This is a genomic window from Sporosarcina sp. CAU 1771, assembly GCF_054482775.1.
Map to the genome: position 1 here is coordinate 234,460 of NZ_JBTLRN010000002.1, position 54,045 is coordinate 288,504.

The following is a 54,045-nucleotide window of genomic DNA, read 5'->3' on the forward strand; positions in this document are numbered from 1 at the left end:
TCGCGCTGGTTGACGGAGTTCTTCCAACGGATGTAGACACCGGTATTTCAGGAGCAATCTTTTTTACGGTTGAAAATGAAAATGGCGGTCAGATGTATACGAAAAATGGAAACTTCGTCTTAGATGCACAAGGTTTCCTCACAAGCCCGACAGGTCATTATTTACTCGACACGAACGGTCAACGCATTCAACTTCAAAACGATGATTTTGAAGTTACAAACCAAGGTGATATCGTTGAGGGCAATGCAGTTACAGCAACACTTGGAATTGCTTACTCAGGACGACCAGATACACTTCTAAAACAAGGGAATGGCATGTTTGTTACAGAAGATGGTGAAAACCTTGCGGACGCAGGAGCGACTCCGGGTGTGACCTATTCAATGCAACAAGGGTTTCTGGAAGGTTCGAATGTTGATGCAGCTCGGGCAATGACAGATATGCTTACTGCATACCGTGCGTTTGAAGCCAATCAAAAGGTCCTTCAAGCTTATGATCGAAGCATGGAAAAAGCAGTAAATGAAATTGGACGTATCTAATTTCCAGTTGCATAGAATTGGATGGAAACTCGTTGAACTAGAGGTCGAAAGGAGAATCGTTTTATGCTACGAACGATGATTACAGCTACAAATACGATGAATCAACTTCAAAATAAACTAGATGTAATTGGAAATAATCTAGCAAACTCGTCGACACATGGTTTTAAGGCAAGTGAAGCAAGCTTTCAAGAACTGCTCTACCAACAATTTAACAACGACAAAGCAGATAATGCTCCGCGCCAATCTCCACTCGGAATTCGATACGGTTCTGGTTCCTATATGGGACAAGCCCAAGTGAACTGGAAAGTGGGCGGACTGCAAGAAACAGGTAGACAACTGGATTTTGCCTTAACGAAACCTAAACAATACTTCAACGTCATCATGCCAGGTGAACAAACGGCTTACACACGTCAAGGGTCATTCTACGTATCACCAATAGAGAACGGTCAGTTGATGCTTGTAACTGGCGATGGCTATCCTGTGGCAGATGCAGAGGGCCTTCCAATTACGTTTGATGACGATGTACAAACGTATTCGGTCGCTGGGAACGGCAGTCTACAAATAACTTACAACGATGGTACAGTCAATACAATCGATCCAGGAATCACATTAATTGAACGTCCAAATCTAATGGAACACATTTCGGACACGTACATTGGATTGCCTGCCAACTTAGCTGATTTAGGCGTAACGCCTGCTCAAGTCGTTCGAAATTTGAATGGAGCGGAAAGAACCGAAATCGCCCTTCAAAACAGCATGCTTGAAGGTTCAAACGTTGATTATCAGAAAGAAATGACTGATCTCATCACAGTCCAGCGGAATTATCAATTTAATGCACGATCAGTCACATTAGCTGATCAGATGCTTGGTTTGATTAACGGCATTCGATGAGATTTGCGTAGGGAGTATTCATTATGAATAATAAAACCAAATTAGATTCACAATTAAAAGAAACACCTGAACCAGTAAAGCCGACATCACGTGCAGAGCGTAAGAAAATTAAAAGCGAGAACAAAGAGGCTGGCGTTAAAAGGACGTTTTGGGTACAAATTCGTATGATACCTATTTGGTTACGCGTTGTTTTAGTTGCCCTTTTGCTTGCAGGCGCGATTGCACTTGGTGTAACAGTTGGCTATGGCTATTTAGGTGATGGAAATCCCGCGGATGCGCTAAAAAAGGATACATGGATCCATATACTTGATATCATTCAAGGGAAAGAGTCATAATGACTCTTTCATTTTATTTTAATGGCAATTCGTATGATTCATTTTAATAATTGGATTTGTTAAATAATAATGTTGATAGGTGATATTACACAATCGTGTCGTTGATTTCCGTTTCAGACCCGAAAAGCGGAAAGATGAAGTGCAATCTTTCCCTGAAGTGCGGAAAGATAAAGTTCAATCTTTCCCTGACGCGTTCCGGAGGGCAGCCGGTGGACCAACCCGTTGTTGTTTCACCTGACCTGCTGTCCTCCCGGAGTCGCCGTCTTCCACTTCAATCAACTAAGATTGTGCTAATCGTATGATTGCTCCACTCTGATTACTGCATTAACCATGAAGTAAAACGAACTAGCGCAGAAGCGACAAGTGTGAGCCGAAGTAGTAAGACCGACAGTGAACTTTCTGACGGGCTTACTACGGGAGGCCATCACAGAGCGCCGCAGCGATATTTTCACGACGTACGCTTCACTCGACAAATAGTGTACAATTTCTTTATTAACTTCAAAAGATTTATTTAACATACCAAATGATTTAAATATAAAAGAACTTTCAGGAGGTTGGACATGTTAACAGTAGACCAAATTCAGAAAATCTTACCGCATCGTTATCCGCTTCTTATGGTAGATAGAATTCTTGAACTTGAAGAAGGCAAACGTGCAGTCGGTATTAAAAATGTAACAATCAATGAAGAGTTTTTTAACGGTCATTTTCCTGGTTATCCAGTTATGCCCGGAGTGCTTATTGTCGAAGCGTTGGCACAAGTATGCGCAGTTGCGTTGCTTCACAAAGATGAAAACAAAGGTCGAATTGGCTTTTTTGCGGGAATCGATAATTGTCGTTTTAAACGGCAAGTGACTCCTGGTGATACGTTGCGTTTGGAAGTTGAAATCACACGACTTCGCGGTGCGATCGTTAAAGCAAAAGGGATTGCAACTGTAGAAGGCGAAATCGCATGTGAGGCTGAGATAACATTGGCGTTAGGTCCTGTTGTTGAATCTGAAGCTTAAATTTGCACAGTACAGGATAATTCGATAAAATTGAATTTCAAAGCACGTGTTTTTACTAGTAGGAGGTTTAATTAAACAATGTATACGAATCTTTCCCCAAATTTAAAAATCAGCATAACAAGGTCAATTACACAGACCTTCGAACAATATATGAGTGATATTGCATGGAGTGAAGACAAGTTTCGGATTGAAGACTTCATTGCAAGTTGGCAACAATATATTACGACGAAAGCGTTATGGTATTCAGAAATTCCGAATGAAATAAAGTATGATTCTGAATTTCATGAAGAGCTCGCTGAACGCATTAACGAAATAATTTCAAGAGTTCTTCAAGACCCACCAACGGATGAGCAAATCGCCAGAATTCAGAAAACTCAAGAGGAACTTGGGACACACTATGAGTATGACTGTAAAGCACAGGCCTCATACGTCGAAGAATTGCTAAAAAATGTGAATAAATAATTTGATGGATAGTTCCCTCCTTTTCGACCAACCTAGAACGTATCATACAGACTTGTATGATAAACGGCTTGTGGAAAGGAGGGAATCAGTTCATGTTAAAAAAAGCGATACCGCTCGTTATTATGTCGGGTCTCGTACTTGGTGCCTGTGGTATGGATAAAACAGTCCCCAACAATAACGAAACTCCGATGGAAAATGTAGATGATCGTAATAAAGACTGGACACCAAAAGTGAACGACGATCGACAAGGTGGACCCAATTTAGACGGAATCGACAAGAGTGATGACATGAATGGGAACGGCGTTATTAATGATGGAACTGGAACTTCTCCTAATGAATCCATTATTGAGAACCGCGATGGTACGACTCCGGATGATTCGATGAAAGACACTAAGAATCCGAATGGTCCAGACGAAACAAATATGGATAACAACCTAAACAACCGCTAACCGCAAGCCAAAAAAAACCGCTTCCAGCAATGGGAGCGGTTTTTCATTTGGATAAATTTTTAAAAGAAATAGAAAAAGGATTTCGTAAACAATTATTTCTCTACATCTTTAGTTATTGCTAAATCTTTTTTAAGTCGAGGTCGCGAACGCATATCGGATTCAAATCGTTTTTGTAAATCCTGTCCTTCAAGTCCTTCTCCCAATAACTCTTCAAGCAATTGCTCAGCGTATTGAGAGCGGGCACGTTTGAGTCGCCCTTTCATTAGAACCGAAATGCGGTTGCCTATTTGCTTAACCGCGTCTACAGCAACCAAAAAGGCAGCAGGTTCGTTCTCTGGATAAGAAATAACCACTTTCACTTCAATTGGATTTTCCGCATGCATCCATCCTTCAAACGTCTCTTTGTATTTTTGATCAATAAACATCTCCAGAATCCACATATGATGGCTATTTTCTTGATTAATGATAATTCCATCAATGAGTGGAAAATCTTGAACTTGATTGTCATGGGAAACGCTAACAGACAACATCTTGAACGTTTTCATTCTGTTCACCCCTCATTCTAGTTATAACAAATCATTTGTTACTGATTATACCATAGCACTTCAAATTCAAAACAATTTTCGTTAGATGTCAAGTTTGAATTATCTGAATTTGCCAGAATGTCACTAAGGTAACGCGGATAAGCTTTTCGATGAACAAGGAATTCCAAGCTGAATCCAAATTTAAAATATGGGGCCAAAATACCGTTAATAAATGAAAAGTCCCGTTTTGCCAGAAACTGTCGAACGAAGTAAGATGAATGCATTCCAACTGAAAGGAGGGGAGAAATTGAATCAAGTTGCGCTTGTAGGCCGGTTAACGAAAGATCTTGTCCTTCGAAAAATATCCGAAGGGCGCATTCAGACTAGTTTTGTGATCGCTGTAAATCGAAACTTCAAAAACACAAAAGGCGAAATCGAAACGGATTTTGTACTTTGTACAATGTGGGGAAAAACAGCGGAAAATGTAGCAAAGCATTGTGGAAAAGGTTCGTTGATTGGCGTAGGTGGAAGAATCCAGTCGCGAACATATGAAAGGGAGGATCGCAGCCGAGTATACGTAACGGAAGTCGTCAGTGAGAATGTTCGTTTTATTTTGACGAAACCGCGAAGTAATGACAATCTCTATTCTGAATCAGAAGTAGTAAAAGGAGAAGCTGAATCCGTAGGTGAACATTTTAAACTTCCAAAGAAAGAAAAAGAAGAATTACCGATTTATTAGCATAACGAACTTTCGTGAATCGTGAAAGGAGTGAGATGAAAAGTGGACAAGCACAGATACATAACTCGATGGGGGATCGGTTCGTATCGCGCTAAGTGATTGAATGATACGTAGTGAAACAGCAGTAAATTAAGAAGTGAAACCTGATTAAACACCTTGGGATGAAGACCGCTCATCAAAAGGAGTAACGTGTTTACAAAAAAACATTCGATTAGGAGGAGTTTCAAAATGGGACAAAATGATATAGAGCTAAGAAGGTTGGAAGCTCAAATGGAACAACTTATTCATATCGTTGGTAATTTGAACAAACGCATCATTCAGCTCGAGTACAAAGAAAGTCAGAGGATAATTTTCACGAAAAGAGTACCGAAAGTGAAAAGCGTATAAAAAAGACCCCAGAAGTTCTCTGAGGTCTGTCTCGAAATTATGTTATCGGTCAAAGGATAACAGGTCATTGATTTCTGTATCAGATAACTCTGTTAGCCACTGAGTAGATTGGATAAGATCATCGGAAAGTGCTGCTTTAACTTCAAGCATTTTATCGATTTTTTCTTCAATCGTCCCGATTGTCACAAACTTATGCACATGGACAAACTTCGTTTGCCCAATCCGATAGGCTCTATCGGTTGCTTGATTTTCCACAGCGGGATTCCACCAACGATCTGCGTGAATTACGTGGTTTGCTGCAGTCAAATTTAACCCCGTACCTCCCGCTCGTAGAGATAAGATAAAGATTGGAAATTCGCCTTCTTGAAAGGCTTCCACAAGCAGATCGCGCTGTCCTTTAGGCATACTCCCTGTTAAGAAGGGTACTTCGATGCCATGGAGTTCGGATAGGCATTGTCTTATTAGTTGCCCCATGCCGATATACTGTGTGAAAATAATGCATTGTTCCTCATTTTCCACAATTTCCGCTGCCATAGACACGATTCTGTTGAGTTTGTCAGACCGAGTAATCATTTGTTCAGCCGGTGCCATTGGTTCTTTTAGAAAGAGAGCTGGATGGTTACATAACTGTTTAAGCCGGCTGAGCATCTTTAAGATGAGGCCTTTTTTCTCGAAGCCCGAAAGTGTCTCTAATTTAAATTTTGTCTCTTCAAGGAAACTTTCGTACAAAGCAGCCTGTTCAGTCGTTAATGGACAGTATTCATTCTGCTCAAGCTTTTTAGGTAAATTCAACTGTAAATCCGAATCGCTTTTTGTTCTGCGTAAAAGGAACGGTTGAATTTTAGCACGGAGCTTTCGTTTATCAATTTCAGAGTCATCGCGCTCAATCGGGATAATAAAGTTATCTGTAAATCGTTTAAAGTTGCCGAAATACCCTTTATGGATAAAGTCAAAAATTGCCCACAGCTCAGACAGGCGGTTTTCAATCGGTGTTCCTGTAAGGGCGATATGATGTTGGCCACGTAACTTCCGAATGGTACGTGATTGCTTTGTTTGCATGTTTTTTATGTTTTGTGCTTCATCTAGAGTAATGCTCGTAAAGTTAATTTCAGCTAAAAGTTCTCCGTCCTGTGAAGCGGTTCCGTACGTTGTGAAAACAACATCGGGTTGTACGCGATTAAGCAACTCGGAAAATTCTTCTCCTTTTTCTCGAGTCGGCCCATAATGTGTATGAACGGTAAGGGATGGTGCGAATCGTTCAATCTCCTTTTGCCAGTTCCCTAAAACACTCGTTGGACAAATAATGAGTGAAGGCGTAGTGGCCTCGGGGCGTGCATGGATTTTCAACAAATAGGCGATCAGTTGGACGGTTTTACCGAGTCCCATATCATCAGCCAAACAAGCACCAAACTGATTGTCGCGCATGAAGACAAGCCAGTCGAATCCAACTTCTTGATAAGGACGAAGCTCAGCTTTCAAGTTCTCGGGAATACCCGTCGATGGCAGTCCTTTCTTTTCGGAAAGCATTTCCATATAACCACGCAACGTTTGCTGCATTGTGAATTCAAAAAGTGGATCCTCGGGTTCCTCTTCGCTTTCAATAGGGACAATTTCTTCAGGTACGTCTTGGAATAAAAGGTCTTTTACAGTCCATTCACCCGCATCTGCACGGTCCATTAAATCACGAATCTTTTTCAACCAAAGGGGATCAATGTGAAACCATTCATCACCTGAACGAATGTATTCGCGGTTTTCATCGACGAGTTGGCGGAACGTTTCACGGTCAATCGAATTTCCAGCGAGGGAAAAATTCCAATCAAAGGACAAAACTTCATCTAGCCCTGTTGCGGAATTGTAGGATTGAACACTGGCGTTTGTGCGCACACGTAATTTGGATTCTGTAATTGTCTTCAACCAGGCAGGTAAAATAACAGGGTACCCAAACGATTGAAGCAATGGCAAATCTTCTTGAATGAATATGCGAACTTCAGGGTCTGACATTGAAATAGAAAGGAAACTTTCACTAGAATCGACTGCAATCGAGTGTAGAAATGAGACCATTTCGGATTGCCTTTTCACGATATCTGTAGCATGTGGTTTCCACTTTTCAGGCAAGGCTTCACCTATAGGAGCGTTGACTTTTCGCACAGCAGGCGTCCAGTGACGACCACGCTCGCCGATAATTACAGATTCTAGAAGCCATTCCGTGTCTGTATCCATTTCAGGTTCCGTTAAACGGAAAGCAACTTGGACTGGGATGGACGAGATTGTGTCACCAGGCCATCCGTACTTACGTAAATGTGGCAACAGGCCTGGAAGTTGGTCAGGTCGTATCGACGATTCCGATAGTTTCCCTAGGATGGCTAATCGAATCATTGCAGCGACATCTTCAGAAATCCCCGCTTTATCCAAATCAATTGCAATGCCCTTCTCATCTATTTCTACATAGTTCCATAGGGCAGGATCACTCCAAGCTGTGGCAGTGTTCCGAATGGTTGTTAGTTTCTTTATATCATCAGAGGAATAGCCCTCGAACTTTACGTAAGGATGGGTTTCTGGAAAAACAGACAGGAGTTGATCTGCACGTAAAAAAACATGCTCTTCATTCGTCTCTGAAAGAAGGCCGAACAACATACGCTCGTCATTAAAAAACAAATAAGAGACAAGTTCGTCAGGCTTAATGATCAATCCATTATTATCAGAAGCCCCGATGGAAAAAGATCCATTATCGGTAGAGTTGATTTCAAGTTGTAGTAGACGTTCTAATGTAAAGGACTCAGTCATAAATTCAAATTTCCTTTCTCCATCTCTTCCATAAGTGCCCGCAATCTACGGTTTTTCGTGCGAACCGCGTCGATGTATCGATTCCAAAAATCGGCTTTCCCGCTTTTTTTAGCGCCGGCTTTCATTTTTTTGAATACTTTAACGGCGCGTCGATAGCTTTGCCTGTTTTTTTCGTTGATAAAGACGGCTGCGTACGTATGAAGTAATGGCAAAACAGCAGCAGGGTCGTTTAACAATGCTACTTTTAATCCTCCAGCCTCTGCTAACTCATAAGAAACATTGTATCTATGCATTAAGGCTGCCCATTCTTTAAAGCGTTCGCGTTCAACAAGGAAATCGGCATAAACGTCCAGTCCGGCTTGGCCGTAAAAAGAAAACATACTTTCACGGTCCGCTTCAGGAAAATCAGTTGCCTCAAGTAATCCATCAATTTTACGTACGAAAGAGGGACGCTTTGAAAGTGGCACATGCTGCGCTAAATAGTCTCCGATAAAGGGAAGTAAAGAACGCATAATAATTTCCAGTGAATCAATTCGGTCATCACTTTCTGCAAAATCAGCAAGAGCTAACCAATTCGAGAAGTTTTCAGCGTCCACATGTTGAACGGTTTCAGTGAGATTTGCATCTTCATCTTGAAGCAGTTGGAAAAAAGCAATCAAAACATGCGATTCCTGTTCATCGGAACTCTGAAGAATCTCCAGTTCAGCTTTCCTTAATGGGTTTTCAGTAAACAGGTTTTGCCAAAAGGATTTATATATTTGAAAGCGTTGTGGGAACAGTCCAGTGTGTGAAAGCGTGAATGTTCGAACCATAACTTGCAACTCTTTATGAAAAGCATCCGTTTGGAAAAGGCGCGGCTTTGAAGAAATCGCAACAACGCTATCTAACAGTTTGCCCAGTTGGTCTGTTATCCAATTCTTAACGTACCACTTCCCATAGGAAAAGGAAGACGAATCGTCACCAAGATGCGCATAGACATAAGGCCAAGCGGCATCGAGTGCCTGCAATCTATAATACACATCGAATAATGGCTTCCACTCCCATTCGAAAGGGAAGAGCGGAATTGCTTTTTGTTCAATTAATGAAAACTTGTGGATAAATACAGCAGGGTTTTCCTCGAGTTCGATGGCTCGAATAGGCTGCATCAACTTAACTAACACGTCATTCCAAGAGCCAGGGGAACGATCCGCTATTTTTAGTACCATTTGTTCGGTTTCAATTCGGCGCCATTCATGAAGCCAGTCTGTTAATGAATGATGCTGTAAATATAAGTGGAAAATAACTGCGATTCGATGCGAACACCATTCATTGTATCCGCAACTGCAGGATGTGTTCATAGTAGCAAAGAAGAGATTAACGTCTACGGTATCGACGCCACGAATGGATGCGATCGCTGTATTTCTTGAAGCTTCGTACGTATATGAACTGACTGCGCCATTTCTAACAAGCGTAACTGCCCTTTGAACAAGGAGCGCTTCACTTGGTTCGTCAGGTCGTAATGAGTGTTTTATTTTATTCATAAGTTCTTCTATTTCACCTTCGTGCAAATAGGAAACACGTTCTACAATCATGTGCATCCGACCACTCTCCTTAAAAAGCATTCCTTCTATTATACAACTTTCAAGCCGAGTACGGAAATGAGAGGCTTATGTTTACTGAAATAAAGCATCTATTTAGTCATGGAACGTAAAAACTAGAGTCCTAAAGATACTGGTGTTTGTTAAAAAAATATTTATTAGATAAGTTAAAAGATTCACACAACTGTTGAAAATGTGATAGAATAGTAATAAGCTTTCATAGTGAAGGGAGAGAAGAAAAATGCTTTCTGTCCAGCGGATGACCCCGTTTTTTACAAGTCAAAAAGATTATCGGCTTCGGCTGGTATTTGCCTATCAGTACTTTTCAATCATTAAAGGTGGAGAACTCTTTCATTTTATCCCCGCTGAAGGTAAAGAAATTATCATTAACATGAAAAGTTTACAAGTTGAAAATCTCGGAGAGGTGTTTGTTTTTCAACGAGGGAATCGTTTCATTCGATTACCACTTTATCAACTACTCCTTATTTCGGATCTTCACACGCACTTAAATACGATAATGGAAGGGAGTGTTGATATGGAAGTAAAAGTGGATGTCAATCCAGTAGTAGAAGTCCCGTCCGAGGTAATTGAACTCATTGTGGTAATGGAGAAGGAAAATAGGGTGCGAATGATTGATTATGCGCTTGAAACAGGCAACAAACAACTATTTGTCGAACTGACGAAAGGGATGTAAACATTTTGAATAAGGAAAAATAAAAAACACCTATCGTTGAGATGTAAACGGTAGGTGTTTTTATGTTGCCCGGATTTAATATTGTTGTTAGATAAGTCTTGTCAACTCGTGAACACATGTAGGATAACAACGCATATTGTCGATCCGGTTAACCCGAAAATAAAATCTTGCCACGTTAGTCTATAATTTTCATTTTCCTTCATAAGAATCTACCCCTTTTGTCGATTTCCCGGGAAATAAAAGAGTTGGTGGTTGACAGATAGACCTCTTTTAATAAGGATGGACAAAAAGCTTACAAGTTAGTCATAAAGATTTTAGTTTGTAACTTAAACTTATCGATGCCTTTTATTGGCTTATACGTTACAAAACTCTAGTAATTTGGTAAGGTAAAGCTAGTGTCTTGAACGAGTCTTTCGTTGTTTGACTTTGTTTAATAATTATTTAGTAGAGAGGGATTGCAATTATGTTTGTTCATTTTAATTTTATGCATTTCCTTATGAATCCGGACGATTTAGCGAATAAGCTCAAATCCTCCTCATTTCGAGGATTTAAGTTGCAAGTTGTTTTGGTTTTCTTAATAGGTGTTGTCCTTTTTTCAATCCGTGAATTCTGGGGGATGGGGACAGAAGCGATGACCCCGTTGTTAACGACAATGAGTACAGCAGATTATACAATTGCTCGATTTGTATCTCTTTTTGCAACTGTTGGCTGGTCACTGATCTATATGTCGTTTCATTTCTTCGCTTTCGCTTATATCATAAGTTTGGTTGCGAATATACCTTATAAACATGTCCTACCACTGCAATTGCTAATGACAAGTTTACTTCTTGTCGAAAAGGCACTTGTTTTTATCGTGTTTGCAATGCAAGGCGCAACTGCCAGCGTGTCCTTTTTATCATTAGGCCCCTTGGCAATGACATTCATGGAAAACGACTTTTTGATTCTATTTTTTAATCAATTAACGTTAACTACTGCGGTCATCATTATTCTTCAATATAAATTTATTGCTACATATATAGAAGTTAATAATAAGGTGAAACTGCTTTGGGTGTTAATTGGCATTCATTTATTCCTAGCGGTACTAACCGCTTCCGTCGGCTTTATTCCACAAGAGGGCCTGTTTAACTATTTGACAGGAGGGGGTGTTGGAAATGAATAAGTTTCTAAATATCTCTGTGGCGATTGCAGTCAGCTCATTTCTAGCCGTCAATCTCTATTTATTGTTTGGTGAGAAAAGTATCATCTCTAAATCAGTCTATGTAAATGAGTACGAGCGTATGACAAGCGGCGAGTTTAGTAAACAACTCGAAAAAGAGGGGTTTATCGCACCAGTCGAAACGTACACCGTTTATGTAGGTGAAGAAGATACGGTAGACTCCTGGCTTGTAACTGAAGGGGATGTCGTACAAATCGGCGATGAACTCGCGATTTTAAATGTAGAACGTTCTGAAAGTCAGAAAAACATTTGGGAATCGGAATACGCTATATTAAAAGTGCAAGAAGCTGAAGTTGCACAAATGATTTTGGATCTGCAGTTGGAACGTACAGAAGCAAAAACGAACAGCGCAGCCAATTCCAATAAAACAGAGAACGTAACAGAAACAGCTGGAGAAACAACTGTTGAAGTTGGGTTGAATGTAGATGTGGGTGTAGACGTAGTAATGGACGGGGGATATGCGCAGGCGATTGCCACCGTTGAACAAGAATTGGCCGACATAAATCGGCAACTCGTTATTCTTGAGGCCCAACTTGCTCAAAATCCGTTGCGTCCGGCAATTATTAGCCCGGTCGAAGGGGTTGTTTCAAACGTAACCCGTTTCGGACCGACGCTTGCAATCGAAGTAAATAGTTCACAAAAAGAATTTTTAACGTACGCAGTGGAAAATGAATGGAAAGAACTTGAAACGGGCTTGCGTGTCCTTGTCCGCGACGAGGAAGCAGGAGATTTCATGGAAGGTACTGTGAAATCCGTTTCTACCGTGCCGGCCAAGGATGGCGAGGTACTCGATGCATTTAAAAAGCTTACGCCGGAGCCATTAAAATTAAAAAATCCGCTCGCCTATTACGAAGTTCGGATTCCGGTTGAAGTAGAACTCGACCTAATGCCATATGGACAGAAGCTCTATGGATCCGTCATACTCGACCATGCAGTGGATGCCGTCTCAGTTAAGAAAGACTGGGTATACATGAAAGACGTAGACGCAAAATACGTGACACTACTCGATGATTCTGGTCGTCCGGTTGAAGTAGAAGTAGTTACCCCGTTTGATTGGTTAGAACGAAGTGTACTTACAGAAGGTCCTCAATTAGGTGATGTAGCGATCGATGGACAATTCGTGCATTCATATGACTACGCACCGAGGGTTTTCATGCCGTTCCCTTCTTATATGCCGAAGAAAAATGAGTGGCGCACTTTTGGTTGGAGAAACTATTTGCGCTACATGACGATGAACTAACAGCAGCCCTACGAAAATTCGTGGGGTTTTTCTTTGTGGATTTTGAAATAGTGAGAAATATGGAGTGAAAGCACGAATATTCATAGAATAACAACTTAAGAAGACTAGCATTATGGTACAATAGAAGCATATAATAGAATATTTGGAAAAGGAGCGGACGATGTGGTTAAGAGATTGATAGCACTTTGTGTGGTATTAGCCATTGGATTGATAGTTGGTTCGAAAGAAGGGGTGGCATCCGACGAAACCAACAAGTACATCGGATTGCATGATCGAATCGTACAATTCTCTCAAACTGAAATTCATGAAGTAGATATGAAAGTATTCGTTCCTTTTGATAAACTAATGAAAAACCTGTATGCGGAAGTCACCTATGAAGATCAAATTTCCGCGACCAAAAACAGTCAGGTCATCGCCTATGAAAACGCAACGAAAATTACCTATTTGAATGGGGAGGAAATCGAAGGTGCTCCGCTCCGGGATATAGAAGGTCAATTGCATGCGGACCTTGCATTCGTTGTTAAAAGTTACGGATTTCACTTTGAATATTTTCCTGAATTTAATCTCTCAAGAATATTTAGCGATAGTTATAAAAGTCTAAAGGGAATCGAATACGAAAACCATATTAGGAAAACGCTGAAATTAGCGAAACCTTCGATTGGACTTCATGATCGTCTGTTGGGGTTTGCGAATGAAGATATCCGTTCCGTAAATGGCAAAATCGTTGTCCCATTCAATCAGTTAATGACTTATTTATACGCAGAAGTTAAACAAGGCGACACGATTCAAGCGACGAAAAACAAGCATGTGTTGTCGTACAATCAGAAAACGGGCGCAACCTTACTCGATGGCAATCCTGTAGCAGGTTCACCGATTTTTCCAATGAACAATACGCTGTATGTGGACATTGCATTCATTACGACGAGCTTTGGATTTCATTTTGACCATGTACCTGAAGTAAATGTATTTCGTATCTATAGCGACACCTACAAAAGTTTAAGAGGAACCGCTTACGCGAATCATGTACAACTATTAAAACAACCGGTTGTCCCAAAACCCATTCCGAAACCGGCCCCAAAACCTGTTCCGCCAGTAAAAGCATCGAAAGCAACTGTCTATTTAACTTTTGACGATGGACCAAATCCTATCACTACTAAAAATGCAGCAATCTTAAAAAAATACAACGTGCAGGGGACGTTTTTCTTCCTTGGCAAACAGATGAATGCATATCCTGGAATCGTAAAGGAAATCGCAAAAGAGGGCCATTATATCGGGTCGCATAGTATGACGCACGAGAAGAACAAAGTGTACGCTTCTTCGACTTCTTTTATGAATGAAATGAAGGGCGGTTCGACACTCATTCATAAGTTAACGGGCAGTAACCCTACGCTGATTCGTGTCCCGTATGGCAGCCAACCACATGTCACGCCTTCAATGGTAAACGAGATGAAAAAGAACAAACTTAAAATGTGGGACTGGGATGTAGACTCTAACGATTGGCGTTATTCGGATAAACAATATGTGGAAATTGCGCGGAATGTTCGTAACGGAGTGAATCGAGCATATAATTCAGGCGATCGAGACATCGTCGTTCTCCTCCACGATCGTTCGCAAACGGCGATTGCTTTACCACATATTATTGAGTGGCTACTGAAAGAAGGATATACGCTCAAAACGTATGATCCAGCGCATCATGTCGTACAAAATTTTCATAGAAATTCTGGATTGTAACAGTGAAGCCGCCTATTGTGGGTGGCTTTATTTTGGTTTTAAAGGCAGGAAGTGTAAACCTTCATCCCTAAGAGCCGTTCAATCCTGTATAATTAATTGTTAGAGTTCGTGTAAAAGGGGTTTATTGGATGGAGTCAAATAAATTACCAGCAACGATTACAATGCTAGCGGGATTTCAATGGTTGTTTTTTATGTTTGCCAATACAATTGTTATTCCGATTTCAATAGGAAATGCGTTTGAGTTAGAGCAAATTGAAATTGTCTCTGCCATTCAACGCTCCTTTATATTCACAGGAATTGCCTGTATCTTACAAGGTTTTGTAGGGCATCGATTGGCATTAATGGAAGGGCAATCCGGTCTGTGGTGGGGAGTTCTTTTAAGTTTGGGCGCTACTGCGACTACGTTGAACTTGGAATTGTCGACAATCGGTGGAAGTATTGCCGTTGGAGTCATCATTTCAGGCGTGTTGGTTACCGTTTTTGGCCTGCTTGGTATGGGGGAACTTTTAAAGAAGTGGTTTACGCCAGTTGTGATGTTCGTTTTCCTACTCCTTTTGTCAAATCAACTCATTACGATCTTTTTAAAAGGAATGCTCGGCCTCAATTCGAATGAAACAATCGATTTGAAAGTAGCGGGCTTTTCAATCTTGCTTGCGGTATTCACACTGCTCCTCCATGTCAATGGCAAGGGAATCATAAGTAGCTTAAACCTTCTCATTGGAATGACGACTGGATGGATTGCTGCTGTTCTTTTATTTCCAGTAGAAGCGGCTGAAAGCATTCGAACAACTCCAATACTGACATTGTTTCCTTGGGGGAATCCTACATTTGAATGGGGAATTGTCTTAACGGTCGTCATTACGGGTTTATTAAACACAACGAATACAATTGCCACGTTAAAAGGAGCGGAAGACGTTTTCGAGAAAACAACAACGCCTAGGCAATACCGTGCATCGTTTTTCGTGACAGGAACGATGTCGGTTCTATCTGGAATTTTAGGGCTTGTTCCGTATGCACCGTACGCGTCATCTTTAGGGTTGTTGAATTCAACAGGAATTCGTGAACGAGCGCCATTTATCGTAGGTGCTTTGTTATTCATCGTTTTAGGCATGGTTCCAGAACTGAGTTCCTTTTTCTCAACAATCCCAGAAAGTGTGGGCCATTCGGTTTTATTCGTCGCGTATTTGCAATTATTTGGTTCAGCACTTCGCAACATTGAGGGCTTGAGCTTTGAGCCGAAAACGGTGTACCGAATTGCGTTACCTTCGCTTATTGGGTTAGCGATTATGGGGCTTCCCGCATCTGTTTTTTCAACAATTCCAGATCTTCTACGTCCAGTTCTATCCAACGGGATGTTAATGGGGATATTGGTGGCGCTCATTTCCGAGTTTAGTTATTTCCAGGGACAAAAAAATAAATTGAAACCATCTAATTAATTACGTAAATGAAAGTGGGAATGAAAATGGATTACTTATACAATCCCCATCCGGCAGTACGGCATTCGTCATTTGCCAAAAATGGAATGGTAGCCACATCGCAACCTCTTGCGGCACAAGCCGGAATTGAAATCATGCGTCTTGGCGGCAACGCAATTGATGCAGCAATCGCAACGGCGGCTGCGTTAACTGTCGTCGAGCCAACATCGAACGGAATTGGCGGCGATGCATTTGCCCTCGTTTGGGTGAGCAACAAATTGCATGGTTTAAATGCATCGGGTCCTGCACCAGACTTACTAACGATTGAAAAAGTAAAAGCAGCTGGACATGAAACGATGCCTGTACACGGATTGACCCCGATTACAGTCCCTGGAGTTCCCGCGGCATGGGCGGAGCTTTCTCAGAAATTCGGCAAACTATCGTTGCTTGAAACACTGGCACCCGCAATTCGGTACGCCGAAGAAGGCTACCCACTCACCCCAATTTTAGGGAAGTATTGGAAACGTGCGTATGCGAAATATAAAACCATATTTACAACAGAAGAATTCGACAATTGGTTTGCAACATTTGCACCAGACGGACGCGCACCTGAAATCGGCGAAATGTGGAAATCACCCGGTCATGCTGAAACACTGCGCCTTATCGGCGAATCAAATGCGGATGCGTTTTACCGTGGATCGCTCGCTGACAAAATGGATGCCTTCATGGTGAAGCACGGTGGCTACTTACGGAAGTCCGATTTAGAAAAGTTTAAAGTAGAATGGGTCGAACCGGTTTCAACAAATTACCGGGGCTATGACGTATGGGAAATCCCACCAAATGGGCAGGGGATGATAACGCTAATGGCACTCAATATTTTCTCTGAAATGAATCCACCAAAAGTGGGCGAAACGTCAACATTGCATGAACAAATTGAAGCGATGAAACTTGCATTCGCAGACGGCAAAGCATTTATTACAGAAGCGGCTGATATGCCACTTAGCGTAGAAGAATTTTTATCGAAAGACTATGCAAAAAAACGCGCGCAGGAAATTACAGAAGAAGCACAACATCCGTTGCCGATGGATCTTCCAAAAGGTGGAACGGTCTACTTAGCAACAGCGGATGGAGAAGGAAATATGGTATCCTTTATCCAATCCAATTACATGGGCTTTGGGTCAGGGATTGTTATTCCGGGTACAGGGATTTCACTTCAAAATCGAGGCGCAGATTTCTCGCTCGACAACGAACATCCAAATGCGCTCAAACCAGGCAAACGAACGTATCATACAATTATCCCAGGCTTTTTATCCAAAAACGGACAAGCCGTTGGACCTTTCGGAGTCATGGGCGGATATATGCAGCCGCAAGGGCATTTCCAAATTGCGATTAATACGATCGATTATCAATTGAATCCGCAAGCGGCACTCGATGCACCGCGTTGGCAATGGATGGAAGGCAAAGCTGTCCACGTAGAGCCGAATTTTCCAAATCATTTGGCGCAAGCCTTAGCGCGTTTGGGCCATGAAATTCATCCAACTCTGGAAACGGGGTCATTTGGAAGAGGACAGATTATTTGGCGGAACCCTGAAACAGGTGTCCTGTCAGGCGGGACAGAATCAAGAACGGATGGAGCGATTGCAGTTTGGTAAGATCATGTAAAAAAGGAGGGGTTCTCGGATGGTAAAAATTTATCTATTGCTCTCGACAGCGATGCTCATTTGGGGGCTCAACCTTCCACTTCTAAAATATCTCCTTACAATCGTAGATCCCGTTACGATGACCGCATTTCGAATTATGCTCGCGGGCATAGTCGTATTCATTATCTTATCGGGATTTAAACTCGTTCGCTTACCGACGCGTTCTGAGTGGAAATATGTCATTGGCGGCGCACTCTTAAACGTTGTGCTACATCACTATTTCTTGAACATGGGACTCGTACAAACAACAGGAACGAATGCGGGACTTATACTAGGGACCGGTCCAGTACTAACGGCAATATCCGTAACGCTCATCTTTCGAAACAGGCCCTCAAATATCCAATGGATTGGATTCATACTCGGTCTTATCGGTGTGGGATCCGTCGTACTTGCGGGTGGTGGGGTAGGCGGTTTAGCTACGGGGGATGCCTTCATTTTCATCTCCATTATCGCGCAAGTTCTGTCCTTTTTAGTGATCTCGAAAGCAGCAAAAACACTCGATCCACGATTGTTAACTGCCTACATGCTCGTCATTGGTAGTTTCTTTCTACTCGCAATTAGTTTCATCCAAGAACCCGGCGAAATCACCGTGTTTTTTGCAGCACCGCCAATCTTCTGGTTGGGCTTCGTTGCAAGTGCGGTTCTAGGCACAGCGGTTGGTCATTTAATTTACAACTACTCTGTCGGCCAAGTCGGACCGTCCAAAGCTGCAATTTTTATTAACTTAAATACGATGTTTTCACTCATCGGTTCGGTCTTATTCCTCGGAGAAATCATCACGTTCCGTCATTTGATAGGCTTCCTATTCATCATTGTCGGCGTAGTTCTAGGATCCGGGGCGGCAGAAGATTTATGGAAACAACGAAAGAAAGCGAAGGAGCCTGTTTAGTGGGCTTCTTTTTTTCGGGTTGGGCAATGCTAGGTTGCCCTGTTGATAGTTGATAATGAATTTGTATACTCTTTATCAAGTGGAGTGGAAGGTGTGAAGATATCGCTTCGGCGCTTGGTGATGGCCTTTCGTAGTAAGCCCGTCAGAAGAGCGCTGACGGTCTTACTACTTCGGCTCACACTTGTCGCTTCTACGCTGGTCAATTTGAATTCCAGGTTGTTTGCGTGGATAAAGATTGAACTTTATCTAACGCAATTTGGGTCTGAAATGGAAAACAACAGCACGATTGTTTAATAAACTTTATCGATATTATTAGCAACAGAGCTTTGGATTAAAGCAATGAAGTTCGATATTGAATAGTTGTTAGAAAAGTCATATAATTAGGGCGGAAGGAGTGGATGACATTAGCGATATTACGAAAACAACCAATTATTCTTGAAGCGATACCAAGGTTGATTGCAAGATTAAACGAACGTGATCCAATTGCCCAAGAGCTGGAAGGGGATTATCATCGTGTGAAAAGTGGGTATGGCGGTGAGCGGGAAGCGGACAGGCATTTGAGTAAAACCCATTTCGGCGGTCCGGTTGAGATACTAACGGATGTGGAACTTCAAATTTCACCAAGCAACTTCATTCAAATCGACACGCTTATTATGACAACCTCATTCATATTTGTTTTAGAAATCAAGAACATCTCTGGAACACTAGAGTTTTTGGATCAACCTCCAAGATTACAGCGTACATTAGACGATGGCGCAGTTCACTTTTTTAATTGTCCGGCCTATCAACTGGAGAAAAACATGTTAGATTTAGATGTTTGGTTGGAAACTAACGGATTCCCATTGAAATCTTCAGGTGCGATTATACTGGCCTACTCCAAAACAAACGTAAAAATCCCGCCAGTGCACACACCGATTTACTACGCAAAACAACTCCCCCAAGTTGTGAGAGAACAAAGCGCAAACCCCAACATCATGTCTCCTAATCAGCTTCGCCAAATCGCCAACAAAATTAGAAATTCACAACGGCCCTTCAACCCATTTCCGCTGTGCAGCCATTTTAGAATTAACCCGGCGGCGCTGAATCCAGGTCTGTATTGCAAAGGGTGTCACGCAAAACTCATCCGCACAACGCGTAGAACTTGGGAATGTACTCGGTTCGGTGTAAGGCGCTGGATCATAACCCGTATCAAAGCAATGTAGAAGACTGGTTTACATTAGTCAAAGACAGCATCACCAACAAAGAGTGTCGACACTTTTTGAACCTGAAGAATAAAGACGCAGCCTATTTCGTGCTTAATCAACTTCAATTAAGAAAAACGGGTCATAATCGAACAACAACATATCATTGGCCCAAACCCCTTTTGTGAAAAAGGGGTTTTTGATTTGGTTGGTTTGGTGGACTCCGCCGTCGCCGTTGGTGTTACGAACTCCGCGGTCGAGGTTGCGAACTTCGCCGTCGCGCGTGAACTCCCCCGTGGCGTCGTTGAACTCCGCGGTTGGGGTTGCGAACTTCGCGGTTGAGGTTGTGAACTTCGCCGTCGTGTGTGAACTCCCCCGTGGTGTCGTTGAACTCCGCGGTTGAGGTTGTGAACTTCGCCGTCGAGCGCGAACTCCCCCGTGGCGTTGGTGAACTCCGCGGTTGAGGTTGCGAACTTCGCCGTCATGTGTGAACTCCCCCGTGGTGTCGTTGAACTCCGCCGTCGCCCCCACGAACTCCGCGGTTGGGACTGTGAACTTCGCCGTCGTGTGTGAACTCCCCCGTGGTGTTGTTGAACTCCGCGGTCGAAGTTGTGAACTCCGCCGTTACCGTCATGAACTCCGCTGTCGGGGTTGCGGACTTCGCCGTCGAGCGTGAACTCCCCCGTGGCGTCGTTGAACTCCGCCGTTGCCATCACGAACTCCGCGGTCGATGTTGTGAACTTCGCCGTCGAGTCTGAACTCCCCCGTGGCGCCGTCGAACTCCGCCGTTGGCGTTACGAACTCCGCTGTCGGGGTTGCGGACTTCGCCGTCGCGCGTGAACTCCCCCGTGGTGTCGTCGAACTCCGCCGTTGCCGTCACGAACTCCGCGGTTGGTGTCGTCGAACTCCGCCGTTGCCGTCACGAACTCCGCGGTTGATGTTGTGAACTCCGCCGTTGCCATCACGAACTCCGCGGTCGATGTTGTGAACTCCGCCGTCGCGCATGAACTCCCCCGTTGCGCCGCTGAACTTCGCCGTCGCCGTCACGAACTACCGCGGTCGATGTTGTGAACTTCGCCGTCGAGCGTGAACTCCCCCGTGGCGCCGTTGAACTCCGCCGTTGCCGTCATGAACTCCGCGGTTGAGGTAGTGAACTTCGCCGTCGAGCGTGAACTCCCCCGTGGCGTTGTTGAACTCCGCGGTCGATGTTGCGAACTTCGCCGTTGTGCGTGAACTCCCCCGTGGTGTCGATGAACTCCGCCGTCGCCCCCACGAACTCCGCGGTCAAGTCACCCAACTCCACCATCCCCCTCACAAATCCACCAAAAATCAATTCACATCTCTCTATCGAAACTCCCTTCAATGGTCTATACTATATTGAAGAAAACATTCCTACAAAGGGGATTCACAGATGAAGAAACTGAACGCGGTGTTCCTAGCTATTATTCTATCTTTCATCCTTGCACCGTCTGCACACGCGGGAACGCTCGATGAGGTTAAATTTTACGTTGAAAACTACTATTACAAGGAAATTCCAGCGAATCTGGACTCTATGAAAACGATCGAAGAAGTTACTAACGCACTTGATACGTATTCCTACTACATGACCAAAAGCGAATTTGACTCGTACTTGAAAGCGATCGGAGAACATATGCCGGCCGATGACAGTATACTAATGTCTAGCGGACTAACAAATGCCGTGTCCTCGAAAACGTTATATGGACATATTGGTTATATAAAAATTAGCAACTTTTCGACCGAAATGGAAAACACAATCGACCTTCATTGGACGCGCCTTAAAAATAGGGGAGCCCAACGCTTAATCATCGATCTTAGGGATAACCTAGGTGGATTCGTCGAGAGTGCGGAAGAGTTACTTGGTTTTTTCCAAGGCTCAAAAAATGCGTATAACATATACACGCGAGAAGAAAACAAACTTGTTCCAACGACGCCGTACACAAACCAATTTCCGAAAGAAACCTATATTTTAATTAACAAACATTCCGCATCCGCTTCAGAAATTGTAGCTGTCTCCTTGAAAGACGAATTCGCATCGACACTTGTTGGTGGAAAATCGTTTGGTAAAGGGACGATTCAGTCCTTCTTTCAACTTGGTGTGAACGGTGGAAGTGGCGTTCTTCGACTAACTACTGGTGAATTTAAAGGACCTAAAGGCACTACGGTGAATCAAATCGGGATCGCTCCGGATATACCGACCGATATAGGCAAAGAACTAACAAAAGCTCATGGCATCGCCCTAGAGAAAGTCCTCAAAAAACAACGGTATACGCAAATGGCACCGATTAAAATGACGAATCCGAGTGCTGCGATTCACATAAATCTTCCGCAACCAACGAACTTTCAAGGTTCCAAATCGTCTCATCGAGTGGAGCTCGTTCGATTGGGAGGAAGCGCTGTCCCAATAACGTTTACACAAGCATCCGACTATCAGTCAATCAGCATCACAGCGCAAGAAACACTTAGTTTGGATGAGGAGTATATGGTCATACTAAATCCCGAAACAAAACGTTTGAACGGCAAGCGAACGAAGTCGGGTCAGTACACACGGATCACCTCCAATTCTGTCGCAAAATAAACACTTGCTGACTGGCCGAACCGTCAATTTATGCTATAATAAACAGATGTATTCTACTAAAAGGAAGGTAGCCTGAAAACGTCGCGTTGCGGCAAAGGTTACACACCTGCAACTTGCAGGCGAAAGGAAGTTCAACATGGACAAGAAAATATGTGTCATCGGACTTGGTTACATCGGATTGCCAACAGCGATTATGTTTGCAAACAACGGTGTTCACGTTCATGGCGTAGATATAAACGAAGAAGCAGTTAAAATGATTCAAAACAAGCAACTTCATATAGAAGAGAATGGATTGCAAGAGCGCTTAAACAAAGCAACAGATGCTGGGTATTTCACGGTTTCAACAACGCCAATCGAAGCGGATACGTACATCATTGCCGTTCCATCGCCAATCAACGCGGACAAAACGGCAAACGTTGAATACATTCGCTCGGCAACCGCATCCGTTGTTCCTTACCTGAAAAAGGGAGCACTCGTTATTCTTGAATCAACTGTGCCACCGAAAACGGTTGAAAACGTTATGCTACCAGAACTTCAAAAAGCCAACTTAGTACTCGGCGAAGAACTGTTCGTCTCTCACTCACCAGAACGAGTGATTCCAGGGAAGATTTTTGAAGAACTCATTAACAACGACCGAATCGTCGGGGGAATTAATGAAAAGTCAGCACAAATGACGAAAGACCTCTATAAGATTTTCGTCAAAGGTGAGATTCATTTAACGGACGCAACAACAGCAGAACTCGTTAAAGTCATGGAAAACACATACCGTGACGTGAACATTGCGTTCGCCAACGAACTTGCGAAAATCGGAGACACACTTGGTGTGAACATTTGGGAAGCCATTAAGTTTGCGAACTTTCATCCACGTGTCAACATTCACACACCTGGACCTGGAGTTGGTGGACATTGCATCGCGGTCGATCCATGGTTCGTCGTTGAATTAGCGCCGGAACTATCTAAAATCATTAAGAAATCACGCAACACCAACGATGCAATGCCTGAATATGTCGCCGAACAAACGAAAAAAATGCTTGAAGCCCATGCAAATGGTGGCAATAAAGTCGCTGTTCTTGGCTTGTCCTTTAAAGGCGACGTCGACGATATGCGCGAAAGCCCAGCGGTCACAGTCATTGAAGAGCTCTTGAAACTAAATCTAGACGTGACATCGTATGACCCACACATTAAAAAACTGGGGCATCCAACTCAACGACTAACACTCGAAGAAACACTAGATAACGCCAACATCGTTGTCATCGTGACGGATCATACAGAATTCAAAAACCTAACACCCGAAATGATCAGCCCGCATCTTGCGAATCAAATCATTTTCGATACAAAAAATATCCTTACTCGCGACGAATGGACAGCGGCAGGGTACAATCATCATTTACTTGGTGATAGCAAAAACTGATTACACATCGGGTGTCAGTTACGTTTGTGTTTTGTGACGTAGCGGGCACCCGATTAACAATACCTAAGAAAGAAAAAAGTGGTGAATCCTAATGAATGAACGAATATTCGAAGTTGATGTGAATACGGAATCTTCCGACGGTACGATCCGTCGTATTTTCTCACGGCTTGAAAACAACGAGAAATCCTTCATCGTCGCCATCAACCCAGAAAAACTAATGAATGCGCGCAAAGACCCTGAGCTTCGAGACATTCTAAATACAGCTACCGTCGGAATTCCAGATGGGATTGGCGTAATTTTAGCGTCTCGTTTACGCGGAGGAAACATTAAAAACCGCATCACAGGTGTAGATATGATGGAAACGCTTTGCAAAGAGGCGGGACTTCGAAACACGCCAGTCTTCCTATACGGTGCAAAACCGGGTGTTGCGCAACAAGCCGCAGACAAATTGCAAGAACAATTTCCGCATCTAGAAGTCGCAGGAACGCTCGATGGTTATGTAAAAGATGAGGAAGAAGTTATCGCAACGATTAACAATTCGGGCGCAAAAATCCTTTTTGTCGCAATGGGCAGTCCAACACAAGAGCAATTCATCATCCGAAATATGGAAAAGCTCAATTGCAACGTATTTCAAGGTGTTGGCGGTTCTTTTGATGTCTTTTCAGGCAACGTCCAACGTGCACCTGCGGGATTCCGAAAACTGGGTCTTGAATGGTTGTACCGCTTACTAAAAGAACCGTCCAGATGGAAACGTCAATTGTTGTTGCCAAAATTCCTACTTGCGGTGCTTACAGAACGGCGCAATCCGGACGTGAAGCTAGATGAATAAGATGAAAATTGCATCTTTAATCTTTCTAATCTCCACAGTCATTTTAAAATTTTCAAGTATGCTTCGGGATCTAGTCATCTCGAACTTCTTTGGAACGTCTTATCAGGCAGATGCATATATGGCCGCAATGGTCATACCTAATGCATTTGTTCTTTTTCTACTTACGGGAATGAAAGATGCCTTTTTGCCAAGTTACTTCAAATTCGACGCGCTTGGCAAAGGGGAAGCCCATCTAACCAATATCATTAAAGGAACATTCTTCATTACACTTGGTGTATCTATCGTAGGTGTCCTTCTAGCATCGCCAATTATTAAACTTACATATGGCAATTCATCTTTTCTACAATACGAAGACGGATTGCAAATCGCTGTTTGGACAGCAATGATGTACTTCGCCTCACTTCTTTTCGTAGGCGTGAACTCTGTTTACGAAGGCTATTTTGATGCAAAAAAGAAATTCTCCTTCTCTGTCTTTTCACAAACGAGTGTCGTTTTAGTAACGATTTTATTCACATTCCTTTTTCACAACAAATGGGGAATTGTCTCAGTTCCTATCGGTTATTTCGCTGGAACAATTTTGAGTCTCTTCATTAAGGTAGTTTATCGCACGCCGAAGAAGTTCTTGAACTGGTCGCAGAAAATGGACACGTTTGAAGTGAAAGAGTTTTACGGTATTTTTTGGCCAGTCGGGTTAACAATCGCCGTCGGGCAAATCAACTTAATGGTCAATACGTTTTTTGCCGCACAGCTTCCAGGCAAAGGAATCGTTTCAGGATTAAACTACGCATTTCGACTCGTCAACATTCCACAAGCTATTTTCGCAGTGACAATCGCGACGATTGCGTTCCCAATTATTGCGAAGGCAAAAAACAACAACGACATGCTTGGGTTCCGTAAAGGGATTGAAAAAGGGCTCTTATTTTTACTCGTATTCCTGACGCCAGCACTTGCAGGGATGTGGATCCTCATGCAAGAACTCGTTCAACTCGTCTATGAGCGCGGAGAGTTTACAGCGGAAGACACCGCATTGACTGCCTCCTACGCCATCTTGTACATCGGCTCGGCCTTTTTCTATTCGATCCAAGCAATTGTTGCAAAAGGGTTTTATACAATGGAAAAAGGGCATTATATGATGCGCATCGGACTTATTTCCGTTGGATTAAACGTCGTATCAAACTGGATCTTCTCAATGTACTTCGGGGCGGCAGGAATTGCATTGTCTGCATCACTCGTCGCTTTGCTCTATTCAGTCATTACGTTCACGACGCTTTGGAAACTGATCGGGGGAATGGATACCCGCTATTTAATCAAAAATACAATCCAAGTCGTTGTAGCTACAGCTGTTATGGCAGGCGTCCTCTTTATCGCCGACAAGTACACGGACATTGCCGAACTGTCCTCGTTGCTTCATATACTTACACTGGCGATTCCATGTGCAGCCATTTACTTTGTCGTGCTCCTGCTGTTCAGAAATGAATTCGTGAAAACGATTTTATCCAAAGGGGGGAACTCGTCATCGATGGACTGATGGCAACTGCCTATGCGTAAAGTACTTACAAACCAAATTGCCCGGTTAAACCGGATTGATACTTTTTCACCATACTTCTTTTTACCGTTCATTTTATTGCTTTACTTTTTCGTAAGTCTATTTGATTTTCATCGATTCGAGTTGTTCCATGTCAACGAATCCATTTGGCCAGTCGTTTTCGTCGCGGTCATTAGTTACTATATAGGTGTTTATATTGTGGATAAAAAAGGATGGACGTTTCCTACATTCGGCTTAACGTTCCTTCGAGGGCATACAACTCTCTTCATCTGGTTGCTTGCACTCGTAGGCGGTATTGCGTTACTGACGATGATGTCAGAAGGTCAACTGGATCTTGCGAGCGCATCGTTTAAAAGTACAGTCGATCCGAAACTGTCCTTCCTTAGTCAACTCCTGTGGTTTGCGGGTGTTTTAGTAATTGCCATGCAAATTACAAAGAGTGAAAACCTAACGAAAGCGCAACTCGTAATGTACGGTTCCTTCTATATAACAATCATGGTCGTATTCTTAATTGCAGGCCAACGCACGCCAATCGTTATTATGTTGTTTACAGGGTTGGTCATCGTTCACTACGTCATTAAGCGAATCAAACTCATTTGGTTCCTAACAACGTTGCTGCTAATCGGTGTCTTCTTTTCACTCTTCGGTTTTTATATGGTCCTAACTGAAGACACTACGAATAAGTTGAACGACCGTACACAGCCCGATGTTGAATTAACAGAAGAACAAGCCGAACAATTGCTGACCGTCCAAGAACAAGTCAATGCCGTTCCGAAATGGGTTCGTTCATTAAATGGAGAAAGTGTTACATCCCATATCGTATTAAGTAAAATTATCGAGTACACAAAAGAACATGGCTACCTAAATGGACAAATCTATTTAGGCGTCTTCGAAACGATCTTACCAGGCGAACAAATCTCACCACGAATGAGAGTAACTGAAATCGTGAACTCGCTAAGTGTTGAAGATGGCAAGTACATTACACGCCCGACACGGATCACAACGCCTACATACATTGGCCAACTGTTCCTGGATGGGGGATATGTTCTAGTCGTAATCGGATTTTTGTTCTTCGGTATTGTCATCTCTCTTCTATATAACCAAGTAAAGCGAAACGGTTTCAAATCCTATCAATCTATTTCGTACGCTTTCGTCTTGGCAGTTTTCACAGTTTCTATGCATACGGGTTTACTAGATTTAATCTTTCTATTAATGATAGGGTTTGTTATTTTTACGGCAATGATTAATAACGTTAAAGAGCGTTGACATTCCATTAATTCCCGTGATATGATGACGAGGCATAGAATAATTTTCTCGTAACTTATATATATAGGCCGAGAGCGCATCAACCATAAAAACGGTATCCCTAACTCAAGGGATACCGTTTTTAATATCTATTTTCATAAAACTACCAAAAGTAACTTCGATATAACAATTGACATTCCAGTCTATTAATCTATAATGGGTAATATAGTTCTCTATCTATGCACGCGTATGTGAGTACATAGTGGGAATCAAAATATAAAACATTTTCTAGGAGGAAATTATTCTATGGCTAAGAACAAAGCAAAATTCAACAAATTCCTAACTGGTGCGGTAACAGCTACAATGGTAGCAACTGCAGTAGTTCCAGCAGTAGGAGCAGCAGGATTCACTGATTTAGACAACGTAGGTTCAGACGTACAAGCAGAAGTTAACCAAGCGGTTGATCTTGGATTCTTTAAAGACGCTACTAAATTCAATCCCTCAGCTAAAATCAATCGTAGCCAAGCTGCTTTAACATTAGCTCGTTATATTGCTGGTGGATCAACAACAGCTGACTTAAAAGCATATGTTGAAACTCACAATCTTGAAGCTAACGGTGCAGCATTCTCAGACGTTCCAACTAGCTACAAAACTGGAGCAGACTATGAAGAAGAGCTTTACTACGCTTCTTTCATTGTTAAAAAAGCTGGAGCATTTACTCAAGCGAACTTAAACCCATCAGGTGAAGTAACACGTTCACAAATGGCTAAGATCATTGTTGGTGCTTTTGGTTTAGAGAAAAAAGCTGGTTATGTATCTAACTTAACTGATATCAATCATTTAGATGCTGCAACTAAAGGCTTCATTGAAACAATCGCTTCACATGGTGTTACTAACGTAACAACTTTCAACCCGGCTGGACATGTAACACGTTCACAAATGGCGAGTTTCTTAGTACGTTCTAACGGTGCTGCAACTCAAGATGTTAGCATTGCATCTGCTACGGCGATTAATGCTAAAACAATCGAAGTTAAGTTCAATACAGCTATTGTAGACACTACTAAAGCTACAGTTGAATTGTTACGCGGAACATTCAAGCAAAACGTAACAGTAACTTGGTCTGAAGATCACAAGTCGGTTCAATTAGTAAGTTCAACAAACTACCAAGCTGCTGATTACACTGTAAATGTTTCAGGTTTAACTGACCAACCATTGGCAGCAACAGTTAAAATCGAAGCTCCAAAGGTAGCATCAATTGAAATTCTAGATGAAGTGGCTGTAGTTGATAAAGCGGTTAATGCTTCTGGAGAATTCCCTTCTGCAACAAAAGCGACAGTAAGTTATGTTGTTAAAGATCAGTATGGTACTGATATTACTAAAACAACTAGCTTAACAACAAATGATTTATCAACAATCAGTGCACAAAATACTAAAGGTGTTATCGAACTTTCTGGTAATGCAGTAGTAGGTAAAAAAGTTGGAGATTTAGTTCCGGTAGTACTAGTTGATCCTAACACAGGTACTTCAGTTACTAAAGTAGTGAAATTATCTTCTGAATCTACAGTATCTTCAATCGAAGTTGCAGGGATTTACAATGCCAAAGGTGAAAAAATTGCTTTAGATGATAAATCAAAAGCAGCTGATTCATTCATCGTTTTAAATCTTAAAGATCAGTATGGCAAAGAAATTACTGAGACTACAAATGCGGCTGGTTTATTAATCACTAATACTAACCCGACAAACTTAACAATTGCTGGTTCTGTTTCTAAAGTTCAGATTGGCGATAAAGATCAATTAGTAATTGCAATGTCAGCTATTTTAAAAGCAGGCAATACAGACGTGTTATTGATTTCTACGACTAATGGTCAATCATTTAAATACACTGTAGAAGTTGCTGAAACTACTACATCTGACGTAATTAACGTATCTCAACCAGAAATCGCTGTAGCTGGGGAAACTACATTAATTCCAGTGACAGTTGCTGATAAACAAGGTAACGTAATTCTTGATAAAAAAGTATTAGCTAATGCTAATAAAGGTATTAAAGTTGGAGGAACAACTGTAGCAGAGGCTGACCTTGAAGTGAAAGATGGTCAATTATATTACAGAGCATCATTAGCTCAAGGCAATCAAGCATTGGTATTCCAAACTTCTACATTTAAAGTAGCTACGGTAACTATAGATGTTAAGGCTGTTGCGAAGGCAACTACAGTTAGAGGATTCAAAACTCCTTTAGTAGTTTCAACTCAACAGAGTCCTATTACGGTGACAGCGGAAGATCACTTAATCATTGAAGACCAATATGGTCGTGCAATGAAAGCTTCACTTAACCCAGCAGTTACTGTTTCATTAGTAGGTACATCAAGTGTAATATCAGTAGGTAGTGCTAATGCTGTAACTGCTCTTAAAAATGGTACTGCAACATTGAAAATTGAGCTTAATTCACCAAATGGCACAATCGATTCTTCCGTAGAGGTTCCAGTAAAGGGAACTGACGGCACAGAGTATTCTGGTTATGAAATTGCAACTATTGGTAAAACAGAGGCTGGAGTAGCAAAAGCTTTCACAGTTAATGGTTTATTAAACAATGGTAAAGTAGCACTTCAGGCTGGTGAATATACTGCAACAATCTCTGGTGGAGAACTCGCAGGACCAACAGCTGTAACGTCTCCACTAACAGTAGTTGCTGCAACAGACTTAGATGATAACGCTGCTGGCACTGGAAAAATTGATACAGAATTCACATTAAAAGTAACAATTAATGCAACTGGTGAAGTATTAGAACAAAAGTTTGTTGTATCTCCGGATGCTAAAAAGGTAGAAGATTTCTTCTTCACAACTTCAGCTACAGCAACTAACCATACTGGTGCAACTGCAATTACTGAAGCTACATTGGAAGAAGGATCAACAGTAGCTGATTTATTAAATGACACGAACGATGTGCATGTTGCAACTACGGATCAATATGGTAATAAAGTAATAGTAGCTCTTTCTGCTGATACAGTAACAATTGTTCCTGAAAAAGTAGCTGATGTAACTATTACTGGTAATGGAACAGCTGTTGCATCTGCTATGTTGAAAGGTTCCGCTACAGAAGCAAAATTAACTGTAAAAGTTAAAATTGGTAATGCAACGAAAGAAATCAAAGTAACTCTAATTCCTTAATAAAAATAAACGAAACGTTACTCTATAAACTAGTTCACTAGTGAAATGAGTGGAATTGGTTTCGGGTGCCAGTCACTCAAACAATCACGTTAGTTTGAACAATTACTACAATGTCCTCCAATCGGTTTTTCCGGTTGGAGGTTTTTTCGTGTGCCCGGCATTAGTATAGGTTGCCAGTCACTCATACGATTCAGACATTATTCTGTCAAAAGGTTGTTATTGTGAAAGATATGAAGAGTCCTTTGATCGAGCAATCGGTCAAGGTGTTTTTCCCTTTTAATGGGTATTTTCTTTCAGCGGGATACCTTAATGAATGCATTGGACATTTATTTAACCAATAACCAAAATTATACTTTTGTGGCTATATCCCCTTCGAAATTCATTTTTGCTCTTAAATCTCAATAACAATTTCGTTATCGAATTGTATATTCATTTTCAACAATTGCTCTATATTTCATTATCCTATATGGTGATGAAGAGGAAGGGGGAATGCCTAATCGCATCAACAATTAGAAGTATTGGGTTGGAAGGAATGAAAGGGTTTAAGATTTAGTATACGGTACCTGTGCAATACACAATTCAGACACTATTCCGACAATGGATTAGAATAGTGTAAGATATGAAGAGTCCTTTGATCGAGCAATCGGTCAAGGGGCTTTTCTCATTTTAAGCGTATTCTCAGTTAATGATGTGCATTAAGAATTGGGTATCGGGTGCCCACTAGCCTTGCATGACAGTAAATAAAAGTTATTATAACCTTTATAAGTATATTAATCTGAATAATTATACAATAAAAGACTCCTTCTGTAGAATAGATACTGACAACTAAATCAGTTCCCTACACTACAAATGAAGGAGTCTTTCATATGAAAAGTGTAGATCAAAACATCGTCTTTCGTCAATATTTATCCCTTTTGCCTCGAAGTGTTTTGGAGTGCCCATTGGTCAATTACGACTACGATAAGTTATCTGAATACGCATTAGTCAAATCCATGATTCTTGCACACGTATTTGGTTGGGCTAGTTGGAAGAATATCGAAAAAGGACTACGCTCAAAACCGGCTATCCTGGCGGAATTAGATCTGGAGTCTATTAGCGGTTCTCAACTGAGTCGGCGACTTGCGACGGTAGACACACAGGCATTGGCAGACTTGCTGGCATTGGTCGCGAAACAGTATTGGTTGTTACGTGGTAAAACCGCTGGCTTTAGTGCTAACATCGGGATCCTAAAATTAATTGATTCCACACACATCAAGTTGCCGCAAAATGCATCTACTTGGACGGCCGTAAGTAAGGATTCTAGCGGGGTAAAGCTACATCTTCGATTAGCAGTGGCTTCTGCAACTGAGGTTTTCCCTGAAAAGATGATTCCATCCACTTCTAATGTCGCAGACATTGATGCCGTTAATTATCTCATTGATGCTGAATATGCGACTTATATAATGGATAGGGGGTATGGCCATAAAACAAAAATAGGTGGCTGGTTGGAGCGCAGTGTAGATTTCATAGTAAGGGTGCAAAAGACATTTAGAGTTGAGGTCTTACAATCGTGGATGCCAACTGAAGAAAACGTCATACGGTTTGACCTTGTATCCATACTGACCCGCCCGGAAATACTACGACTTTTAGAGTTTACGGACAAGGAAGGTACAGTATACCGCCTGCTAACCAGTCGAGTGGATTTGACTGAGAAAGAGCTTTTGGACATGTATAAAAGTCGTTGGTATATCGAGCTTTTCTTCAAGTGGCTTAAGCAACATATCAAGCTAGACCATCTGTTCAGCCACTCGCCTATCGGTATCTGGAACCAGCTTTTCATCGCTCTACTTACGGTAGGATTGGTTGAAATCATGCGTGTCGAAAAGAAGTCAACACTGACATCGTGGGAATTTTACAGCCTGATTCGACTCTATATATTGGAGCCATGGAAGAAGGTTCTAGAAGAATTAAATCGTGAAAAAAGCCAAGTAGAGGAAGACAGAAAGCAAGAGACAGACCAATAAAAGAACTGGATTTCGGTGAAGACTTTGCAATTGTAAGTCCGATTTCCAAAGACCATTTTTTGAAAAGTAATTAATTAATGTAAAAAAAAGGGAACAGGTTGTCGCGCAACCACATTCCCTTTTTGCGTATAATTACTGGAATAATATCACTTTAATGATAGTTAATTCAATTGATGCAAGGCTAGTGTCGGGTGCTACTCACTCAAACAATCACGTTAGTTTGAACAATTGCTACAAAGTCCTCCAATCGGGTTTCCAGGTGGAGGACTTTTTTTGGTTTCGGGAAGGTTTCGGGTGCCAGTAAGAACGACCGATCCTTAAGTGCCGGGTGTAGTCAAAGTATCAGAGTGCCAGTCACTCATGCAATTATGGCTTCTTGTACATCTTGCAGATAACAAAGATTTTATTTTAATAGCTATTTCCTCTTTGAATTCCAATTTTGCCCCACTATTACTTATAACAAATTCGTTATCGTATTTTATGTTCACTTTCAACAATTGCTCTTTATTTCATTATCATATATTGTGAGGAAAAGGAAGGGAGGAATGTACAATCGCATCAACAATTAGAAGTATTGAGTCGGAAGGAATGAAAGGGTTTAAGATTAGTGCGAAGGCAAATGTACGAACGAATTTTCAGGTACCTGTGTTAGAAACTATTCAGACAATACACTATAATTGCATAAAAATTTTAAGGAGATACCGACTATATAGAGATTTGTCGATGTCCTCTTGGGTTTTTATCCATAAGTCATGAGTATTCATAATTGCACCTGACACAGGTACCTTTCACTAGCGTTGCAAGGTTTCAAATAGTAACCACATGATACAAAATTAACCAATTCCCAAAAACAAAAAGAAACACTCCACCAAAATACAACATAAAATTTTATTTTTTTGAGGGTTTATTTAGAAAATGTTCTTTAGTAATTGGTGAAACTATTGCAGTATCTTCTCCATATTGAAGAGATATCGGGATACACTCAGGCAGCTTTTGTCTACCTTTGCTTTTTCTTAAGCGGCGATTACAGTTGGCGACTAACTTAGTTAACGATCTGTATAAGTAAACCCTCATTAAACGCAGAAAATCCCAAACTGAACGTTGCGGCAGATGGATCAATCGCATAATTTCAATAAGTGCGAATGTGATTAAGGTGATATACATCTGATTCCAGATACCTTTAGGTGACTGACTAAATAGATGATGGAGTTTTAAATGCTGCTTAATCCATTTGAAGAAAAGCTCAATGTACCACCGGTTTTTATAAGTTTCCAGGATTTCTTCTTCACTTAAATCTAGACGGTTGGTGATTAAGCGGAACGGCGTTCCTTCTGAATCTTTAAATTCGATATAGCGTAAAATCTCCGGCCTTGTTTGAATCGATACTAACTCATTTCTACTGACCATTGGGTGAGTAGGTGTGTAGGATTTTAATGTTTCAACATGGAAAGTTTTGCGAACACGCACAAGAAACTGAATGTTTCTTTGAAGCCATCCACCCATCTTGGTTTTATGTGCATAGCCCCGGTCCATGACATATAACGCGTCATCATCAATTATATAATTTACCGCATCTGAGTCGGCGATATTTCCTGTTGAAGCAATCATCTTCTCGGGAAAAACACTGTCCGAGGAGGCGACAGCAATCCGGATGTGTAGTTTTATACCACTAGAAACTTTAGATATCGCAGTCCAATTGGAAGCATTGTCAGGTAACTTTACGTAGGTTCCATCGATAATACGAATAATACCTACGTTTGTGTTCATGCCAACGGCATGTCGTTGGAGTTTCCAATAACATTTGGTTAGCTGACTTAACAAATCCACTAGGTCATTGGTATCTAACGTAATAAGTCGACGACTAAGTTGAGAATGACTTATGGATTGCAGGTTCAATTCCCGCTGTATGGATTTGTTTGAGCGTATGTTTTCTTCAATTTCCCGGTGACTTTCCCACTTACAGATGGTACTTAATACGAATGCTTTGACCAGGGAAAAGTCGGTCAACTTCTTTTCATCATAGTTCATTAAAGGACATGCCAATTTAGTAACTGGCAGCAGCGATAAGTATTGACGAAAGACTAAGTTTTGGTCTATGATTCCCATAGGGAGTCTCCTTTCTGTAAGATAAAACTGGTTTAGTCGTCAGTTATTATTTTACAGCAGGAACTCCTTTTTTGCATTATTCAGTCACTGAGAGCGTTTCATATCGTATTCCCAGCAATTTTACAGCTATGCAACGCTAGTGGGTACCTGAAAATTAATATTCATTACTTATGGATAAAAACCCAAGAGGACATCGACAAGTCACTATATAGTCTGTGTCTCCTTAAAACCTTTATGCAATTGTAGTGTATTGTCTGAATAGTTTCTAACACAGGTACCTGACACTAATTGAAAAAGCGGATGCTGGCTCAACGGTTGTAACTTTACCGGCTGGTGGAGTAACAAATCAAACTATTAAAACTGCTTCTGGTGTAATTGTTACTGCTGGAGCTTTAAATGGTTCAGAAACGCTTCAATTCGTTCTTGCCGATGCTAATGGAACTAATAAAGTTGCAGCAAGCACAGCTGAATCGACTGTACGTGTAACTGACGGTACAGAATACAGTAGTTACGAAATTGAAGAAATTGGTAAAGTCCAAGCGGCAGATATTGAAACAGCTGGTGCTAAAGCATTCACAGTTAACGGTATCCTTAACGGTGGAAAAGTTGCTTTAGTTCAAGGAACAGACTTTACTGCAACAGTTTCTGGTGGAAAATCACCAGCAGTAGTTGTTGCGGCTGACGAATTTACAGTTAACGAAGCTAATCTAAATGTAAATTCAGATGGCGATGAAATTGATACTGAATTCACATTAAAAGTTACAATTAACGCAACTGGTCAAGTAATCGAACAAAAGTTTATTGTTTCAAATGATGCTAAGAAAGTTGAAGATTTCTTCTTCACAACATCAGCAGTTGGTGGAACTAACCACTCTGGGGTTACAGGAATTACAGAAGCTACATTAGTTAGTGGTTCAAAAGTAGCTTCAGCTGACTTGAAAGCTGGCGCAACACCGGCGGTAGTTAATTTTGCTACTACGGATCAATATGGTAATAAAACAGTGGCAGCAAATGCTGGAGCAACAATAACAATCGTACCTGAGAAAGTTACTGAAGTAACAATTGAAGATAATGGTACTGCAGATGCGAAAGCTACATTAAAAGTACCTGGTACAGAAGCTAAGCTAACTGTAAAAGTTAAAGTAGGAAACGCAACGAAAGAATTAAAAGTAACATTAAAGTAAGTTAAGTATTAGTATCTTGAGTGTTAGTTACTCATATAAAATGGAGACTACTACGACATTAGATTAATATTGAGAAGAGTCCTTAGTGTTAGGTGCCTGTGCACCACGTAATTCGGACACTACTCTGTTAATCTAGTGAAATAATTAAAGAGTCCCTTGATTGAGCAATCGATCAAGGGACTCTTTCTATTCAACAATCTACCTGATTCACTCCGCATTCATCCGCAAAATCTGCTATATGATTGTCCATTAAATTTAACCTATTCTAACCTTCATTTCGTATTCTATTGAAAAACTAGATTAGAAGGAGAGGAATTAAAAATGGCGTAAACTTTTTCATGGTTGCCTAAGTTGCCTAATTCATTTATTAAGTGGATTGTTAGTTTTCTACTCGTTCTTGGACTCGTGACTTCAATTACAACATCTCCTGCTTATGCAGATGAAATGTTTTCAGATTAGTTTCAGGTGCACCACTCAACTTTAATACTATTCCGAAAATAGATTGGTATAGTGAAAGAGATGAAAAGCCCTTTGATCGAGCAATCAATCAAAGTGCTTTTCTTTTTTTATCATTGTACATTTTTCGGTTGCATATCACTCAAACATTCTGGTTATGCTCCTTATTGATAGTGTAGGAAACTGATTTAGTCATCGTTTCCTTACCTACAATTAGTAGCTTTTTGTATTTCTTTAAGTTATTTAGCTACTAATTTTCAGGTACCTGTGTTAGAAATTATTCAGACAATACACTACGAATGCATAAAAATTTAAAGGAGATACCGACTATATAGAGATTTGTCGATGTCCTCTTGGGTTTTTATCCATAATTCATGAGTATTCATAATTGCACCTGACACAGGTACCCTTCACTAAAATCAAACTCATCGCCAAACTCGGCTGCTAAAACATTTTTTTGGTAATAATCAGGCGTTGCCTGATAACTGAGTACTGCTCTGGTCAAGATTTGGTTTTGCATATACCGATGGAAGAACGCCGCGAAAAATGAGATGATTAAAGCCGAAATAAGCGCTGCATTTCCTATTCCGGCAATTGGTTCAAATTAGTAAAAGCCTAGCGCCCAAATTAAACCCGCACCGACTCCAAAGTCAACGATTGTTGCAATCCCATTTCCGAGTCTTGGTAAAATAAATAAATCAACGAGGATGAAGGAAAGAACTGTGAACAATACACTTGTTAAAATGACTTCCCAAAATTGAAAACCAAAAAAACTTAAAAAGACCCACATCAAAGCAGTTATCATGATAAATTTGAAGCTTATTGCTTTCAGATAATCCATTTTACTCCTCCTGAATTCTGTCCTTTACAATAAACTTGTTCGCAAACGTATTTTGCCCTAATTCAGTCAATTAATGCATTTTTCAATATACCAGCCTTTCATGAATTCATTCTGAAACAGAGTATCTGTCACTCATACGCTTACTACGATTCAATATTGTTGTTCCCGTAGCAGCAACTACTAGAGCAACAATAACAATCCTACCAGAGAATAATTACTGATGTAACAATTGGAGATAACGGTACGGAAGATGCGAAGGCTACATTATAAGTATTTGGCACTGAAGCTAAACTAACAGTAAAAATTATAGTCTACTACGGCATTAATTCAGGAACCGAGATTAAGAGATGTTTGGTTACGGGAAGACTTAATTACTTATTTTGTAAGTACTGTTTAATAGTACATATGTATGGTATAATAGTCTAAGTAGTTAGATTTATCTGTTTTAAAGTTTCTGCAGATAAAAATCAATATAAATTGAATTTTATACATGCTCGTTCGAGCCCTATAGTGTGCTATTGAGGAATGGAGGGAACAAATTGTCAAGAAAAACTCCAAGAAAAACTAGAAGTGATTCTACAGTAGGAGCATTTGAAAAGAAACATGGATTACCCCCAGGGACTATCCGAAATGATGACGGTAGAGATACACGGAGCGATAAAAGGATTGGAACTATTCGAAAAGAAAGAGAGCAAAAATAAGAATTATTTTAACGAAGGTTTAATGCAAAGGCTATTCCTGGAATTTAACCTGAATTATTTCTATGTTATAAAGAAAAGGAGGTGAAGAAATGACTGATCAAATAAAAGAAGTTGTTAATCAAGCATACGAACTAGTTGGAATCGCGAATGAGAATACTGTACCCGAACTGGAAACCATTAGGGCTTGTGTATCCTTAGCCATGAATGGAAGAAATGTGCCAACGAGTAAACAAGTTCAAGCTGTTCTGAAAGAGGCGAAATTGTTTTACAGAGATGGAGAAGATATTGAGAATTCTCCCTTAAAAGAAGTTTGGTAATGAAGTTTTACTGTCGGTTACAGACATTAATATTGGGTACCAGATATTCAGATAACTAGGATACTATTCTAGTTATAGGTTGGTCTGGCGAAATAGAAGTTGAGTCTATTGATTGAGCAGTCCGTCAATCAATAGACTCAACTTCTATTTACGAATCGAGATTATATAATGTTGATGAAAACCATTTTCCTAGAGGGGACACACAAGGCAATTACTAAAGAAGTTAGAATGCAGGTTAATATTTAAGATTCAAATGTTGTTTTTGGTACGTATTTTTTATTTGGATATACTTAATGTTTCTTGAATCAGAACAAAAGTTAAGTAGACACAGACAAAAAACAAGCCCTGTAGAGAAAGATCTCCACAAAGCCTGTTTCTAACAATCTACACTTAATTCCCTCAATCACTACAATCACATCTAGGAAACCCATGACTTATATAGATAGGCTTCCCACAAGAAGAACAAACATTTCCTGTTTTTTGTTCATTTTTTGCAGAAGCTTTCTCTAGTTGTCTTTTACGTACTTCTCGTTGTTTCATTTGATAGAGGATTGCTTTTTCCATTAATTCATCTCTGTATTTTTTCTCTTGCGACTCAATGCCTTCCATTTTCTTTCTTTGACTAGCATCTTTATCTAATTTCATCTGCAAAGAAATCTTGTCTTTTGCTTGCGCTTCTTTATTTTCAGCTATTCTAGTTGCATTCACGTTATAAAAAGAATTGGCTTGTTGGCAAAATGAACACAATCTATAAGCGTCAGACGGAAGGTGATCAAAGGGAATTTTAAGTTTGCATCGACTGCAATGACCCTTTTTGTTTTGAATGTTGTACCCTCTCATGCTGTTATACATGTCCGTTTCCTCGCTTAACTTTATAGTGTCTGTCCCTTAAGAGTCAAGTTCCTTCTTCCGCTTTTGCAATTCAATGTACTCATCAGCTAAAAATTTCGAGTTATAAAACAAAGACTTTTTGTTAAGCAAACTGTTGAACTCTTCAATTCCATATACTTCAGCTAAGGTATCCGTTTCTGAAAATAGATCGATGCCTAAACCTAGTTGATTGCCTTCGATTTCAGCTCCGATACTTCTTAAAAGAGTAGGGAACATATCGAAACTAGTAAAGGTGCGCATTTTCTCTTTTACCGGGAGCTCAGGTGCATTTATAAACGCATTGAATACAGTGCGTGTATACGTTTCATCTACTAGTCCGCGGTAATAATCTTCGGATTGCATACTTTTATGGTCACCCATCAGTACAACCGTTGTGTTCTCGTAAAAGCTTTGTTCTTGTAGCCATTCCATAAACGCTTCGACTTGTTTGGAACTAAGCGCATGGACATTTTCGTATTGTGAAGGGAAGTCCTCTGTCGCTTCTTTTTCGACCCAACCGTCAGGGAAATGCGTGTTGGCAGTCAACAGGCCGTAGTTGAATGGTTTATTTTCCGAAGCGAGCTCTAAAATTTCTTCTTTAGCCCACTCAAACAAATTACTATCTTCAAATCCCCAAAATACTTTATCTTTCTCATCCATATACTTACGTTCGATTGCGGTTTCAACGTCAAATATTTTATAGTTGCCGTGGTTGGTGAAGTATTGATAACGGCCACCATACTTTGCATCCGAACCAAAGATAAATCCCGAGTTGTAGCCTTCTTTATCCAAAATATCCCCGAGTGTAGTCGCGCCACTTAGCAAGTTGTCGCTATTGTAATTCCCACCGCCTACTGCTAAACGAAGAGGAATCCCGGCAGTTGTTGACACAAGGCCAGCGACGGTCCAAGTTGTCCCAACAGCGGGCAACATGCCACCAATTGCTTCGGTATTTGAAAAGTTCACATTGTCGAGCGCTATCTGTTCAAGTTCAGGCATAACGGATTGACTCCATGCGCCCCCATTGGCTTTGCTCATCATCGTTGGTTCCATAGATTCCAAGTAAATAACGATTAAATTGCGTTTCTCTTCGGGAAATGAAATCGCGACGTCATTGGGATCGACGTAATGATCTTCGATGAACGTTGAATTGTCTTTCAAACTAGCGACATACACATTGGCCTCTGTCGTATAGTATGTGTACGTTAATGCACCGAAAAACAACAGCACGGCATAGATCGATTTAGCTGTTAACGTATTGAGAATCGGAAATACACGTAGCTTTATTTTTTTATTTTTGTAATGAACATCGATGTAATTCTTCATTTTCAAAGAGAGAATGGGTACTAAAAAAATGAGTAACAGTACGCCCAACATAAAGTATTGCCTCTTGAAAAATTCCGATACAACCGAAAAGTCTGCGCCACTTAGGCCTGTGGATACATAAAATAAGATTTCATTTATGTAATCACTGCCGTACACATTCACATAATAATTTGCTGCTGTAATGAGTAATGCACTAAGACCTACAACTACGACGAGTAAAAAGAATAGAATTCGTTTAGTCATTTTTATTCGTAACCTTCAATCTATAACTCATATTTATCTCGATAATTCGTAGGATGTGACTAAAAAGTATCGATAACACTGCGCTTGCGAGTGAATACTTCAATGTAAACATGGAGTCATCGTAAAAACTCCACTTTTCCAATCCACGAAAGTAAATTGCGATGAAGTAAAGCATGCCATGTACTGCAATGGCTAATGTGGATAAAACACCTATAATTGAAATGATATCTCGTTTTCCACCCATTACGTTGCTATACCAATAGACACCGACGAGCAATGGGAAAACGGTTGCTAATAATCCGTTTAATACCAATTTATTTCCTCCTAGACTTGCATACAGCTTACCTTATTTATAATACCAGATTCTTGGATTCTTTCCTATAAAATTAAGTGCACAAGCGACGGTCACTACATACGTATTCTGTTTAGCTACTTCCAAAAAAGGGTAAAGAGACAGAGTATGCAAAACATTCAAACTGTTATCGGGATATTTCACATTCTATTTTTAAGGAACAAGAATGTGAAGTATATACTATATTCGGGTAAAAAAATTCTAGGAGGAGATTAATTAATGAGTAAAAGAAAACCGAAAATGAACAAATTTATCACTGGCATCGCGACGGCTTCGTTGGTCGCTACGGCTGTAGTTCCTGTTGCATCGGCAGCAAGCTACACGGACATTGGACAAGTGAGTTCGAGCGTGCAAGCAGAAATACATCAGGCTGCCGCACTAGGGTTCTTTAACGATGGGACTCATTTCAATCCTAGTGGTAAAATTACACGCGGACAAGCGGCGCTTACACTTGCGCGTTATCTTGCGGGGAATTCGACGGTCAAAGATTTCGCGATAGCGAACAGTCTTGAGGGTAGTGTAACTCCATTTACAGATATACCTACAAGTTTTAAAACGGGAGCTGCATTCCAACAAGAGTTGTTCTACGCTTCTTTAATTGTAAAAAATGAAGGTGCGTTTACACAAGCGAACCTGAATCCAGCCGGGAATGTGACGCGTTCACAGATGGCTAAAATTATTACAGAAACGTTCGGACTCACGATACAAACTGGCCATCAATCTACGATTACGGATATTGGTAGTTTAGATATGGCGACGAAAGGCTATATCGAAACAATCTCTTCACAAGGCATTACAAATGTAACTGCGTTTATGCCGGCGGGTCACGTTACGCGTTCTCAAATGGCGAGCTTTTTAGTTCGTTCGTATAACGTTGCGCATGCTACTGTTGAAATCAATTCAATGAATCTCGTAACCGGCAATGATAAAGTTACAACATTGACGGCCAATGTGATGTATGCAGATTCGAACTCAACGGCAGTTCTTACAATCACTCCGGATGCTTCGCTCTCACTTGCAGACATTGTCATCTCGAATGTTGCAATTGGACAAGGCGGTCAACTCCAAGCAGCACTTGGTGTACTTCCATCAGGAACGCATAGCGTGAAAGTTACAGTTGAAGGCGTTAACGAGAGTGCAACATTTACCGTAGATCATACAGCAGCCGATGCAGCTGTTGCAGCGGTGAATGCAGCTACAACTCAAGTTCCACTTTGGACAGCTCTACAAAATCCATTGTTTGGTGGCGTAGCGGTCCAAGCGAATCTTGTAACCTACTTAAGTGATTTAGCGAACAATTACACGACTGTAGCTGAAATCATTGAAGCAGTGAACATGATTAATGATTCAATCGCATTGGAGCTATTGTTTGACGGTGTAGAAACAGATTTAAATGCAGCGCATCCAAACCAATTAACAATCAATGGAGTTCTAAATGCGAATTTTGCAGGGGTAGATGTAACGAATATCGCGGCCTATGTAACGGCAATTTATACGGGGAATACGGTGTCGTTAACGACAATGGCTTCGATTCAACAAGCGATTCATCTAGTAAATGCAACGGCAGCTACGACGAATACAACTGTAGCTTCGACTGCATTGGATGCAACAGGAAACGCAACACAAGCGCAAATTGATGCTGCACAAATGAAGCATGATTTGGCATTCGATATGGTTAGTAATTTGAATCCTGCGAATCCCGGGTTGGTTTCCAGTTTAGGGGCGGCACAAATTTTAATTAATGCATCGCAAATGGCACTTGATAGTATGAACGATGCAATCGCGGATGGTGAAGCTGCGAAGCTGGCACATATTGCTGCGGGTGGATTGGCAACAGATGCGGAATACGTTACTTTGAAAAATGAGTTAACGAACACGACAAAAAATGAAGCGGCAATCGTCCTTGCAACCGTTGCATTGGATACGAAAACGGACGACCTCACAGCAACTGCGGATGCACAAGCTGCTTTAGTAGCGCATACTAATGCGGGTGGACTTGCAACGGATGCAGAATATGTAGCTGTGAACAATTTATTAACGACACCTACTACAACTCTAGCTCTTGTGAATGCAACAATTGCTTTAGAAGCGGCGACAACGAAATTAGTCGTTTATGCGGGTGTGATGGCTGCAACAACACCGGCTCAAATGAGGGCATTGCTATTTGAGTTTGGGAATGCAAATTATTTAAACTTAACGGCTGCTCAAAAAACAGAGTTTGCAGGTTGGTTTATTACTGAACTAGCTGCTGAAACAACACCACCAGTGAACTATGCTGCCGTGAGTGTATTGTTGGGATCGAAACTAACGGCTTACAATTTGCTAATTAGTGATGTGAACGCAGCTACGACGAATACGGCAATGGTTCCAAAACTGACAGCACTTGGGCATGCACCATTTGATGCGTTGCCTATGTCTCAGAAATACGATGCAGCTGCCGCTGTAATCAATGGAAAACCGTATACAACAATTGCTTCAATTATTGCTGCAATGGGTCTATAAGAAGTAGACGAAATGATAAGCACAGCCAGACCCCTTAACCGATCGAATGGTTAAGGGGTTGCTTTTTACGGTAGATCCGGAATTCATTCCAAAGCGAAACGAATTGGAGGCATCTTTATGATCAACTGGACAACTCTACCTTCAAGTACAGCAAATCCATACGACGCGCCTAGTTCATTGAACAAAGGTCTTTATTTCTCATCAACTGAAGCAGTAGCTACTTTTGAATTAACTAAAGAGTTACGAACGAGAATACTTGCGCTGGAACAATCCGCAGACATCCATCGTGAGGAACTTGCTTCTATTAAGAAGGAAACAGATGGTTTGAGATTCGCAATCGAAGAAAAGGAAGACCTACTTCTTCGGTTAAATTGGATACGCGGTTTATATGATGTGAACGCAGCGATTTCGACGATTGATTGTAAAGAAGAAGCTGAAACACTTTCAGGTAAATTAAAATCGCTTCCAAGATATCCTTTGAAAGAGCAGTTGGTGAAGGAAGTAGCTGCGCTCATAGAGTCATTGCCTTCGAAAGACCTTGAGGAAACGGCGTTTGATAAATTAACGGAGCAGGCGTTTATCTATGCTGGTGATACATTCCTAAACCTTGGTAAAACAGGCCGCGACGTTGTACTTGCAAACGTATATGAGAAATATCAAGGTCAAGCAGCAATCGAGCATATTCAACAACAGGCGAAAATGCTAGAGGAAGCGGTGGCTAGACTTTCTGGTATTAAAGAGAGTGAACGACTAGTTCTTCAACTAGAGAAACTTCCACTTGCTACGTTTGGAGAACTATCAGATGAAGTGAAAGGCCAAATCGCAGAAAAACTCATCTTATCAAACGAGTGGCAGGGTCTAGCGGAACTTCAGCGCAGGATTATTCGGTTGTCGAAGGATAATGATTTACCTTCTACTCCACTTAATTTTTATCAACAAACGTTGTCGGTGTCTGTTGGGGATGGGAAAGTTAAAATTAAAGATTTAGGATGAAAGGCTTCGTAGAGGGGAAACTCTGCGGGGCTTTTTTTATGGGTATTATGTGGTGTAAATTGATGCGGAAATAAATACGAAGTGCAAAACCAAATTCAACGTACTAGTCGATAGGGGAGCTGATCTGTTTAACCTAGCCATGTATCCTTTATGCGTTGGGACCTAAAGTAGCATGGTTAATATGTATCACAAAGGATATAATTGGTAAAGATGCGTACGTAGAATATTCTGATACCAACATAGGTTAAATTGATTTAAAACTAGTAGATATGTCAATAAATACTATAGTACTAGTGAATATAGAGATTTAAGGGGGAAAACCAGTGCAGAAAAGTTTTTCGAAAGTCGTTATTCTATTATTAGTTTTCACATTAATCTTACCTTCTTCAACATTTTTAGCAGCGGGAGATACAACCCCGCCGGAATTGCATAGTTTACAAATATCTCCTGAAGATTTAAATGTAGGGGATACTGTAGTTTTCACTGCAGATATTACTGATGATTTATCAGGTGTTAGTTATGTATCTATTGTTTTTTCCAATGAAGAAGATATAAACGGTTCGAATAATACTGTTTTTTTAAGCTACGATAAAGAAAGACAGTTATTTATTGGTCAATATACAATTCAAGAAAACGATACGCCAGGAATGTGGACAATCTATAGTTATCACCTTAGAGACAATGCTGGAAACAGTAGTTTTTATAATAAAGAAGATATTCTCGATAGTGAAAAGTATTTCTATCTTATAACTAATGAAAATGAAGTTGATAAGACTCCACCAACTCTTGAGCATATTGAAATATCTCCTAAAGTGGTAGAGGTGGGAGAAGAAGTTGAAGTGAAAATTAAAGCATTTGACCTAAGTGGTGTTGAACGTGTCAATGCTAGCTTTGAATCAGAAAGTGGAAAACTAAGTAGGCATCTTACTTTTAGCTATAACGAAGAAATGGATTATTGGATCGCAAAATATAAAATTAACACTGAAGATGTAAGTGGTATTTGGAATCTGCGACATATCTCCCTTACAGATATTAATAATAATCGGGTATTCATTCAATCAAATGAGTTGGACAATCCAGAAGATTACACGATTGAAGTTATTAATGAAATAGAGGTAGATTCTTTACCTCCAGAAATAGAATGGTTGAAAATCGAACCGAGAGAAGTAAATACGAACGATACGTTTAAAGTGTCGGCTAAAGTTACTGACAATATTTCAGGAGTCTCTCACGTATCAATTACCTTGAAATCGGTAACAAATCTGAGTACTAGATCTATTAACTTAACTGATCAGGATGAAGATGGGGTTTGGGAAGGGAATTATACGGTATCGAAATTTGATGAGTCAGGAAAATGGATAATCGATACAATTTTGGCCAATGATCATGCAAGGAATTCAGTTCGACTATCGACAGATGACTTTCCAAATAACGACGAGCTAAATGTCACGATAACTCATCCACCTATAGATGGAGCAATACCATCCGCACCAATTGTGCACGAAGTAACAACGGATTCACAGTTTGTAACCGGAACTGTGGGTGGTAGTGAAATAGTTACGGTTCGGAATGGCGAAGAAGTTATAGGCACAGCGACAGCAAGGACAGATGGACAATTTAGTGTTTCGATACCAAAGCAAAAAGCAGGAACAACTCTAGAGGTAGTGGCTGAGAACACTGAAGGAAATGTGAGTGAGGCTGTTCAAGTTAATGTGTCAGTCGGCAAGATGGAAATAATTGCGCCTGAAGGATATACAGTGAAAAAAGTTCAACAGGCTTATGTAACTAGAGTTCATGGTGGAGGAAACTATATCGGTTCAGACCTTTCATTTAAATATATGACTTTAATCGATTCTGATAAGTATACTTTTGAAGCATCGTTCACACTTGCTGATTCGGAAAACAATTCAGCTTATTTAATGTACAAAAAGACTTTTACCGGTGCCGAATTAAAATTACTGCAATCCATTAATTTAGGGGAATACGAACGCAAAATTAACATTTCAATGCCTGGAGAAAAGAATACAATTATTGCTAATAACAAAAAGATTTCTATTGAAATAAAAGATGAAAACTTATTAGGAAATAGCTCTCTATTTTTTCCAGGTGATGAAGTAATTACGTTAAGTTATAGTGGCATTATAGACGGCAAAAGCTATTTATTAGCGTCGAAATTACCTTCAACTGAAACTACACTAAATTTTGAATCCGAAATGCAATCTGCAATAAAACTAACTATCGGTAGTATGAATGAAGACGAAATCGATTTCCAAGGCGGACTATCTCTCTTGTATAGTGAACCACTATCACGAAGTCTTAGTGGAACGTTCTCCAGAGAAACATTTGTATCACCTGGAACTGCTAGGATAAGCATTAATAATGAAAACAATAGTGGCAATGAACCTATCAGTTTTTCAGCAGATAACGTCAATATTACAGAAGATAAAGTAGTAGCATTGGGGCGAAGTTTTGAATACAACTTGGGAAGAGTGGAGCAATCTAAACGTTCGAATGGGGAAGTGATTCTTCAAATTAACCAGTCAATCCTTGCTGGAGACTTTAACTTGAATTACTTCTGGTTTAATTACAATAATAGACCAGAAATTAAAATAATGAATAGTTCAGATGAAGAAATACATTCTCAGTTTGTAGACAGCTTGTTTAATATGAACTTTAATTTAACCGAAATGCTTCAAGGTGGTAAATATACGCTCAATTACACTTACAAACATCCTCTGACGAGAGAAGATGAAAGTGTGAGTACAAGTTTTGAAATAGATCCAGTATTAGAAATTCCAATCGAAATAAAAGAAGGATATACGTTGGAAAATGGTAGTGTTCAACTACTGAAAAATAACTATTCACTACACTCACAAAATGTTAACTCACACAATAATAATATATGGCTTCCTGTAATCGATAAGCTAGATGAAGAATTTACAATTTCATCTCAATTAACTTTAAAAAATGGAGAAGGGAAGTTAATAAATTACATCGCTTCCCAATCTTTTACTGGTGAACAATTAAATGCATTAACGCAGTTGAATTGGAACGACCTTGTTGAACTCTATACTCCTAATATGGAAGACTTTAAAGAAGATCCTCGAAAGAGTCTATTGGCCAATTATACGAATCATTTAGGTTATAAAGTTATTAGCTATATGTCGGGAGATATTAATGGATTGTATATTGACCCAGAAAGGTTACTTTCATTTGAATTCAAAGGTCTAACGAATAATGATGACTATTACTGGCTAATCAAATCATTTTCAGAGGATGAGACAAAGCAAAACTTTAAATTTGATATGAGTAATTTATCGGAATTGGAGTTTGATATACCTAATCTTGAAGCTGTTGCAATTAGTAATCATAGTGGGGAAGCTTTATCTGTATCAGCATATGATGGTTTTACGAACAAAGTCTTCTTGGAATCTGGAACGTATAATCAAATTCGAGTTACTGATAGTAATGGCAGCTGGATTGCTTCTGATGTAGATATTGAGGGGAAGAAATTACTAACATTAGAAGGAGAAATAACAAAAGAATTGGAAGTTCGTTATGATCAGTTTTCAAATGGGAAGTACTTGAACGTTTTTTTAAATTATCAAAAAGGAATGTTTCGAAGAGTAGGTTTTAGAAATAGTACAATAAAGGTTTTTGATGAAAAATTGAATGCTTTGAAAGAAGAAGAATTGAATAATATTCATATTTATTTTATGGACTTAAATCTGAAATCAGGAACATATATAGTTGAAGCTACAGTTGAAGATGAAATAATAAGTGCAAGTTTTGTGGTGGAGCAACAATTAGAAATGCCAATTGAGCTAAAAGATGGATATACTTTTGAAACTGGTGTTGTGAGGTTTACTAAGAACCAAAACGAACTCGCTCACTTATATTTAAGTGATAATAATATTGAACTGCCGGTAGTTGCAAGTAATAAAGACGAATACGTAATCTCTGTACAGCTCACTCTGAAAAATCCAAAAGGAGAGCTAATAAATTACATCGACACCCAATCTTTTACTGGAGAACAATTGAATGAATTAACGATATTAAAATGGAATGAATTTGTAGAAGTATACACCCCTAATATGGAAGATTTTAAATACGATTATCAAAGTAATCTCTTGGCTCGATATACTAATGATTTAGGTTATATTGAATCCCACCATTTATCACCAGATGTTATAGGATTATTAATTCAACCAGAAAAGTTAGTATCCTTTGAATTCAAAGGGCTAGGTAAGAATGATCTATATTACTGGACAGAAAAAAAGTTTGAAAAAGATGAATCGACAATAAACTTTGAATTTGATACGAGCAACTTGTCGGAATTGGAGTTTGATATACCTAATATCGAATCGGTACAGATTAGTAATTCTAATGGACAATCTTTATATCTGTCAGCTTATAACGGTTTTACAAACAAAGTCTATCTAAAATCTGGAACCTATAACCATATTCGAGTCACAGAACAGGATTCAGGCTGGATTGCTTACGGTGTAAATGTACAAGGAAAGAAAGTACTAAGTTTAGAAGGAGAAGCAACAACTAATTTGGAAGTGGATTATTATCAAAGTATAAACAGTGGAAACTTGAGTATTCATGTGAATTATCAAAAAGGAGATTTTCGAAAAGAAACATTCAAAAATAATAAAATAACAGTTTTTGATGAACAAAGAAATATTATTGAGGAGAAAATAATAGATGAAAATCATTTTAACTTTAGAGATATTAATCTTGGCGCAGGAAAATACACTGTCGAAGTAACAATAGAAGGTGAGAAGTTTTCAAGGGAATTTGTAGTAAAAGAAGAAGTCTTTGTTGAAGCACCTGATGGATACACCATAAGTCAAATGCAATCAGGATGGATAACATCTAAAGAAGGAAATAGTAAACATTTGTATGGAGTAGTGTCAACTGAACAGACAAATGAATTTGAACTAGTTGACTCTGAAGAATATCTATTAGAGGCGGCATTCGAATTAGAGGGTCAAGATGAGAGTAATAGTTATGCGATTTATAGTAAATCATTTACAGGTGCTGAATTAAAGTCATTAAAATCGATATCCTTAAATGAAATAGTTCGTGAAGTCCTGATTACTATGCCAGGAGAAAATAATAGAGTTGAAGCTAAATACGGAAAAAGTGAAGTAATATTCCATGCAGCTAAAGAAGGGGATATTAAATTATTTCTACCAGGCGTAGAAAGATTATTAATGGACTTTAGTGGTGTTGTTGACGGGAGAAGTTACCTACTAGTAAAAGAAGTACTCGGGAATACAAACAAAGTAAATTTTAAAGATGAAATTGAATCATCAAAAAAAGTAACGATACACGGAATTAAAGAAGAAACTAACAAAAGATATTTCTATGCCCACTATATTAATGGAAATAATGATATTCACGGAGTCTATTTGTCAGAAACTTATGTATCGCCTGGAACTGCATCTTTTATTCTTCAGTTATATGAAGACAACTATCTATATCATGAGAATTGGTCACTAGATACCATTCATATAGATTCAGATATTAATCTTACTATAGGAAATGAATTGGAATACAGTTTAAAGAGCGTAGATTGGCAAATGTTTGAGGATGGTAGAACATATTATTTCATTGATCACTCCATAAAGTTTGGGGATTTTAATTTAAAAAACATTTATTACAAAGGTCAATCTGAAATACCATTTGTTATTAAAGATAATCATGGAAAAGAAGTAGTTTCTGAAACATCAACGAACTTTTCAGGTCATTATTTTGAATTTTCTATTAAGTTACCGCCCGGTAAGTACACCCTAGAATTCTCATTTACCAATCCACAAACCGGGAAAACCGAACACATCAAAGAAGGTTTTGAATTGATTGAGGAAGAGGATGATTTACCAACACCGAATCCAAATCCAGGGCAGGGCGGTGGAGGTTCTGCTCCACCTGTGATAGAAATACCAGAAACAGATGAGGAAATTGCAACTGCGGACGAAGAAGAAATATTAGCTCAACTTAAAGACAATCAGAAAAAAGAAGTTTTAGTAGAGCTACAGTCTAGCAATAATAAGGATTTCAGCATGATGTTTAGTAGTAAGCTTATTAACCAAGTTATCAATAGTAAGAAACCACTATATGTTCGAACAAAAGGTGCTTCCTTTACGTTGCCTACGAAGGTTTTAGAGGCGATTGCATCTAAGACTACGGACGGCTTAAGGTTTTCGATTCAAGCTGTTGATCGTAACAAGCAAACGCTACCGATTATTTCTGGAAATCAAAATTTCGTTTCTTCACTTTATGAGTTCAATGTATTTCGAATAAGTAATGAAGTAGAAGAGTTGGTTACTGAATTTGTAGAGCCTGTAAAAGTTACGTTGGAATTAGCAGGGGTTAATGATATTCGAAAAGTGGCAGCCTATTATCTTAATTCGAAGAAGGGGAAATGGGAATTTAACAGTGGAAGTGTAGATGCAAATCAACTTACTTTTGAAGTATCTCATTTCTCTCAGTATGCCGCTATTGAAAATGACATTACATTTAAAGATATTCAGTCGCCAAGTATGGAATGGGCGAAGGATTATATTGAGGTACTTGCATCTAAAACAATTATTCAAGGCAAATCGGCTGACCAATTTGCTCCGAATGAAGCCATTACAAGAGCTCAGTTTGCTTTACTACTAGCTAGAGCGCTGAATCTACCTAAACAATCGTATTCGGGTACTTTTTCTGATGTACCTGAGAAGATGGATTGGGCAGTCAGTGAAATTGAGGCGGCAGCTCGAACTGGGATTGTAAAAGGCAGCAATGGCAAGTTCAATCCTTATGAACAAATTACTCGTCAGCAAATGGCGGCGATGATTATGCGGGCAATAGAATTCAAAGATGCACGTATTATAAAAGGTGTAGAAGCCGCAGATGTATTTTCCGATGCCGATAAAATTCACGATTACGCACAAGAGTATGTTGGTTTGGCAGCAACTCTTGGCATCATTAGCGGAAGTGAAAAGGATGGAAAAAGAGTTTTCAAACCAACAGATAGTGCTACACGTGCACACGCAGCAAAAATGCTTTATCAAATGCTAGATTTGTTTTGAGTGTAAGATATAGAAAGAAGTCTGATATCATACCCCGAAAAAAGAAGGTTTCGTAGAGGGGAAATCTCTGCGGAGCCTCTTTCTGATTTAACTTTATCCGAATTTGTTTAAACAATTGGTATAAAAGGTTTAAGCTTAAAAGGTATAAAAACCAAGCTAATCAGGGTGTATTGAACTATTACTTCTGACTAGTTAAACTTAAATTGGGAGATATTACATGAAAACAGGGTCAAATTTGTGAATGTATGGTATTATTGGATATGTATTTAAAATATTATTATTAATATGGAATGTGGGGGAAAAAGAAATGAAAAAGTATTCAAAGTCATACCAGAAGCTTTTTAAAGCTACACTAGCAGCAACTATGGCAACAGGTGCGTTTGTTACAGTAGCGCCAACATTTACGGAAGCGGCAACACCTAGTTTAAAAGATTTAGATAAAGGTCAGGACTATTATCTAGATGTTATCGAACTTGTTGAACGCGGAATTGTAAAGGGGTTTCCAGACGGTACATATAAGCCATTTCAAACCGTTACTCGTGGACAAGCAGCAAAAATTCTTGCAAACATTTTAGAATTAGACACAGTAAACGTTGTGAATCCTGGATTCTCTGATGTAAAAGTAACAGACGAGTATTATGGTGCAATCGCTGCATTGGCTCAAAAAGGGATTATCAGTGGATACCCAGACAAAACTTACGGACAAGCCGATACGTTAACGCGTTCTCAAATGGCTAAAATCATCTCAATTGGTTTTGACTTCGAAGTAGAACCATTAACAGATAACCGTTTCAATGACGTTAAAGCAAGCGATCCATTCGCAGGTTATGTTCAAACGCTAATCACGAACGACATCACAAAAGGAACAACACCTACAACGTATTCACCAGCTGCTCCAGTTGTACGTGGACAAATGGCTTCATTTGTTGTCCGAGGTGAAAAAGCTGCGAATAAAGTAGCTCCAGGTGGTGGCGGTGGCGGTGGCGGTGGCACACCGGGACCTGATTATACTGCTGGGAATGCTGATTTAAACGCTAAGATTGATACTGCTCTAGGAGGACTTCTTGGAACAGGTAAAGTTGAAATTGATTTGGAAAGCAATAATAAAGTAGCGGTTAAAATTAATGATTCTGATAGTAAATTGTCGGATTTTAGATTAGCAGCAAAACCGTTTTTCGAAGCGTTTCAATTGGATACAACTGTTACAAGTGTAATTTTAAAAATAGATTCCAGGACTTTTACTGATAGCAGTATCAACAGTGGCCACGATATGGAAGCTGCAATCAGTGCTGCTTTAGCTGTCCTTGGTGAGGATGATAGTTTTAAGTTGACTAGATTAACGAATAATACCATTAGCATTACAGTAACTGGAGTAACTGGAGTAGCGCCTGGAAAAGCTTATAGCGATACTTATAGTTTTGTATTCACTGAATAAGTAGTAGTTGAGTAAAATTTGAATTTCAGCTAATTAAATTACTCAGTATGAAAGTAAGAATGCAAAGAAATTTACCCCATGACCAATTAATTGGTCATGGGGTTTTCTGGTGTCTATAAAACTAGAGCTAAATTAGATTGAATTTAATATTAGATTAACCAAGCATCGAGCTAGCTCAATGATTCTTATCGCCAATCCAACCAATCAAGTCCCTAGCCCGACAAAGTGTCGATACATATAGGGACGAACACCTAAAGTCCAACCAAGTATCCTGCTAGCGCAACCAATCTCATCGATAGACCAACCATTTAAGCTGTCACTTCAACAATTCTTCACTCGTCCAACGAAATATCCTTCTAGCTCCACTAATCACATCACTAATCCAACCAATCAGGTCCCTAGCCCAACAAAGTGTCGTCGCAAGTAGAGAGATGCACATGTAGTCAAACCAAGCATCCCGCTAGTGCAACCAAACCCATCGCTAGTCCAACCATTTCTGAAGCCACTTCAACAAATCTTCACTCGTCCGACGAATTCACTTAGAAGCCCAACTAATCTCGTCACTGATCCAGCCAATCAAGCCCGTATCCCAACAAAGAGTCGCTGCAAGTGGAGGGGAGCAGATGCAGTCCAACCAAGCATCCCGCTAGCGCAACCAATCCCATCGCTAGTCCAACCATCAAACTAATCACCCAATCAAATATGCAACCATCCAACAAAATACGACAGTAGTCTAACAATTCCCTAACATTAACCAATAACTCCCTTGCCCTTTCGATACCAAGTTGGTAAACTATGAATATTGCAGATGAATTGAGCCACTTGTGCGGAGTTTTGAGCCAGTCACTGCGGAAGATAGAGCCACCAAGTGCGGAACAGAGAGCCACTATATATAGTAAAACCTCTTGTATAATAAAGTAGCATGCAAATCAGCATGACACTAATATACAGGAGGTTTTTTTATGGTTAATTATCGAAAGATTCTGGAACTATATTTTGATGGCATTAGTCAAAGAACTATTAGTTCTAGTACTGGCCACTCAAGAAATACGGTCTCTGAAGTCGTTCGACGCTCAAAGAAACTT

37 protein-coding genes and 1 pseudogene (1 of these 38 only partly in view) are annotated in these 54,045 nt (G+C 40.2%); 30 read left to right on the plus strand and 8 right to left on the minus strand.

Going from position 1 to position 54,045, the window contains the following annotated elements; translation table 11 throughout:
• The 6 genes from ACXYMX_RS03730 to ACXYMX_RS03755 all read left to right on the plus strand — a co-directional run.
• Positions 1–536, plus strand: partial view of a flagellar hook-basal body protein gene (locus ACXYMX_RS03730; RefSeq protein WP_459042881.1) — the 3' portion only. The gene continues 301 nt to the left of window position 1, outside the view; only the last 536 of its 837 coding nucleotides appear in the window; the start codon falls outside the window, past its left edge; the stop codon is at positions 534–536.
• Positions 537–599: 63 nt separating this feature from the next.
• Positions 600–1,427 (plus strand): flagellar hook-basal body protein, encoded by an 828-nt coding sequence (locus ACXYMX_RS03735; RefSeq protein WP_459042882.1) that lies wholly within the window; start codon positions 600–602, stop codon positions 1,425–1,427.
• A 23-nt stretch (positions 1,428–1,450) separates the two neighbouring features.
• A complete protein-coding gene (locus tag ACXYMX_RS03740; protein ID WP_459042883.1) occupies positions 1,451–1,762 on the plus strand; it encodes a DNA-directed RNA polymerase subunit beta in 312 nt (103 codons plus the stop codon).
• A gap of 560 nt (positions 1,763–2,322) precedes the next feature.
• Positions 2,323–2,766, plus strand: a complete 444-nt coding sequence (fabZ, locus tag ACXYMX_RS03745; protein ID WP_459042884.1) for a 3-hydroxyacyl-ACP dehydratase FabZ — start codon at positions 2,323–2,325, stop codon at positions 2,764–2,766.
• A gap of 78 nt (positions 2,767–2,844) precedes the next feature.
• Entirely contained in the window at positions 2,845–3,228 is a 384-nt protein-coding gene (locus tag ACXYMX_RS03750; RefSeq protein WP_459042885.1) for a hypothetical protein, read from the plus strand.
• A gap of 92 nt (positions 3,229–3,320) precedes the next feature.
• On the plus strand, positions 3,321–3,677 hold the full coding sequence (locus ACXYMX_RS03755) for a hypothetical protein (RefSeq protein WP_459042886.1): 357 nt from the start codon (positions 3,321–3,323) through the stop codon (positions 3,675–3,677).
• Positions 3,678–3,769: 92 nt separating this feature from the next.
• Here ACXYMX_RS03755 and ACXYMX_RS03760 read toward each other — a convergent pair whose 3' ends face one another.
• Positions 3,770–4,222, minus strand: a complete 453-nt coding sequence (locus tag ACXYMX_RS03760) for a YwpF family protein (RefSeq protein WP_459042887.1) — start codon at positions 4,220–4,222, stop codon at positions 3,770–3,772.
• Between the two features lie 286 nt (positions 4,223–4,508).
• Here ACXYMX_RS03760 and ACXYMX_RS03765 point away from each other — a divergent pair, with 286 nt between their 5' ends.
• Together ACXYMX_RS03765 and ACXYMX_RS03770 are read left to right on the plus strand one after the other, a co-directional pair.
• The gene (locus ACXYMX_RS03765) at positions 4,509–4,940 is read left to right on the plus strand and encodes a single-stranded DNA-binding protein (protein WP_459042888.1); all 432 of its coding nucleotides are present in this window, start codon (positions 4,509–4,511) and stop codon (positions 4,938–4,940) included.
• Positions 4,941–5,168: 228 nt separating this feature from the next.
• Positions 5,169–5,327, plus strand: a complete 159-nt coding sequence (locus ACXYMX_RS03770) for a hypothetical protein (protein ID WP_459042889.1) — start codon at positions 5,169–5,171, stop codon at positions 5,325–5,327.
• A 42-nt stretch (positions 5,328–5,369) separates the two neighbouring features.
• Here the strand turns inward: ACXYMX_RS03770 and ACXYMX_RS03775 are convergent, their stop codons facing one another.
• Together ACXYMX_RS03775 and ACXYMX_RS03780 are read right to left on the minus strand one after the other, a co-directional pair.
• Positions 5,370–8,111, minus strand: a complete 2,742-nt coding sequence (locus tag ACXYMX_RS03775; RefSeq protein WP_459042890.1) for a DEAD/DEAH box helicase — start codon at positions 8,109–8,111, stop codon at positions 5,370–5,372.
• A complete protein-coding gene (locus tag ACXYMX_RS03780; protein WP_459042891.1) occupies positions 8,108–9,688 on the minus strand; it encodes an SWIM zinc finger family protein in 1,581 nt (526 codons plus the stop codon). The genes ACXYMX_RS03775 and ACXYMX_RS03780 overlap by 4 nt, the downstream gene beginning before the upstream one ends.
• 241 nt (positions 9,689–9,929) lie before the next feature.
• Here ACXYMX_RS03780 and ACXYMX_RS03785 point away from each other — a divergent pair, with 241 nt between their 5' ends.
• The 15 genes from ACXYMX_RS03785 to ACXYMX_RS03855 all read left to right on the plus strand — a co-directional run bounded on the left by ACXYMX_RS03785 (position 9,930) and on the right by ACXYMX_RS03855 (position 32,549).
• Positions 9,930–10,382, plus strand: coding sequence for a transcriptional regulator (locus ACXYMX_RS03785; protein WP_459042892.1), 453 nt, complete (start codon positions 9,930–9,932; stop codon positions 10,380–10,382).
• A gap of 463 nt (positions 10,383–10,845) precedes the next feature.
• Positions 10,846–11,541 (plus strand): hypothetical protein, encoded by a 696-nt coding sequence (locus tag ACXYMX_RS03790; protein ID WP_459042893.1) that lies wholly within the window; start codon positions 10,846–10,848, stop codon positions 11,539–11,541.
• Complete coding sequence (locus tag ACXYMX_RS03795) at positions 11,534–12,838, plus strand: efflux RND transporter periplasmic adaptor subunit (protein WP_459042894.1); 1,305 nt, start codon at positions 11,534–11,536, stop codon at positions 12,836–12,838. Before ACXYMX_RS03790 ends, ACXYMX_RS03795 begins: the two co-directional genes overlap by 8 nt.
• A gap of 162 nt (positions 12,839–13,000) precedes the next feature.
• The gene (locus ACXYMX_RS03800) at positions 13,001–14,569 is read left to right on the plus strand and encodes a polysaccharide deacetylase family protein (RefSeq protein WP_459042895.1); all 1,569 of its coding nucleotides are present in this window, start codon (positions 13,001–13,003) and stop codon (positions 14,567–14,569) included.
• 128 nt (positions 14,570–14,697) lie between these two features.
• A complete protein-coding gene (locus tag ACXYMX_RS03805; protein ID WP_459042896.1) occupies positions 14,698–16,005 on the plus strand; it encodes a uracil/xanthine transporter in 1,308 nt (435 codons plus the stop codon).
• 26 nt (positions 16,006–16,031) lie between these two features.
• The gene (locus ACXYMX_RS03810; protein WP_459042897.1) at positions 16,032–17,636 is read left to right on the plus strand and encodes a gamma-glutamyltransferase family protein; all 1,605 of its coding nucleotides are present in this window, start codon (positions 16,032–16,034) and stop codon (positions 17,634–17,636) included.
• 28 nt (positions 17,637–17,664) lie between these two features.
• Positions 17,665–18,573 carry a DMT family transporter gene (locus ACXYMX_RS03815; RefSeq protein WP_459042898.1) on the plus strand — a complete coding sequence of 303 codons (909 nt, stop codon included), beginning with the start codon at positions 17,665–17,667 and terminating at the stop codon, positions 18,571–18,573.
• A gap of 398 nt (positions 18,574–18,971) precedes the next feature.
• The gene (locus ACXYMX_RS03820) at positions 18,972–19,775 is read left to right on the plus strand and encodes a nuclease-related domain-containing protein (RefSeq protein WP_459042899.1); all 804 of its coding nucleotides are present in this window, start codon (positions 18,972–18,974) and stop codon (positions 19,773–19,775) included.
• A gap of 1,390 nt (positions 19,776–21,165) precedes the next feature.
• Positions 21,166–22,350, plus strand: coding sequence for a S41 family peptidase (locus ACXYMX_RS03825; protein WP_459042900.1), 1,185 nt, complete (start codon positions 21,166–21,168; stop codon positions 22,348–22,350).
• Positions 22,351–22,486: 136 nt separating this feature from the next.
• Entirely contained in the window at positions 22,487–23,761 is a 1,275-nt protein-coding gene (locus ACXYMX_RS03830) for a nucleotide sugar dehydrogenase (protein WP_459042901.1), read from the plus strand.
• A 91-nt stretch (positions 23,762–23,852) separates the two neighbouring features.
• Positions 23,853–24,590 carry a WecB/TagA/CpsF family glycosyltransferase gene (locus ACXYMX_RS03835; protein ID WP_459042902.1) on the plus strand — a complete coding sequence of 246 codons (738 nt, stop codon included), beginning with the start codon at positions 23,853–23,855 and terminating at the stop codon, positions 24,588–24,590.
• Positions 24,583–26,118: a murein biosynthesis integral membrane protein MurJ gene (gene murJ / locus ACXYMX_RS03840; protein ID WP_459042903.1), complete on the plus strand. Its 1,536-nt coding sequence runs from the start codon at positions 24,583–24,585 to the stop codon at positions 26,116–26,118. Before ACXYMX_RS03835 ends, murJ begins: the two co-directional genes overlap by 8 nt.
• A 12-nt stretch (positions 26,119–26,130) precedes the next feature.
• Positions 26,131–27,402, plus strand: coding sequence for an oligosaccharide repeat unit polymerase (locus ACXYMX_RS03845; protein WP_459042904.1), 1,272 nt, complete (start codon positions 26,131–26,133; stop codon positions 27,400–27,402).
• Positions 27,403–27,687: 285 nt separating this feature from the next.
• The gene (locus ACXYMX_RS03850) at positions 27,688–30,546 is read left to right on the plus strand and encodes an S-layer homology domain-containing protein (protein WP_459042905.1); all 2,859 of its coding nucleotides are present in this window, start codon (positions 27,688–27,690) and stop codon (positions 30,544–30,546) included.
• 866 nt (positions 30,547–31,412) lie between these two features.
• On the plus strand, positions 31,413–32,549 hold the full coding sequence (locus tag ACXYMX_RS03855) for an IS4 family transposase (protein WP_459042906.1): 1,137 nt from the start codon (positions 31,413–31,415) through the stop codon (positions 32,547–32,549).
• Positions 32,550–33,437: 888 nt separating this feature from the next.
• On the opposite strand, the gene ACXYMX_RS03860 is transcribed toward ACXYMX_RS03855, so the two are convergent.
• Positions 33,438–34,655, minus strand: a complete 1,218-nt coding sequence (locus ACXYMX_RS03860) for an IS4 family transposase (protein ID WP_459042907.1) — start codon at positions 34,653–34,655, stop codon at positions 33,438–33,440.
• Between the two features lie 935 nt (positions 34,656–35,590).
• On the opposite strand from ACXYMX_RS03860, the gene ACXYMX_RS03865 reads away from it, so the two are divergent.
• A complete protein-coding gene (locus tag ACXYMX_RS03865) occupies positions 35,591–35,839 on the plus strand; it encodes a hypothetical protein (protein WP_459042908.1) in 249 nt (82 codons plus the stop codon).
• Positions 35,840–36,677: 838 nt separating this feature from the next.
• Here the strand turns inward: ACXYMX_RS03865 and ACXYMX_RS03870 are convergent.
• Positions 36,678–37,136, minus strand: a pseudogene (locus ACXYMX_RS03870) (DUF2512 family protein).
• A 539-nt stretch (positions 37,137–37,675) separates the two neighbouring features.
• Between ACXYMX_RS03870 and ACXYMX_RS03875 the strand changes: the two are divergent.
• Together ACXYMX_RS03875 and ACXYMX_RS03880 are read left to right on the plus strand one after the other, a co-directional pair.
• On the plus strand, positions 37,676–37,837 hold the full coding sequence (locus tag ACXYMX_RS03875) for a hypothetical protein (protein ID WP_459042909.1): 162 nt from the start codon (positions 37,676–37,678) through the stop codon (positions 37,835–37,837).
• Positions 37,838–37,926: 89 nt separating this feature from the next.
• The gene (locus ACXYMX_RS03880) at positions 37,927–38,154 is read left to right on the plus strand and encodes a hypothetical protein (RefSeq protein WP_459042910.1); all 228 of its coding nucleotides are present in this window, start codon (positions 37,927–37,929) and stop codon (positions 38,152–38,154) included.
• Positions 38,155–38,553: 399 nt separating this feature from the next.
• Here the strand turns inward: ACXYMX_RS03880 and ACXYMX_RS03885 are convergent, their stop codons facing one another.
• Genes ACXYMX_RS03885 through ACXYMX_RS03895 form a run of 3 tightly spaced genes read right to left on the minus strand, consistent with a single transcriptional unit; the run spans position 38,554 to position 40,906 of the window.
• The gene (locus ACXYMX_RS03885; protein ID WP_459042911.1) at positions 38,554–39,006 is read right to left on the minus strand and encodes a hypothetical protein; all 453 of its coding nucleotides are present in this window, start codon (positions 39,004–39,006) and stop codon (positions 38,554–38,556) included.
• 36 nt (positions 39,007–39,042) lie between these two features.
• Entirely contained in the window at positions 39,043–40,593 is a 1,551-nt protein-coding gene (locus tag ACXYMX_RS03890; protein WP_459042912.1) for an LTA synthase family protein, read from the minus strand.
• Positions 40,586–40,906 carry a hypothetical protein gene (locus ACXYMX_RS03895; RefSeq protein WP_459042913.1) on the minus strand — a complete coding sequence of 107 codons (321 nt, stop codon included), beginning with the start codon at positions 40,904–40,906 and terminating at the stop codon, positions 40,586–40,588. Before ACXYMX_RS03895 ends, ACXYMX_RS03890 begins: the two co-directional genes overlap by 8 nt.
• Positions 40,907–41,164: 258 nt before the next feature.
• Here ACXYMX_RS03895 and ACXYMX_RS03900 point away from each other — a divergent pair, with 258 nt between their 5' ends.
• The 4 genes from ACXYMX_RS03900 to ACXYMX_RS03915 all read left to right on the plus strand — a co-directional run bounded on the left by ACXYMX_RS03900 (position 41,165) and on the right by ACXYMX_RS03915 (position 52,960).
• Complete coding sequence (locus tag ACXYMX_RS03900; RefSeq protein ID WP_459042914.1) at positions 41,165–43,447, plus strand: S-layer homology domain-containing protein; 2,283 nt, start codon at positions 41,165–41,167, stop codon at positions 43,445–43,447.
• 117 nt (positions 43,448–43,564) lie between these two features.
• Positions 43,565–44,440 carry a hypothetical protein gene (locus tag ACXYMX_RS03905; RefSeq protein ID WP_459042915.1) on the plus strand — a complete coding sequence of 292 codons (876 nt, stop codon included), beginning with the start codon at positions 43,565–43,567 and terminating at the stop codon, positions 44,438–44,440.
• Between the two features lie 323 nt (positions 44,441–44,763).
• Positions 44,764–51,525 (plus strand): S-layer homology domain-containing protein, encoded by a 6,762-nt coding sequence (locus tag ACXYMX_RS03910; protein WP_459042916.1) that lies wholly within the window; start codon positions 44,764–44,766, stop codon positions 51,523–51,525.
• 307 nt (positions 51,526–51,832) lie between these two features.
• Complete coding sequence (locus ACXYMX_RS03915) at positions 51,833–52,960, plus strand: S-layer homology domain-containing protein (protein ID WP_459042917.1); 1,128 nt, start codon at positions 51,833–51,835, stop codon at positions 52,958–52,960.
• Positions 52,961–54,045 lie beyond the last annotated feature (1,085 nt).

Coding starts and splice junctions, on each gene's coding strand:
- ACXYMX_RS03775 (WP_459042890.1), bottom strand. CDS start 8,111: ATGACTGAGTCCTTTACATTAGAACGTCTACTACAACTTGAAATCAAC.
- ACXYMX_RS03760 (WP_459042887.1), bottom strand. CDS start 4,222: ATGAAAACGTTCAAGATGTTGTCTGTTAGCGTTTCCCATGACAATCAA.
- ACXYMX_RS03835 (WP_459042902.1), top strand. CDS start 23,853: ATGAATGAACGAATATTCGAAGTTGATGTGAATACGGAATCTTCCGAC.
- ACXYMX_RS03845 (WP_459042904.1), top strand. CDS start 26,131: ATGCGTAAAGTACTTACAAACCAAATTGCCCGGTTAAACCGGATTGAT.
- ACXYMX_RS03855 (WP_459042906.1), top strand. CDS start 31,413: ATGAAAAGTGTAGATCAAAACATCGTCTTTCGTCAATATTTATCCCTT.
- murJ (WP_459042903.1), top strand. CDS start 24,583: ATGAATAAGATGAAAATTGCATCTTTAATCTTTCTAATCTCCACAGTC.
- ACXYMX_RS03880 (WP_459042910.1), top strand. CDS start 37,927: ATGACTGATCAAATAAAAGAAGTTGTTAATCAAGCATACGAACTAGTT.
- ACXYMX_RS03820 (WP_459042899.1), top strand. CDS start 18,972: ATGACATTAGCGATATTACGAAAACAACCAATTATTCTTGAAGCGATA.
- ACXYMX_RS03915 (WP_459042917.1), top strand. CDS start 51,833: ATGAAAAAGTATTCAAAGTCATACCAGAAGCTTTTTAAAGCTACACTA.
- ACXYMX_RS03805 (WP_459042896.1), top strand. CDS start 14,698: ATGGAGTCAAATAAATTACCAGCAACGATTACAATGCTAGCGGGATTT.
- ACXYMX_RS03750 (WP_459042885.1), top strand. CDS start 2,845: ATGTATACGAATCTTTCCCCAAATTTAAAAATCAGCATAACAAGGTCA.
- ACXYMX_RS03790 (WP_459042893.1), top strand. CDS start 10,846: ATGTTTGTTCATTTTAATTTTATGCATTTCCTTATGAATCCGGACGAT.
- ACXYMX_RS03890 (WP_459042912.1), bottom strand. CDS start 40,593: ATGACTAAACGAATTCTATTCTTTTTACTCGTCGTAGTTGTAGGTCTT.
- ACXYMX_RS03860 (WP_459042907.1), bottom strand. CDS start 34,655: ATGGGAATCATAGACCAAAACTTAGTCTTTCGTCAATACTTATCGCTG.
- ACXYMX_RS03905 (WP_459042915.1), top strand. CDS start 43,565: ATGATCAACTGGACAACTCTACCTTCAAGTACAGCAAATCCATACGAC.
- ACXYMX_RS03850 (WP_459042905.1), top strand. CDS start 27,688: ATGGCTAAGAACAAAGCAAAATTCAACAAATTCCTAACTGGTGCGGTA.
- ACXYMX_RS03830 (WP_459042901.1), top strand. CDS start 22,487: ATGGACAAGAAAATATGTGTCATCGGACTTGGTTACATCGGATTGCCA.
- ACXYMX_RS03885 (WP_459042911.1), bottom strand. CDS start 39,006: ATGTATAACAGCATGAGAGGGTACAACATTCAAAACAAAAAGGGTCAT.
- ACXYMX_RS03825 (WP_459042900.1), top strand. CDS start 21,166: ATGAAGAAACTGAACGCGGTGTTCCTAGCTATTATTCTATCTTTCATC.
- ACXYMX_RS03735 (WP_459042882.1), top strand. CDS start 600: ATGCTACGAACGATGATTACAGCTACAAATACGATGAATCAACTTCAA.
- ACXYMX_RS03810 (WP_459042897.1), top strand. CDS start 16,032: ATGGATTACTTATACAATCCCCATCCGGCAGTACGGCATTCGTCATTT.
- ACXYMX_RS03900 (WP_459042914.1), top strand. CDS start 41,165: ATGAGTAAAAGAAAACCGAAAATGAACAAATTTATCACTGGCATCGCG.
- fabZ (WP_459042884.1), top strand. CDS start 2,323: ATGTTAACAGTAGACCAAATTCAGAAAATCTTACCGCATCGTTATCCG.
- ACXYMX_RS03780 (WP_459042891.1), bottom strand. CDS start 9,688: ATGCACATGATTGTAGAACGTGTTTCCTATTTGCACGAAGGTGAAATA.
- ACXYMX_RS03740 (WP_459042883.1), top strand. CDS start 1,451: ATGAATAATAAAACCAAATTAGATTCACAATTAAAAGAAACACCTGAA.
- ACXYMX_RS03755 (WP_459042886.1), top strand. CDS start 3,321: ATGTTAAAAAAAGCGATACCGCTCGTTATTATGTCGGGTCTCGTACTT.
- ACXYMX_RS03785 (WP_459042892.1), top strand. CDS start 9,930: ATGCTTTCTGTCCAGCGGATGACCCCGTTTTTTACAAGTCAAAAAGAT.
- ACXYMX_RS03815 (WP_459042898.1), top strand. CDS start 17,665: ATGGTAAAAATTTATCTATTGCTCTCGACAGCGATGCTCATTTGGGGG.
- ACXYMX_RS03795 (WP_459042894.1), top strand. CDS start 11,534: ATGAATAAGTTTCTAAATATCTCTGTGGCGATTGCAGTCAGCTCATTT.
- ACXYMX_RS03770 (WP_459042889.1), top strand. CDS start 5,169: ATGGGACAAAATGATATAGAGCTAAGAAGGTTGGAAGCTCAAATGGAA.